This window comes from Pseudomonas sp. GL_135 (assembly GCF_057834665.1).
This window is the reverse complement of the sequence record NZ_CM174408.1, coordinates 4765343-4823013: the sequence shown is the minus strand read 5'-3', so window position 1 is coordinate 4823013 and position 57671 is coordinate 4765343. Positions and strand designations below refer to the sequence as shown.

Annotated in this window: 46 protein-coding genes, 5 tRNA genes, 1 other RNA gene and 2 pseudogenes (2 of these 54 running past the window's edge); 28 read left to right on the top strand and 26 right to left on the bottom strand. The window is 58.0% G+C overall.

Annotated features, from left to right (window positions below):
* The 5 genes from clpB to AC3ISG_RS21345 form a co-directional block, all read left to right on the top strand.
* Positions 1 to 1965: the 3' portion of an ATP-dependent chaperone ClpB gene (gene clpB, locus AC3ISG_RS21365; RefSeq protein WP_122535376.1), read on the top strand. 600 nt of this gene lie to the left of the window's left edge; the window shows 1965 of its 2565 coding nt (coding positions 601–2565); the start codon falls outside the window, past its left edge; its stop codon occupies positions 1963 to 1965.
* Positions 1966 to 2315: 350 nt separating this feature from the next.
* Positions 2316 to 2391 (top strand) — tRNA-Asn (locus AC3ISG_RS21360).
* A 20-nt stretch (positions 2392 to 2411) separates the two neighbouring features.
* Positions 2412 to 2488: transfer RNA gene (locus AC3ISG_RS21355), tRNA-Pro, on the top strand.
* A gap of 6 nt (positions 2489 to 2494) precedes the next feature.
* A tRNA-Lys gene (locus AC3ISG_RS21350) sits at positions 2495 to 2570 on the top strand.
* A 93-nt stretch (positions 2571 to 2663) separates the two neighbouring features.
* A tRNA-Pro gene (locus AC3ISG_RS21345) sits at positions 2664 to 2740 on the top strand.
* Positions 2741 to 2842: 102 nt separating this feature from the next.
* On the opposite strand, the gene pstS is transcribed toward AC3ISG_RS21345, so the two are convergent.
* Positions 2843 to 3859 (bottom strand): phosphate ABC transporter substrate-binding protein PstS, encoded by a 1017-nt coding sequence (pstS, locus tag AC3ISG_RS21340; protein WP_489299569.1) that lies wholly within the window; start codon positions 3857 to 3859, stop codon positions 2843 to 2845.
* A 227-nt stretch (positions 3860 to 4086) separates the two neighbouring features.
* Between pstS and AC3ISG_RS21335 the strand changes: the two genes are divergently transcribed.
* Complete coding sequence (locus AC3ISG_RS21335) at positions 4087 to 5487, top strand: diguanylate cyclase domain-containing protein (protein ID WP_489297902.1); 1401 nt, start codon at positions 4087 to 4089, stop codon at positions 5485 to 5487.
* A gap of 99 nt (positions 5488 to 5586) precedes the next feature.
* On the opposite strand, the gene AC3ISG_RS21330 is transcribed toward AC3ISG_RS21335, so the two are convergent.
* The 5 genes and pseudogenes from AC3ISG_RS21330 to AC3ISG_RS21310 form a co-directional block, all read right to left on the bottom strand.
* Entirely contained in the window at positions 5587 to 6885 is a 1299-nt protein-coding gene (locus AC3ISG_RS21330) for an NAD(P)/FAD-dependent oxidoreductase (protein ID WP_489297901.1), read from the bottom strand.
* A 63-nt stretch (positions 6886 to 6948) separates the two neighbouring features.
* Positions 6949 to 7108 (bottom strand): annotated as a pseudogene (locus AC3ISG_RS21325) (DUF3094 family protein).
* Positions 7109 to 7137: 29 nt separating this feature from the next.
* Complete coding sequence (locus AC3ISG_RS21320; protein WP_489297900.1) at positions 7138 to 7677, bottom strand: MOSC domain-containing protein; 540 nt, start codon at positions 7675 to 7677, stop codon at positions 7138 to 7140.
* The gene (locus tag AC3ISG_RS21315; RefSeq protein ID WP_122535381.1) at positions 7674 to 8303 is read right to left on the bottom strand and encodes a DUF1780 domain-containing protein; all 630 of its coding nucleotides are present in this window, start codon (positions 8301 to 8303) and stop codon (positions 7674 to 7676) included. The genes AC3ISG_RS21320 and AC3ISG_RS21315 overlap by 4 nt, the downstream gene beginning before the upstream one ends.
* Before the next feature lie 116 nt (positions 8304 to 8419).
* Positions 8420 to 9322 (bottom strand): helix-turn-helix transcriptional regulator, encoded by a 903-nt coding sequence (locus tag AC3ISG_RS21310; protein ID WP_489297899.1) that lies wholly within the window; start codon positions 9320 to 9322, stop codon positions 8420 to 8422.
* Positions 9323 to 9670: 348 nt separating this feature from the next.
* Here AC3ISG_RS21310 and AC3ISG_RS21305 point away from each other — a divergent pair, with 348 nt between their 5' ends.
* The 4 genes from AC3ISG_RS21305 to AC3ISG_RS21290 all read left to right on the top strand — a co-directional run bounded on the left by AC3ISG_RS21305 (position 9671) and on the right by AC3ISG_RS21290 (position 13671).
* Positions 9671 to 10987, top strand: a complete 1317-nt coding sequence (locus tag AC3ISG_RS21305) for an MFS transporter (protein WP_241072696.1) — start codon at positions 9671 to 9673, stop codon at positions 10985 to 10987.
* Between the two features lie 193 nt (positions 10988 to 11180).
* Positions 11181 to 11870 carry a fumarylacetoacetate hydrolase family protein gene (locus AC3ISG_RS21300; RefSeq protein WP_489297898.1) on the top strand — a complete coding sequence of 230 codons (690 nt, stop codon included), beginning with the start codon at positions 11181 to 11183 and terminating at the stop codon, positions 11868 to 11870.
* Between the two features lie 51 nt (positions 11871 to 11921).
* Positions 11922 to 12686, top strand: a complete 765-nt coding sequence (locus AC3ISG_RS21295) for an SDR family oxidoreductase (protein WP_122535385.1) — start codon at positions 11922 to 11924, stop codon at positions 12684 to 12686.
* 31 nt (positions 12687 to 12717) lie between these two features.
* Positions 12718 to 13671, top strand: coding sequence for a 2-hydroxyacid dehydrogenase (locus AC3ISG_RS21290; protein WP_489297897.1), 954 nt, complete (start codon positions 12718 to 12720; stop codon positions 13669 to 13671).
* Between the two features lie 425 nt (positions 13672 to 14096).
* Here the strand turns inward: AC3ISG_RS21290 and AC3ISG_RS21285 are convergent, their stop codons facing one another.
* Entirely contained in the window at positions 14097 to 14996 is a 900-nt protein-coding gene (locus AC3ISG_RS21285; protein WP_122622750.1) for a LysR family transcriptional regulator, read from the bottom strand.
* A 156-nt stretch (positions 14997 to 15152) separates the two neighbouring features.
* Between AC3ISG_RS21285 and AC3ISG_RS21280 the strand changes: the two genes are divergently transcribed.
* On the top strand, positions 15153 to 15797 hold the full coding sequence (locus tag AC3ISG_RS21280) for a hydrolase (RefSeq protein WP_489297896.1): 645 nt from the start codon (positions 15153 to 15155) through the stop codon (positions 15795 to 15797).
* Positions 15798 to 16056: 259 nt separating this feature from the next.
* Here AC3ISG_RS21280 and yacG read toward each other — a convergent pair whose 3' ends face one another.
* Genes yacG through pilB form a run of 5 tightly spaced genes read right to left on the bottom strand, consistent with a single transcriptional unit; the run spans position 16057 to position 20666 of the window.
* Complete coding sequence (gene yacG, locus AC3ISG_RS21275; RefSeq protein ID WP_074888353.1) at positions 16057 to 16260, bottom strand: DNA gyrase inhibitor YacG; 204 nt, start codon at positions 16258 to 16260, stop codon at positions 16057 to 16059.
* On the bottom strand, positions 16260 to 16880 hold the full coding sequence (gene coaE / locus AC3ISG_RS21270; protein WP_489297895.1) for a dephospho-CoA kinase: 621 nt from the start codon (positions 16878 to 16880) through the stop codon (positions 16260 to 16262). The genes yacG and coaE overlap by 1 nt, the downstream gene beginning before the upstream one ends.
* Positions 16877 to 17749 carry a prepilin peptidase gene (locus AC3ISG_RS21265; RefSeq protein WP_489297894.1) on the bottom strand — a complete coding sequence of 291 codons (873 nt, stop codon included), beginning with the start codon at positions 17747 to 17749 and terminating at the stop codon, positions 16877 to 16879. The genes coaE and AC3ISG_RS21265 overlap by 4 nt, the downstream gene beginning before the upstream one ends.
* Before the next feature lie 2 nt (positions 17750 to 17751).
* The gene (locus AC3ISG_RS21260) at positions 17752 to 18969 is read right to left on the bottom strand and encodes a type II secretion system F family protein (RefSeq protein ID WP_489297893.1); all 1218 of its coding nucleotides are present in this window, start codon (positions 18967 to 18969) and stop codon (positions 17752 to 17754) included.
* Positions 18970 to 18971: 2 nt separating this feature from the next.
* Positions 18972 to 20666: a type IV-A pilus assembly ATPase PilB gene (pilB, locus tag AC3ISG_RS21255; RefSeq protein WP_489297892.1), complete on the bottom strand. Its 1695-nt coding sequence runs from the start codon at positions 20664 to 20666 to the stop codon at positions 18972 to 18974.
* A 224-nt stretch (positions 20667 to 20890) separates the two neighbouring features.
* Between pilB and AC3ISG_RS21250 the strand changes: the two genes are divergently transcribed.
* Together AC3ISG_RS21250 and AC3ISG_RS21245 are read left to right on the top strand one after the other, a co-directional pair.
* Complete coding sequence (locus AC3ISG_RS21250; RefSeq protein ID WP_489297891.1) at positions 20891 to 21325, top strand: pilin; 435 nt, start codon at positions 20891 to 20893, stop codon at positions 21323 to 21325.
* Between the two features lie 70 nt (positions 21326 to 21395).
* Positions 21396 to 21471, top strand: a tRNA-Thr gene (locus AC3ISG_RS21245).
* 298 nt (positions 21472 to 21769) lie between these two features.
* On the opposite strand, the gene nadC is transcribed toward AC3ISG_RS21245, so the two are convergent.
* Positions 21770 to 22618 carry a carboxylating nicotinate-nucleotide diphosphorylase gene (nadC, locus tag AC3ISG_RS21240; RefSeq protein WP_489297890.1) on the bottom strand — a complete coding sequence of 283 codons (849 nt, stop codon included), beginning with the start codon at positions 22616 to 22618 and terminating at the stop codon, positions 21770 to 21772.
* A 384-nt stretch (positions 22619 to 23002) separates the two neighbouring features.
* Between nadC and AC3ISG_RS21235 the strand changes: the two genes are divergently transcribed.
* The 5 genes from AC3ISG_RS21235 (at position 23003) to AC3ISG_RS21215 (ending at position 30802) form a co-directional block, all read left to right on the top strand.
* A complete protein-coding gene (locus AC3ISG_RS21235; RefSeq protein WP_489297889.1) occupies positions 23003 to 25243 on the top strand; it encodes a DUF1631 domain-containing protein in 2241 nt (746 codons plus the stop codon).
* A gap of 123 nt (positions 25244 to 25366) precedes the next feature.
* Positions 25367 to 25915, top strand: a complete 549-nt coding sequence (ampD, locus tag AC3ISG_RS21230; protein ID WP_489297888.1) for a 1,6-anhydro-N-acetylmuramyl-L-alanine amidase AmpD — start codon at positions 25367 to 25369, stop codon at positions 25913 to 25915.
* Positions 25916 to 25930: 15 nt separating this feature from the next.
* Positions 25931 to 26767 (top strand): regulatory signaling modulator protein AmpE, encoded by an 837-nt coding sequence (ampE, locus tag AC3ISG_RS21225; RefSeq protein ID WP_489297887.1) that lies wholly within the window; start codon positions 25931 to 25933, stop codon positions 26765 to 26767.
* Positions 26768 to 27110: 343 nt separating this feature from the next.
* Entirely contained in the window at positions 27111 to 28520 is a 1410-nt protein-coding gene (potE, locus tag AC3ISG_RS21220) for a putrescine-ornithine antiporter (RefSeq protein WP_489297886.1), read from the top strand.
* The gene (locus tag AC3ISG_RS21215; protein WP_489297885.1) at positions 28517 to 30802 is read left to right on the top strand and encodes an Orn/Lys/Arg family decarboxylase; all 2286 of its coding nucleotides are present in this window, start codon (positions 28517 to 28519) and stop codon (positions 30800 to 30802) included. The genes potE and AC3ISG_RS21215 overlap by 4 nt, the downstream gene beginning before the upstream one ends.
* A gap of 42 nt (positions 30803 to 30844) precedes the next feature.
* Here the strand turns inward: AC3ISG_RS21215 and AC3ISG_RS21210 are convergent, their stop codons facing one another.
* From AC3ISG_RS21210 to AC3ISG_RS21195, 4 genes are all read right to left on the bottom strand, one after another.
* Complete coding sequence (locus AC3ISG_RS21210) at positions 30845 to 31117, bottom strand: hypothetical protein (protein WP_272632669.1); 273 nt, start codon at positions 31115 to 31117, stop codon at positions 30845 to 30847.
* Between the two features lie 103 nt (positions 31118 to 31220).
* Positions 31221 to 32069, bottom strand: a complete 849-nt coding sequence (locus AC3ISG_RS21205; RefSeq protein WP_489297884.1) for an HPP family protein — start codon at positions 32067 to 32069, stop codon at positions 31221 to 31223.
* Positions 32070 to 32254: 185 nt separating this feature from the next.
* On the bottom strand, positions 32255 to 32536 hold the full coding sequence (locus AC3ISG_RS21200) for a hypothetical protein (protein ID WP_489297883.1): 282 nt from the start codon (positions 32534 to 32536) through the stop codon (positions 32255 to 32257).
* Between the two features lie 474 nt (positions 32537 to 33010).
* The gene (locus tag AC3ISG_RS21195; protein WP_122622763.1) at positions 33011 to 34189 is read right to left on the bottom strand and encodes a sugar transporter; all 1179 of its coding nucleotides are present in this window, start codon (positions 34187 to 34189) and stop codon (positions 33011 to 33013) included.
* Positions 34190 to 34582: 393 nt separating this feature from the next.
* Here AC3ISG_RS21195 and AC3ISG_RS21190 point away from each other — a divergent pair, with 393 nt between their 5' ends.
* The 10 genes and pseudogenes from AC3ISG_RS21190 (at position 34583) to AC3ISG_RS21145 (ending at position 46232) form a co-directional block, all read left to right on the top strand.
* Positions 34583 to 34786, top strand: coding sequence for a DUF6021 family protein (locus AC3ISG_RS21190; RefSeq protein WP_122535404.1), 204 nt, complete (start codon positions 34583 to 34585; stop codon positions 34784 to 34786).
* Positions 34787 to 35178: 392 nt separating this feature from the next.
* Positions 35179 to 35643, top strand: a complete 465-nt coding sequence (locus AC3ISG_RS21185; RefSeq protein ID WP_122622765.1) for a hypothetical protein — start codon at positions 35179 to 35181, stop codon at positions 35641 to 35643.
* Between the two features lie 259 nt (positions 35644 to 35902).
* Positions 35903 to 36037: pseudogene (locus AC3ISG_RS21180) on the top strand (IS5/IS1182 family transposase); the annotation flags it as partial.
* Between the two features lie 82 nt (positions 36038 to 36119).
* Positions 36120 to 38039, top strand: coding sequence for a type I restriction-modification system subunit M (locus AC3ISG_RS21175; RefSeq protein ID WP_457968310.1), 1920 nt, complete (start codon positions 36120 to 36122; stop codon positions 38037 to 38039).
* Entirely contained in the window at positions 38036 to 39373 is a 1338-nt protein-coding gene (locus AC3ISG_RS21170; RefSeq protein WP_489297882.1) for a restriction endonuclease subunit S, read from the top strand. Before AC3ISG_RS21175 ends, AC3ISG_RS21170 begins: the two co-directional genes overlap by 4 nt.
* Complete coding sequence (locus tag AC3ISG_RS21165; RefSeq protein ID WP_457968307.1) at positions 39370 to 40320, top strand: GIY-YIG nuclease family protein; 951 nt, start codon at positions 39370 to 39372, stop codon at positions 40318 to 40320. Before AC3ISG_RS21170 ends, AC3ISG_RS21165 begins: the two co-directional genes overlap by 4 nt.
* Before the next feature lie 278 nt (positions 40321 to 40598).
* Positions 40599 to 43787 (top strand): type I restriction endonuclease subunit R, encoded by a 3189-nt coding sequence (locus AC3ISG_RS21160; RefSeq protein ID WP_457968305.1) that lies wholly within the window; start codon positions 40599 to 40601, stop codon positions 43785 to 43787.
* 279 nt (positions 43788 to 44066) lie between these two features.
* Positions 44067 to 44279, top strand: a complete 213-nt coding sequence (locus tag AC3ISG_RS21155; RefSeq protein WP_457968303.1) for a hypothetical protein — start codon at positions 44067 to 44069, stop codon at positions 44277 to 44279.
* Between the two features lie 97 nt (positions 44280 to 44376).
* On the top strand, positions 44377 to 44832 hold the full coding sequence (locus tag AC3ISG_RS21150) for a restriction endonuclease subunit S (RefSeq protein ID WP_457968302.1): 456 nt from the start codon (positions 44377 to 44379) through the stop codon (positions 44830 to 44832).
* A gap of 5 nt (positions 44833 to 44837) precedes the next feature.
* Entirely contained in the window at positions 44838 to 46232 is a 1395-nt protein-coding gene (locus tag AC3ISG_RS21145) for an N-6 DNA methylase (RefSeq protein WP_489297881.1), read from the top strand.
* Positions 46233 to 46430: 198 nt separating this feature from the next.
* Here AC3ISG_RS21145 and AC3ISG_RS21140 read toward each other — a convergent pair whose 3' ends face one another.
* The 9 genes from AC3ISG_RS21140 to AC3ISG_RS21100 form a co-directional block, all read right to left on the bottom strand.
* Positions 46431 to 48092 carry a DUF6119 family protein gene (locus AC3ISG_RS21140; RefSeq protein ID WP_093404882.1) on the bottom strand — a complete coding sequence of 554 codons (1662 nt, stop codon included), beginning with the start codon at positions 48090 to 48092 and terminating at the stop codon, positions 46431 to 46433.
* A 256-nt stretch (positions 48093 to 48348) separates the two neighbouring features.
* The gene (locus AC3ISG_RS21135; protein ID WP_457968298.1) at positions 48349 to 48624 is read right to left on the bottom strand and encodes a hypothetical protein; all 276 of its coding nucleotides are present in this window, start codon (positions 48622 to 48624) and stop codon (positions 48349 to 48351) included.
* A complete protein-coding gene (locus tag AC3ISG_RS21130; protein WP_457968296.1) occupies positions 48621 to 49601 on the bottom strand; it encodes an integrase domain-containing protein in 981 nt (326 codons plus the stop codon). The genes AC3ISG_RS21135 and AC3ISG_RS21130 overlap by 4 nt, the downstream gene beginning before the upstream one ends.
* 949 nt (positions 49602 to 50550) lie before the next feature.
* Positions 50551 to 51807, bottom strand: a complete 1257-nt coding sequence (locus AC3ISG_RS21125; protein WP_489297880.1) for an integrase domain-containing protein — start codon at positions 51805 to 51807, stop codon at positions 50551 to 50553.
* A gap of 187 nt (positions 51808 to 51994) precedes the next feature.
* Positions 51995 to 52386, bottom strand: a transfer-messenger RNA (tmRNA) gene (gene ssrA, locus AC3ISG_RS21120).
* Between the two features lie 113 nt (positions 52387 to 52499).
* Complete coding sequence (locus tag AC3ISG_RS21115) at positions 52500 to 52790, bottom strand: hypothetical protein (protein ID WP_172610661.1); 291 nt, start codon at positions 52788 to 52790, stop codon at positions 52500 to 52502.
* A 210-nt stretch (positions 52791 to 53000) separates the two neighbouring features.
* Positions 53001 to 55811: an FAD-binding and (Fe-S)-binding domain-containing protein gene (locus AC3ISG_RS21110; protein ID WP_489297879.1), complete on the bottom strand. Its 2811-nt coding sequence runs from the start codon at positions 55809 to 55811 to the stop codon at positions 53001 to 53003.
* A gap of 70 nt (positions 55812 to 55881) precedes the next feature.
* Complete coding sequence (lldD, locus tag AC3ISG_RS21105; RefSeq protein ID WP_122622782.1) at positions 55882 to 57027, bottom strand: FMN-dependent L-lactate dehydrogenase LldD; 1146 nt, start codon at positions 57025 to 57027, stop codon at positions 55882 to 55884.
* Positions 57028 to 57095: 68 nt separating this feature from the next.
* Positions 57096 to 57671 carry the final stretch of a lactate permease LctP family transporter gene (locus AC3ISG_RS21100; protein WP_489297878.1) on the bottom strand. Its footprint extends 1131 nt past the window's final position, so only the last 576 of its 1707 coding nucleotides appear in the window; its start codon lies beyond the right edge, outside the window — the gene reads right to left on this strand; its stop codon occupies positions 57096 to 57098.

Sequence of the window (57671 nt, the reverse complement as noted above, 5' to 3'; positions counted from 1 at the left end):
AATCCGGTGCTGATCGGTGAACCTGGCGTGGGTAAAACCGCCATCGCCGAAGGCCTTGCCCAGCGCATCATCAACGGTGAAGTGCCAGACGGCCTTCGCGGAAAGCGTCTGCTGTCGCTGGACATGGGTGCGCTGATCGCAGGTGCCAAGTTCCGTGGCGAGTTCGAAGAGCGCCTGAAAGGGCTGCTCAATGAACTGTCCAAGCAGGAAGGGCAGATCATTCTGTTCATCGACGAGCTGCACACCATGGTCGGTGCCGGCAAAGCCGAGGGCTCGATGGACGCCGGCAACATGCTCAAGCCGGCGCTGGCCCGTGGTGAGCTGCATTGCGTGGGCGCCACGACGCTCAACGAGTACCGCCAATATATAGAGAAGGACGCCGCTCTCGAGCGTCGCTTCCAGAAAGTGCTGGTGGACGAGCCGAGCGAGGAAGACACCATCGCCATCCTGCGCGGCTTGAAAGAGCGCTATGAAGTTCACCACAAGGTGGCGATCACCGACGGCGCGATCATCGCGGCTGCCAAGCTCAGCCATCGCTACATCACCGATCGGCAACTGCCGGACAAAGCCATCGACTTGATCGACGAAGCGGCCAGCCGCATTCGTATGGAGATCGACTCCAAGCCGGAAGTGCTCGACCGCCTTGAGCGTCGCCTGATCCAGCTGAAAGTAGAGGCCCAGGCGCTGAAGAAGGAAGACGACGAGGCCGCGATCAAGCGCCTGGAAAAACTTCAGGAGGAGATTCAGCGCCTTGAGCGGGAGTACGCCGACCTCGAAGAAATCTGGACCTCCGAAAAAGCCGAGGTCACCGGTTCCGCGCAGATTCAGCAAAAGATCGAGCAGTCCCGTCAGGAACTGGAAGCGGCACGGCGTAAGGGCGACCTGAACCGCATGGCCGAATTGCAGTACGGCGTGATTCCCGACCTGGAACGCAGCCTGCAGATGGTCGACCAGCACGGCAAGCCGGAAAACCAGTTGCTGCGCAGCAAGGTGACCGAGGAAGAGATTGCTGAAGTCGTGTCCAAGTGGACCGGTATTCCGGTGTCGAAGATGCTCGAAGGCGAGCGCGACAAGCTGCTGAAAATGGAAGAGCTGTTGCACCAGCGCGTGATCGGCCAGAACGAAGCGGTTGTCGCGGTGGCCAACGCTGTTAGACGGTCGCGTGCCGGGCTGTCGGATCCGAACCGTCCGAGCGGCTCGTTCATGTTCCTCGGCCCAACCGGTGTGGGTAAGACCGAGCTGTGCAAGGCGCTGGCGGAATTCCTGTTCGACACCGAAGAGGCAATGGTGCGGATCGACATGTCCGAGTTTATGGAGAAACATTCCGTGGCGCGGCTGATCGGCGCGCCACCTGGCTATGTCGGTTACGAAGAGGGTGGCTATCTGACCGAAGCGGTGCGCCGCAAGCCTTACTCGGTCATCCTGCTGGACGAAGTCGAGAAAGCTCACCCGGACGTGTTTAACGTCTTGCTGCAAGTGCTCGAAGACGGCCGTCTGACCGACAGTCACGGGCGCACGGTGGATTTCCGTAATACCGTGATCGTCATGACCTCCAACCTGGGCTCGGCTCGCATCCAGGAGCTGGTCGGCGATCGTGAAGGGCAGCGCGCTGCAGTCATGGATGCGCTCACCACGCACTTCCGTCCGGAGTTCATCAACCGGGTGGACGAAGTGGTGATCTTCGAGCCGCTGGCCCGCGATCAGATCGCAGGCATCACCGAGATCCAGCTGGGTCGTTTGCGCCAGCGTCTGGCGGAGCGCGATCTGCGCCTGGAGCTGTCCACCGAGGCGATGGACAAGCTGATCGCCGTCGGCTACGACCCTGTCTACGGCGCGCGGCCGCTTAAACGAGCGATCCAGCGCTGGATCGAAAACCCGCTGGCTCAGTTGATCCTGTCGGGTGGCTTCATGCCTGGCACCAGCATCAGGGGTACGGTGCAGGACGACGAGATCGTCTTCGGCTGATCCGCACCTCTATATAGAGGCGCAAAAGGGCTCTCCAGGCGGGAGCCCTTTTTTATGCGCGGTGATTTATTCACTGAACAGCAGGATTTTCGGGGGCTAAAGGGCGATCCGCAAAAAATTCGCAAATCATTGTCTTGAAAGCAATTTAGAGGGTTGACAGGTGTTTCTGGAAATGTAGAATAGCGCGCCTCAGAGACGTGAACGCAGCGATGCAAACAAGTCGAAGAGGCTGAAAATGCGGTGGGTTCAGTAAGGTAAATGCCGGATTCATCCGGTGAAGATTTACTGAATTTGTTGTGTTGAAGCGCGTCAAACGCTGCATCTGAAATTGATAGATTTGAAAAGATCGTTCCGTGATAGCTCAGTCGGTAGAGCAAATGACTGTTAATCATTGGGTCCCAGGTTCGAGTCCTGGTCACGGAGCCAATTTCAAGAGGTAGTACCGTCGGGGTATAGCGCAGTCCGGTAGCGCGCCTGCTTTGGGAGCAGGATGTCAGGAGTTCGAATCCCCTTACCCCGACCATTATTTGGGTCGTTAGCTCAGTTGGTAGAGCAGTTGGCTTTTAACCAATTGGTCGTAGGTTCGAATCCCACACGACCCACCATTTTTGACCTGGCTTCATCGGGTTGGATCTTAGGGAGTGACGCCATCCGCGTCACCCGCTCTGGAAACACCTTAGGGTGTTTTCATGTTTCACCGGGGTATAGCGCAGTCCGGTAGCGCGCCTGCTTTGGGAGCAGGATGTCAGGAGTTCGAATCCCCTTACCCCGACCATTTTCGCCCCAGCTGTATCCGGGCAGAAAATACCGCTTAAGCGCCACTCGCGCTGAAGCTACAAAAAAGCGTCCTTCGGGACGCTTTTTTCGTTTCTGGTATTCATTGAGCCTTGGGCGGGTTAGCCCAGTAAGTCTCGATCTGATTTTTCAGGTCATCAGGGATCGGTGCGAAGTCCAGCGAGCGTGCGTGTTCTTGCCCGCTCTCCAGCGTCCAGCGGAAGAAATCCTGAACAGTCTTCTGCCGGTCAGCGTCTTTGGGTTGCTTGAACATCACGATGAACGTCGCTGCAGTGATCGGGTAAGCGTTTTCCCCCGGCGCGTCGAGCATCGACAGGTCAAAATCCTTCGCGTTCTTCCAGTCAGCCGTCGCGGCCGCAGCCTGAAAGCTTTCGGTGCTCGGCGTCACGAAGGTGCCGGCAGCGTTCTGCAACAGCCCATAATTCAACTTCTGCTGTTTGACGTAGGCGTACTCGACGTAGCCGATCGAGTTCGGCACCTGTTTGACGTACGTCGCTACGCCTTCGCTGCCTTTGCTGCCCATGCCCACCGGCCACTTCACCGAAGACCCCGCGCCGAGCTGACTCCTCCATTGCGGGCTGACCTTCGCCAGGTAACTCACCCAATTAAACGTGGTGCCGGAATCATCCGAGCGATACGCCACGCTGATTTTCGCGTCCGGCAATTTCACGCCCGGGTTCAGGGCGGCGAGGGCCGGGTCATTCCATTTGTTGATTTTGCCGAGATAGATGTCAGCCAGCACCGGGCCTGTGAATTTCAGCGTGCCCGGTTTGACCGAGGCGACGTTGATGACCGGGACGATGCCGCCGATCACCGAAGGAAACTGCTGCAGGCCAAAGGATTCCAGGTCTGCCGAACTCATCGGCCGGTCAGTCGCGCCGAAATCCACGGCGCCTTCCTTGATCAGTGCAATGCCTGCGCCGGAGCCTATGTACTGATAATTGACCTTGATCTGAGTCTTCTGGTTGTAGTCGGTGGCCCACTTGTACAGCACCGGATAGATAAACGTGGAGCCGGCGCCGGTAACTTCGGACGCTGCGCCTGCCGTGGCGGCCATGGATAGATTAAGCGCGATGCCAAGGCCTGCGGCCAGCATCATACGGGAGAGCTGCAACATGGATGACTTCCTGTGATCGAGCGACATCGGGGTGAGATGCGTTGATGGGATCACAGCAAACAGCACGTTTTTATGACAAGGCATGACGGATTTCTTCACCGGCAGCCGGATCATTCGCGACGCCCAGGTCGTTTATTTACGCGGCGCTCCGGTGCGGATTCATGACGCCGGGTATAGACTTCGGGCAGTCTCTCCAGGATCGGCCGTTTATGAAGTCGCCAACTCCTTTACTCGAGCAACAGCGACTTGAAGCGCTGCACCTTCTCGAAGTACTCGACACGCCACCCGAGGTCGCGCTGGACCGGATCACTCGCCTGGTGGCGCAGGTGCTGAACGTGCCGATCGCCCTGATATCGCTGGTGGATCAGGACCGTCAGTGGTTCAAGTCCCGAGTGGGGCTTGAAGCGGTGGAACTGCCGCGGGAGGTCGCGTTTTGCGCGCATGCCATCCTTGAAGCCGCCGAGCTCGTAGTGCCCGATGCCCTCGAAGACGCGCGGTTTTGCGACAACCAACTGGTCACCGGCGATCCCCATGTCCGCTTTTATGCCGGGGTACCCATCCGCACCAGCCAGGGCTTCGCCGTGGGCACGCTTTGCGCCATTGACGCGCGGCCCAGAATCATCACCCCGGACGAGTTGTCCATCCTCCACGACCTGGCCGAGATCGTCAGCCGCGAGATGCAACTGCGGGAAAATCTGATGCTGACGCGGATTCAGAAGAATCGCTCCGAGGCCTTGTTCGAAGCCAGTGAGGCGGGTTATCGCTCCATGTTCGAGCTGGCCTCGGTAGGCATTGCGCTGGTGGCGCCCGACGGTGGCTGGATCAGCGTCAATGCTGCGCTGTGCGATGTCCTTGGCTACGCGCCCGATGAGCTTCAGCACCTGACATTCCAGGACATCACTCATCCCGACGATCTGGGCAGTGATCTTGAGATGCTGCATCAGTTGAGTGTCGGTGAAATCAACAGCTATCAGATGGAAAAGCGTTACCTGCGCAAAAACGGTAGCGCGGTCTGGGTCAATCTGAGCGTCACGAAAAAGCTGTCCGAAGCAGGAGAGCTGGAATATTTCATTTCAATCATCCAGAACATTCAAGCGCGCAAGGAGCTTGAGCAGGAGGCCCGGCATGATTCTCTGACCGGCCTGCACAACCGCCGCGCGCTGGACTCGCTGTTGCCCATCGCTCAGGCGCGGGCGGATCGCTCCAGGTTGCAGATGGCGTTGATGTTCATCGATCTGGATGGGTTCAAAGTCATCAACGACAGTTACGGACACGATGCCGGTGACGATCTGCTGCGCGCTATCGCCACGCGTTTGCAGAGCTGCATCCGCAGGACTGACAGCCTGGTTCGACTGGCCGGTGATGAGTTCATCGTGATTCTGGAGGGCATCACGCCGGGGGTGGAAGAAGCCCGTGAAGTGGCTCAGAAACTCCTCACGGCGATTGCTCAGCCCCTCACGATCAAGGGCGATGTCATTCGCAGCAACGCCAGCATCGGCTTCTCCATGTATGAACCCGGCTCGGGCAAGGCCCCTGACGAACTCATGCGCGAAGCCGACCGCTGGATGTACAGGGCCAAGCATCTGGGCAAAGGGCGGGTGATGCCGTAACGGGCGCGCATTCTCGCGCCCGCACGGTGAGGCAGGTGTCTGGAATGGGGGAGGGATGAGGCCCGCCGCATTGGCGCAGCGGGCCTGCAGGACTCAGCCTTAGTGCAGCTTCATGCGTGGCTCGGTGCCGCGACCGATTCGGCTGCCCAGCATGAGCATCAGCGTGCGGAACATGCCGTACAGCGCCATCTGGTGCATGCGGTACAGCGAGACGTAGAACATCCGCGCCAGCCAGCCTTCTAGCATGACGCTGCCGGTCAGGTTGCCCATCAGATTGCCGACCGCCGAGAACTTCGACAGCGAAATCAGCGAGCCATAATCCTGGTAGCGATACTCCGGCAGCGTGCCGCCCTCGATGCGCAGCTTCAGCGACTTCACCAGCAACGATGCCTGCTGATGCGCCGCTTGCGCACGGGGCGGCACGTTACGGTCCGTGCCTTTTTGCGGGCACGCCGCGCAGTCACCGAAAGCGAAGATGTTGTCGTCGCGGGTCGTCTGCAGCGTCGGACGCACCTGTAGCTGGTTGATGCGATTGGTCTCAAGACCGGCGATGCCCTCCAGAAACGCCGGAGCGCGGATGCCTGCCGCCCAGACCTTCAGCGTCGCAGGAATCATCTGACCGGTCGCAGTCACCAGGCCTTCGGCTGTTACTTCACTGACCGCCGAATTGGTCAGCACCGTGACGCCCAATTTCTCCAGCGTTTTGTGCACCGGGCCGCCAATACGTTCCGGCAGTGCCGGCAGGACGCGCGGCCCGGCCTCGATCACCGTGATGCGCAGGTTTTCCGGTTTGATCTGGCCCAGTCCGTAAGCCGCCAGCTCATGGGCCGCGTTGTGCAGCTCTGCGGCCAGCTCGACACCGGTCGCACCGGCACCGACGATGGCGACGTTGATCTCTTCGGCCACATCCGTTTGGCTCGCGTGGGCGCGCAGGTAGCGATTGAGCAATTGTTGATGAAAGCGCTCGGCTTGCTTGCGGGTGTCGAGGAACAGGCAGTGCTCCGCGGCACCTTTGGTGCCGAAGTCGTTGGTCGTGCTGCCGACGGAAATCACTAGGGAGTCGTAATCCAGGCTGCGCGCCGGGACCAGCTCCTTGCCGTTTTCGTCGAGGGTCTCGGCCAAGTGGATCTGCTTGTTCTCCCGATCCAGCCCGGTCATGCGGCCCATCTGAAACTGAAAGTGGTTCCACTTGGCTTGCGCCACGTAGTTCAGCTCGTCCTCGTAAGAGTTGAGCGAGCCGGCGGCCACTTCGTGCAGCAGCGGTTTCCAGATGTGGGTCAGGTTGGCGTCGACCAGCGTGACGCTGGCGGTGCCTTTCTTGCCCAGGGTTTTACCCAGACGGGTAGCCAGCTCCAGACCGCCAGCGCCTCCGCCGACAATCACAATACGATGGGTCATGGGGATATCTCATAAGGCTTAAGGAATTCTGTGTCAGCGCAATCCGCGCGAGCGCAAGGCAGCTCATAGCGTCAAATCGCTCAGTAAACGGCTCAAATGGCCCGGTCCGAGCACCATTACAAGGAGCAGCCAACGCCAAAAGGGTCGGCGCTCGACTTGGGCGGGGAGCTCGAATGTACGCTTCGACACGCGCGGTGTCGGCAGGTTTCAGGGGGCTGATCATTTGAGGCTCTTTATCACTATTGATCCGGATCAGGAGACCGCGCTGTTGGCTGGGTTAAAGTCCTGGACGCTCGGTTCGATCGGCTCGATACACAAAACGTCGTCCAGACGCACGATGCCGCTTTGTATCACCCGCGCGGTGATTCCGCCATGGCCACGGACGGCCTGAAAAATGCCGTGGCCCAGGCGCTGCTCAAGGCGTGCGCAGGGTTGGCACCAGCCCGTTGTTTCAAAGATCGCCTGACCGATGCGGAAGCGTCGGTTCTTCAGGCTGAACAGGTTAATGCCGCTGATCACGATGTTGCGTCGCAAATCCTGAGGCAACACCGGGTTGTCCTCGGCCCTCCCCATCAGCGAGCTGACCACAGCGAAATGCTCCCACTGGATCAGGGTTACCTGTCGAGCGTTACGCGGGCCCGGGCGGGCGTGATCGCCGGTCAGGCCTGCTTCGCGGCGCGCTTCCACGGCTTCCAGTTCAACCATCTCGCCACGGGATTCCGGGCGCACGCCGATCCAGCGCACGCGTCCACGCTGGGGTACATCGGCGATCAATTCCTGCAACGGACTCATAAACTGATTCCCACATCAAACACCACGCTGCGGCCCAGATTGGTCCGCAGGAAATCCGGGGCATCCGGATGGGCGAACAATACCCGGGCGAAGGTCGGCCCGACCAGCGAGAGTGATCGCCAGCCTTGGCGCAAATATTCGGTGGGCGGCGGAAAGTGGCTGTTCAGGTCGAGCACCTCGCGCTTGAGGCTGGCGAAGGCAATGATGTCCAGCTCGCCCAAATCCAGGCCGCGCTCTGTGTAGTTGTGGGCCTTTTTGCGCAGGGTTGGCGCCAGACGCCGGAGCAATTCGGCAGCGGGAATGCGCTTGGGTTTGGCTTCCCGGCGCACCAGTTGGCTGAGGGAAAACGCGCTGCGCCGACGTTGCAGTTCTTCGCGCCACTCATCGTTGAGCCGACGACCTTCATCCAGAACAAAGAACACTTCAAAACACGCATCGCGAAACAGCACGTCCGGCGGCTCTTGCCCGGCAGGCAGGAAGTCGTCGGTGCGATGGGGAATGTTCAGGCCCTGCAGCAACCGTTCGCACACCCAACGCTCGCGCTCCCACTTGCGCGCATTGGACAGAAACGCATTGGCTTGCTCGGCCTGGATCGTCAAAAGACGCAGATAATCGGAGTCATCCATGGCGCCAAGCTTAACGCTCCGGAGGCGAGAAGAAACATAGGGGCCGAGATAAAGTTGGCCGGGGAGGCGCTGATCCATTTAAGGAGCTGCCCGGTGCATGAGCAGGGTCTGGCAGGCTACAAATCCCGCTGCTTCCTGAACTGCCCCGGCGGCATGCCGTGGGCGTGGCGGAAACGCCGCGAGAAATACGCCTCGTCGGCGAAACCACATAACCGCGCCACTTCCCCCACCGGCTTGCTGCCGTTAAGCAGCAGCGTGCGCGCCAGGTGCATGCGCCGTTCCAGCACCAGCTCGCTGAAGGTCTTGCCGACTTCCTTGCGCAGCCAATGGGTCAGGTAGTTGGGCGACAGAAACGCGGCCGAGGCGGCTTTTTTCAGGCTCAGGTCCGGGTCGTCGAGGTTCTTGCGCACGTACTCCGACATCCGCGCCAGCGCGTCGCGGCGGCTGCGCTCGGCGGCATTGTCGTCGGCCAGCAGCTTGATCGGCTCAGCGTACAACTGGCAGACCGTGCCGATCAGTTGCAGCAGGCACCCTTTGAGAATCTCCCGCGAGCCAAACTGCCGGTTCGCGTCCAGCTCACGCATGCGGCCCAGCAAATGCTTGATCTCGGCAAAATCAGCGGCGTCCAGCGTGAAATCCAGGTGCTCCTGAAAACGAAACGGCGACAGCTCCGGGGCGAGGGCGATCGCCACGTCTTCGAGGTCCAGCGGGTCGCATTGCAACTGGGGCAGGAGGAAAGTCTGAGCGAAATTGATCAGCAGGAAATTGCCTTCCGGTGGATGCGGAATGAGGTGCAATTTATGCGGGAGGATGAACGCCAGTGTGTTGCGCGGGAAGGGCCGTACCACACCGCCGATGTGCTGCACGGTGTCGCCGCCGAGGTTGATCTGAATCTGAAAATACTCGTGGCGATGAGGCGCGGTTTCTGCCTTGCCCTCGGTCTTGCCGCGGATGTAAAAATCCGGCCGCTCACTGCGCTGCTGCATGCCGTAGGTGGGGACGCGATTGATGGAATCCATCGAGTGCTCCTCGTCTTGTGTTTCTTATTGTCGGTCGTCGTATGACTAAATCCAAACATTTGCTTACGGAGGAGGCGAGTCAATTTGTCCAAGAATCTTTTTACTGCTCGCCTTCAGCGGACTGCTCTAGCGCAGGCGTTTGCGTGCGCATTCGATCGCTCGGTGCTGTTTTAACACGCGGGCAGTTTTTTGGACAATTCATTACAAGCGGCTGTTGAAATCCAAAAACGTTCTAAGCGTCGGCTTGTTTAAAACCGGTCGTACGATAAGTTGGAGGCGCGCTTCATCACTCGATACCAATAAAAACAATGAGGAATTCTCATGTCGAGCAACCCTGATATTCAGGCGATGGATGCTGTCGTGGCCGCCCCAGTCACCGCCGCTCCCGCCCGCCCGATGACCCACCGCCGCTGGTTCATGCTGTCGCTGCTGCTGATCGCCACGATCATCAACTACGTCGACCGCGTGAACATCTCCATCGCTGCACCTTTCATGGCCAAAGACCTCGGTCTGGACAAGGTCGAGATGGGCCTGATCTTCTCCGCCTTCGCCTGGACATACGCCTTCGCCCTGGTGCCCGCCGGTTTCATCGCCGACCGGTTCGGTTCGCGCTTCACCTACGGTGCTTCACTTATCTCGTGGTCCGCGGTAACGGTATGCCAGGGCATGGCAGGCGGTTTCGCTTCGTTGTTCGGCTTGCGTCTGGCCATCGGCGCAATGGAAGCACCGGCCTTTCCGGCCAACAGCCGCGCAGTCACGGTCTGGTTTCCTGCGCGGGAACGCGGCATGGCCAGCAGCATCTACGTGTGCGGGCAGTATCTGGGCACGGCGCTGTTCACCGGTTTGTTGCTGTGGCTCGCCACGACCTATGACTGGCGCCACGTGTTTTACAGCACCGGCATCATCGGCATCGTCTTCGGGGTTGCCTGGCTGTACCTGTATCGCGACCCGATGAACTGCAAGAAAGTCAGCAAGGAAGAACTGGCTTACATCGAAGACGGCGGCGGCCTGGTCAAAAGCAGTCAGGAACGAAACAAATTCAAATGGGCGCAAATTGCCGAGCTACTGAAATACCGTCAGGTCTGGGCCATCTGCCTGGGCAAGTTCGCCAGCACCTCGGCGCTGTACTTTTTCCTGACTTGGTTCCCGACCTACCTGATTGAAGAGCGGCACCTGACCATGGTCAAAGTCGGCATCTTCGCAGTGCTGCCGTTCATTGGCGCCACGGTCGGCGTGCTGCTGGCAGGCTTCATCGCCGACTGGATGATCCGCCGCGGTTATTCGCTGTCCTTCTCCCGCAAGCTGCCACTGGTGGTGGGTTCGGCGCTCGGCATGTCGATCATGCTGGTCAACTTCACCGACTCCAATGAAGTCTGCATCGCGCTCCTCACAATCGCCTTTTTCGCACAGGGCATCGCGTCATCGTCTTGGGCAGCCGTGTCGGAAATCGCCCCCAAGGAACTGATCGGCCTGACCGGGGGCATCACCAGTCTGGCGGCCAACATTGGCGGCATCGTCACGCCGATTGTTATCGGGCAGATCCTGCATGTCACCGGCAACTTCGCGTGGGCGTTCTGGTTCATCGGCGGGGTCGCGTGTATCGGCACGCTCTCTTATTCACTGTTGCTGGGCCGCATTTATCGCATCGAGCTAAAGGCCCGGTAACCGCTCAAGAATGTGTGTGTGAACTTATGCCGTATTGGGCAGAGGCGTATGCAAATACGCCTTTTTTAATGCCCGCGGTATTGAGTTTTTTAGTCCAGCGCAAACACGGTTTTGTCCAACTTTCCCGTCGGTTGATCCCGTAGTCTGAACTGCATCTGGCGGGATTGAGCGTCTTTTGGTGATAAGGAATTTCATGAGCAACTTTGTATTCGAACCGCCCCGAGTCAGCAGCCTGCCGGTGCATGGCAGCGATGCACGGTTCCCCGTTGGCCGGGTGTTTTGCCTGGGCCGCAATTACCTGTGGGGCGATGCTGCCACCGCTGAGCGCGAGGTCCCGGCGTTCTTCATGAAACCGGCGACATCGGTGGTGGACGCAGTGGGCGAGGTCGCGTTTCCGACCCAGACCGACCAGTTTTGCCACGAGATCGAACTGGTCGTTGCCATCGGCAAGGACGGTTTCGAGATAGACGCCGAACATGCGCTGGACCACGTCTGGGGATACGCCGCCGGGCTCGACCTGACCCGTCGCGATCTGCAAATGGCGGCCAAGGCGGTGGGCAATCCATGGGAGCCGGCGAAGGCGTTCGACGGCTCGGCGCCGATCACGCCCATCCGCCCGGCAGGCCGTGACGGCCATGCGCAACAAGGCGCTATCTGGCTGAGCGTCAACGGCGTCGAGCGTCAGCGTTCCGACCTTGAGGGCCAGATCTGGTCGGTGAGCGAAGTCATCAGCCAGCTATCCCATTCCGTCACATTGCGCGCCGGCGACCTGATCATGACCGGCACGCCGCCCGGCGTTGCCGCGCTCGAAGCGGGCGACGTGATCAATGGCGGCATCGACGGCGTCGGCGAATTTGAAGTGAGGGTGGGTGAGCGCCGCTGAGCAAATCATCCAGAACAGCCGCATTTTTGATGAGCAACAAGGAGAACAATAATGACTGATCAATCCGTTTCGAAAATTGCCCTGGTCACCGGCGCGGGCAGTGGCATCGGCCGCTCCGTCGCGTTAGGCCTGCTGGAAGATGGATTCAAAGTAGTGGTGACCGGGCGCCGTATCGAGCCGCTTGAAGAGCTGGTGGCGCAGGCCCGCGAGCAGGGCGGGGAAGCGTTGGCGGTGTCGTGCGACGTGCGTGATCCGGCGAGTGTTGACCACCTGTTCGCCACCATCGAGGAGGTGTATGGCCGCCTCGATCTGGTGTTCAACAACGCCGGCGTCAACGCCCCTGCTGTGCCGATGGACGAGCTGCCCATCGAGAAGTGGCTGAGCGTGATCGACACCAACGTGACGGGCGTTTTCCTGTGCAGCCGCGGTGCGTTTGGCCTGATGCGCAAACAGTCGCCCCAGGGTGGCCGGATCATCAACAACGGTTCGATCTCCGCCCACGTGCCACGGCCGTTCACCGCGCCCTACACCGCCAGCAAGCACGCAGTGTTGGGCTTGACCAAGAGCCTGGCGCTGGACGGTCGCGAGTTCAACATCGCCTGCAGCCAGATCGACATCGGCAACGCGCTGACCGAGCTGTCGGTGCGCATGACCAAAGGCGTGCGTCAGGCCAATGGCTCGACAGCGGTCGAGCCGATGATCGACGTCAAGCACATCGCCGACGCCGTGCGTTACATCGCTGCACTGCCGCTGTCGGCCAACGTGCTGAACATGACCGTCATGGCCACCAACATGCCCTTCGTGGGCCGTGGTTGATCCGTCCGAATTCGAGATAAGCGAGATACCGATGAAACCTGAAATCCTCCAGCTGAGCCCGATCCTGATCCCTGACATCAACGCGCGGCTGAACGAGCGCTACACCGTTCGCCCGTATTTCCAGCAGGCCGACAAGGCTGCTTACCTGCGCGAGCACGGCGCCAATATCCGCGGCGTGGTCACCGGCGGCCACACCGGTATCACCCGTGAAGTGATGGAGCAGTTGCCGAAGGTCGAAATCATCGCGGTCAACGGCGTTGGTACCGACGCGATTGATCTGGCCTACGCGCGGGACCGTGGCATTCGCGTCTCGGCGACCATCGGCGCGCTGACCGAAGACGTTGCCGACCTTGCCATCGGTCTGCTGATTTCAGTCTGTCGCGGGTTGTGCACGGGCGACCGATATGTACGCTCCGGCGCATGGACCAAGACCGCGACGCCGCTGGTGCCGCTGCCACTGGCGCGTCAATTCAGCGGCATGCGCATCGGCATCGTCGGCATGGGCCGGGTAGGGCGGGCCGTCGCCACGCGTGCTGCTGCGTTCGGCTGCCCGATCAGCTACACCGACCTCAACGCCATGGGCGACGTGCCTTACACCTTCGTCAGCGGTCTGGTCGAACTGGCCGCGCAAAGTGACGCGCTGATCGTGGCGGCAGCCGCCGACAAAGCCAAAGGCATCATCAACGCCAAGGTGCTGGAAGCGCTGGGCGCGCAAGGTTTCTTGATTAACGTGGCGCGCGGCAGTCTGGTCAATGAGCCGGACCTTGTTGCAGCGCTGGAAGCTGGCTCGATTGCGGGCGCGGGGCTCGACGTATTCGCCGATGAGCCCCACGTGCCGGATGCCTTGTTCGCCCTGGAAACCGTGGTCCTGCAACCCCACCGCGCCAGCGCCACCGTGCAAACCCGGACGCGGATGGGCGAGATGGTGTTGGCGAGCCTGGCGGATGGGCTCGCAGGGAAGGTGCCGGTGGGGAGTGTGGTTTGAAGGGCTTGATTGACTGAGCTGAAGCGCTTTGCTTGCAAAGCCGGTATTCCAGCCGCCATAGATGCAGCGGATGTTCCTGCCTCTTCGCGAGCAAGCTCGCTCCCACATGATCGGCGCCGTACCAGGAATCCCGGACTGATCAAGGACCTGTGGGAGTGACCGGGGTGGCTCCCCCCCCGTGCTCACGAAGATGGCCTTCCAGCCGCTGAATTTTTAGCGGATGGTCCTATCTCTTTGCTTGCCCCCACATGATCAGCGCCGTACCAGGAATCCCGGACTGATCAAGGACCTGTGGGACACGCCACGGTTTCGGGCGGTAAAGGCCCTGTGGGAGTGAGCTTGCTCACGAAGACGGTATTCCAGCCGCTGAAGATTTAGCGGATGTACTGGCCTGTGTAACGAGCACGCTCCCCCAACGGCTGCTGTCAAAACGCCCCGGACTCAACCGACAGCTCAGCCACCAGAAAATCAATGAACGCCCGGGTCTTCATCGGCACCCGACGGGATGAGGGGTACACGGCGTTCACCGTAATCGCCGGCGCTTCCCAATCGCACAGCACCGGTACCAGCCGCCCATCCGCCACCGCGCGCTCGATGATGAAATTGGGCAGCAACGCGATGCCCATTCCCGCCACTGCAGCCTGCGCCAGAATGTCACCGTTGTTGGCGTGCAACGGCCCGCTCACCGTCACCCGCTGTGTTTCCTTGCCGTTGCATAACTGCAGGCTCACGCCGCTCTGCAAATAGCCGTAACTCAGGCACTTATGGTGTGCCAAATCCTTGGGGGTCTGCGGCGTGCCTTCGCGAGCCAGATAGTCGGGCGAGGCCACCATGATCCTCGGCGCCGGGGCCAGCGAGCGCGCGATCATCGACGAGTCCGGCAGGCTGGCGATCCGAATCGTCACGTCAAAGCCGCCTTTGACCGGATCCACCTGCTGATCGCTCAGCACAACCTGCAGCTCGACGTTCGGGTGCAACTCGTTGAAGCGCGGAATCAGCGGCCCCAGACGACTCAGTCCAAACGACATCGGCGCATTGACCCGCAACACGCCGCGTATTTCACCCATCCCGGTCCGCGCCCGTTGTTCGGCTTCGTCCAGCGAGGCGATGACATCCCGACACGCGTCGTAGTACTCGGCGCCAGCTTCCGTCAAATGCAGGCTGCGCGTGGTGCGCTGCAACAGCTGCACACCAATGGCTTCTTCCAGCGCCTGAATCTGCTTGCTGATTTTCGAGCGCGGCACGTCCAGTGCGCGGGCCGCTGCGGCAAAGCCATTGGCGCCCACGGTGGCGACAAACGCGCGCATGCATTCGATACGATCCATGACCGTTCCTGATTTGGAAACAATGAGTCCCGATTCTATGGGATTGTTCCTTTGTCGGCCAGCCCGTAAATTCACTCCCAAGCCAGCCAACACGCTTGACCCGCGCAGCGGCTAACCCATAAAGAACTCACTGCTGACCATTTAAGGAATCTACCCATGTCCATTCGCGAACTGCTGAACCCAACCAACGCCGCCCTGATCCTGATCGACCACCAGCCGCAAATGGCTTTTGGCGTCCAATCAATTGATCGTCAGACCCTGAAGAACAACACCGTTGGCCTGGCCAAGGCCGCCAAGATCTTCAACGTGCCGACGATCTACACTTCGGTCGAAACCAAAAGCTTCAGCGGTTTCATCTGGCCTGAACTGCTGGCGGTGTTCCCGGATCAGCAGCCGATCGAGCGCACGTCGATGAACTCGTGGGAAGACAAGAAACTGGTGGAAACGGTCAAAGCGACCGGTCGCAAGAAGCTGATCATCGCTGCGTTGTGGACCGAGGTCTGCCTGAACTTCCCGACGCTGGACGCCTTGGCTGAAGGCTACGAGGTGTACATCGTCACTGACGCTTCCGGCGGCACGACCAAGGAAGCCCACGACATGTCGGTTCAACGGATGATTCAGGCAGGCGCTGTGCCGGTCACCTGGCAGCAGGTTCTGCTCGAATTCCAGCGCGACTGGGCACACAAGGAAACCTACGAAGCGGTGATGGAACTGGTCCTGGAACACAGCGGCGCATACGGCATGGGCGTCGACTACGCCTACACCATGGTCCACGGCGCGCCGCAGCGTAAATTGGGCTAAACGCTCGGCCACAAAAAAAGCTTCGCGATTAAGGTCGCGAAGCTTTTTTGGTTTCCGGGGGGTGTCTCGTTCATGTGGGAGTGAGCTTGCTCACGAAGACGGCATTAGAACTGCTGGATATCTAGCGGATGTACCGGCTTCTTCGCGAGCAAGCTCGCTCCCACAAATTGTTGTCGATCTCGGCGCTCATTCTTGTCGACGGGATACGCTCGGCTTTGGGAGATGTGCGTTGTTCGCCCAGTGTGGCTGCCAAGTTTGATCAGTGCTGACGAGGGTCGAGGTCACCTGAAAACAGCTCGTCTTCCGCATCCGGCGCAACCGGAATCGCATGTTCTTCCGACGCCCAGGCGCCCAGGTCGATCAGCTTGCAACGGTCCGAGCAGAACGGCCGGAATTTACTCTCCGGTGTCCATTCCACGGGCGCTCCGCAGGTTGGGCAATCGACGGTCATTGGTTGGCTCATCATTGGCCTCCACGCAAAGTTAAATAAAAGTGATGCAGACGCTCGACCTCGCTTTTCAGCCAGGCCGGGTCACGGTCATTGACGATTACATCATCGGCCCGGCTCAAGCGCTCCTCGCGACTGGCCTGCGCCTTGAGAATCGCCCGCACCTGTTCCTCGTTGGTCTTGTCGCGCAACACCGTGCGCTCGATCTGCACCGATTCCGGCACATCAATGACCAACACCCGCTGCACCATCTGGTGCTGAGAAGTCTCCAGCAACAGTGGCGACACCAGAATCGCATAAGCCGATTCGGCGCGCGCCAGATACTGCCGGATTTCCTCGCGGATCAGCGGATGCAAAAGGCTTTCGAGCCAGACCCGCTGTTGCGGATCCTTGAAAATCAGCTCGCGCAACGCCGAGCGATTCAGCGTGCCATCAGCCTGCAGCACACTTGCACCGAAGTACTCGGCGATCTGCGCCAAGGCAGGACGCCCGGGTTCGACAACCCAACGAGCGGCGTGATCGGCATCCACCAAATGCACGCCGAGATCGACGAAGCACTGAGCCGCCGCACTCTTGCCGCTGCCGATGCCACCGGTGAGGCCCAGAATCCAGGGTTTTGACGCAGGAGAAGTCATCTGAAACCGGCGATCTGCAAATACGAAGTGGTTATTTGATCACCCCAGAGCAAAGCGATCCACCCCGCGAGCGCCAGATAAGGACCGAAGGGGATCGGCGTGCTGGTCTCGACATTGCGCAAGCGCAGCAGAATCAGGCCCAACACCGCCCCGACAATCGACGACAGCAGAATTGTCAGCGGCAGAATCTGCCACCCGCCCCACGCCCCGAGCATGGCCAGCAACTTGAAGTCGCCGTAACCCATGCCTTCCTTGCCCGTGATCAGCTTGAACAGCCAGAACACACACCACAACACCAGATACCCCGCGACCGCGCCCCACAGCGCATCGGTCAGCGACGTGAACAGGCCAAACGCATTCACGATCAGGCCCAGCCACAGCAGCGGCAACACGATCGCGTCCGGCAGAAGCTGGTGGTCGGCGTCGATCAGGCTCATCGCCAACAAACCCCATGTCAGCACCAGCATCGCCCCAGCCTGCCAACCGAAACCGAAATGCCAGGCGATGAAGGCCGAGAGTAAGCCGCACGCTAATTCAACCAGCGGGTAGCGCTTGCTGATGGGGGCTTTGCACTGTGAGCATTTGCCGCCGAGGAACAGATAACTGACGACCGGAATGTTCTCCCACGCACGGATTTTGTGTGAGCAGTGCGGGCAGCGGGAGTGGGGGAGGATGAGGTTGAAGGTTTCTGGTTGCGGCTCTGGGGGGAGGTCGAGCATTTCCCGGGATTGGGTTTTCCAGTCGCGGATCATCATTTTTGGCAGGCGGTAGATGACGACGTTTAGGAAACTGCCGACGAGCAGGCCCAAGACGAGCGTGCATAGAATAAAGGCCAGCGGGAAGCTGGCCAGGAGGTCGAGGAGGGGCATGGTTAGACGACTTGTCCGAGCTTGAAAATGGGAAGGTACATGGCGATAACGAGTCCGCCGACGATGACACCGAGGAAAGCCATAATCATCGGCTCCATGAGGCTTGTCAGGCTGTCGACCATGTTATCGACCTCATCCTCGTAGTAGGTCGCGACTTTATCGAGCATAGAGTCCAGCGCGCCGGATTCTTCCCCAATCGCGGTCATCTGTATGGCTAGCATCGGAAACACGCCGGTGCTGCGCATGGAGAAATTCAGTTGCATACCGGTGGAGACGTCCTGTTTGACTTTGTTGACTGCGTTCTTGAAGACAACATTACCGGTGGCGCCAGAGACAGAATCAAGCGCCTCCACCAGTGGAACGCCCGCAGCGAACGTCGTGGACAAGGTCCGTGCGTATCGCGCTACTGCGGATTTGTACAACAAAGGACCTATAACGGGCATCTTCAGGAGTGCTCGGTCAAGGCCGTTTCTAAACTTTTCGGAGGTTCGGTAAGCACGCCGAAACAGGAAAATACTTAACACGATCCCACCCAGCAGCATCCACCAATATTCTTGAACAATTTTGGACAGCCCGATCACCATTAGCGTGAATGCTGGGAGCTCAGCTCCGAATCCATCAAAAATGGTCTGAAACTGGGGTACAACTTTTAGCAGCAAAATGCCCGTCACGATAAACGCGACCACGACGACAGCAATTGGATAAGTCATTGCTTTTTTAATTTTAGCTTTCAGCGATTCGGTCTTCTCTTTGTAGGTCGCGACTCGATCCAATAGTGTTTCAAGGGCGCCTGCCTGTTCCCCTGCATCTACCAAGTTGCAGAAAAGGTCATCGAAATATAACGGCTTTTGCCTTAGCGCCGTGGCGAAGCTGTGCCCCGCAGCAACTTCTTGCTTAATCTCGTCTACGAGCTTGCGCATGTTCGGGTTGTCGTGCCCCTCGCTGATGATGTCAAAGGACTGCAGCAAGGGGACGCCCGCTTTCATCATCGTAGCCATTTGGCGACTGAAAAAAGCAATGTCCAGAGGCTTGATCTTCTTCCCTTTGCCGAAAATCGAAACGGACTTTTTACGCACTTTGGTCGGATTAATACCCTGCTTACGCAGCTGAGCTTTTACCAAAGCCGGGTTGTGCCCATTAATCTCGCCGGTAACCTTGGTCCCCTTCTTATCCAGCCCTTCCCAAGCATAGAGACTGACTTTTACTGCTTTGGTCACCATGCTTAATCCTTGGTTACCCGGTTTATTTCCTCAAGACTTGTCAAACCCTGCATTGCCTTCATCAGCCCAGACGTTCGCAGATCATTGAAACCATCTCTGCGCATCTGTTCAGAGATCTGGATTGAGTTGCCTTCCTCCATAATGATGCGCTCCAGCGCCGGCGTACTCTTCACCACCTCGTAGATACCTACTCGGCCTTTGTAGCCGCCATTGCAGTGCTCGCAGCCCACTGGTGAGTAAAGCTGGAACGAGCCAATTTGCGACTCGGGGAAACCTTCCGCAATCAATGTCTCCCGAGGGATCTCGACTTCCTTTTTGCAGTGCGTGCAAAGTTTGCGTGCTAGCCGTTGAGCGATGATCAGGTTAATCGCCGTTGCAATGTTGAACGCTGCTACGCCCATGTGGTGTAGGCGGGTCAGCGTTTCGGCCGCGCTGTTGGTGTGCAGCGTAGACAGAACCATATGGCCGGTTTGCGAAGCCTTGATAGCAATCTCGGCGGTTTCGAGGTCTCGAATTTCCCCAACCATTATCACGTCAGGATCCTGACGTAAGAACGCCCGTAGAGCCTGTGAGAAGTCCATACCTTGACGCGGGTTGACGTTAACCTGATTGATGCCTTCCAAGTTAATCTCAACCGGGTCCTCCGCTGTGGAAATATTGATGTCCACGGTGTTGAGAATGTTCAGCCCTGTGTAAAGCGACACCGTTTTACCCGAGCCAGTTGGTCCAGTGACGAGGATCATGCCCTGGGGTTGGCGGAGCGCCTCTAGATATAACTCCTTCTGTTCGGGCTCATATCCCAGCGCGTCGATACCCATTTGTGCAGTGGTAGGGTCCAGAATCCGCATCACGATTTTTTCTCCCCACAGAGTGGGCAGCGTGTTGACCCGGAAGTCGATGGCACGATTTTTCGAGATCCTGAGTTTTATGCGACCGTCTTGAGGTTTCCGGCGCTCCGAAATATCGAGGCTCGCCATGACCTTCAAGCGCGCAGCAATGCGGCCTGCCAAGTGGATGGGCGGCTTTGCTACCTCATGAAGTATGCCGTCTGTGCGAAGCCTTACCCGGAAGATCTTTTCGTAGGGTTCGAAGTGCAGGTCAGATGAACCAAGGCGGATAGCGTCCATCAGCATTTTATTTACGAAGCGAACGACCGGAGCATCATCGGCGTCTTGGCCGGCAATGGCAGTTTCTTTGCTCTCATCGACCGCCTCTATTTCGAGACCAAGGTCAACATCCGCCAAATCTCCCATGCCTGCGTTGCCGTCGAAAAACTTATCAATGGCGGCGGTTAGCTTATCGTCTTCGACCAGAATCGCTTCAGTTGTCAGCCCTGTGCTGAACTGGATGTCAGTAATGGCTTGATGGTTAGTGGGGTCTGAAATCCCTACAAATAACTTGTTGCCCCTGCGCCAGAGCGGGAGCGCGCAGTGCTGGCGAATGAGTTTTTCACTGACCAACCCTTTTGGTTGGGTTTCTTTCTCAAGGGTGCCTAGATCGAGAAAAGGAATGCCGAACTGGTCCGAAGCGACTTCGGCCAGCGTTATGCTTTTCAACAGCTTTGTTTCGACGAGATGATGAACCAGCGAAACCTTGTCACGCCGCGCTTGTTCGTAGGCTTTTTGCGCCGTTTTTTCTGTGAGCAGCTCAGCTATAACGAGTTGTTTAGCCAAGCCGGTTAGGACGACATCAGTCATTACAGCCACCAGATCCAGACATTGAATCGTTTATAGCCTAGTCAAGCTTGGCTGCCAAATTCGCAATGCGAAGGTGACGGAAATTGTCACTTTGTGCTGACTCCGCGTGCCATTTGCGACGGCGATAGTGGAGGGATGGGCAAAGGCTTCGGCGATTAGAAGCTGGCACGTTGCATGCAGAGCCTACTTCGAGCAACACCAAATTGACGCTTGGAGTAGTAGCGATGAATTTACAAAAAGGTTTTACGTTAATCGAGCTGATGATTGTCGTGGCGATCATCGGGATCCTGGCCGCGATCGCAATCCCTCAATATCAGGATTACGTGGTGCGCGCGCGCTGGGCTGACAACAACACTGCGATTGCGCCTGTGAAAGCAGCAATCGCAGAGTGCCTGCAGACTAACAACAGCGTCCTCGCCAGTTGCGACACCCCCGCAAGGCTGTTGACGACCGTCGGGTATGCAGGTCTTCCTGCTGCGACCCCTAACATGAACGCTGTGGTTATGACTCCTGGTACTGCGGCAATCGTGGTAACTGGTACAGCGGCGGCAGGTGGTTGCACTGTCACTTGGACGCCGGGCGTTGTTGATGCTAACCGCATCACTTGGGCTAGTGTGACAGGCGGTGGCTGCACTCGTTCTCGTACTGGTGTGAACTAACGACACCGCCAGAGTCGGCGTTTTGTAGGTGGGGCTGGCTAGAGCTTTTACTTACACCACAACGCTTTTCGCCGAAATAGCTCAGTCGGTAGAGCAGCGCACTCGTAACGCGAAGGTCGTAGGTTCGATTCCTATTTTCGGCACCAGAAACACAAAAAGCCCGGTCCTCAAGACCGGGCTTTTTCTTATCCAACGTCCGCATCATCTCGCCAATCAACAAATCCCCGGCGGAATCCCGTCCTTATTGAAATCCTTCAACCGCTCCTTCTCTTCTTCAGTGGAGTGAGCCGGAACGTCTTCTTCAGGTTCGACAGGTTGCTTCTCGTCAGCCATCGTCATTTCCTCATCCGTCTAATTACCAATTCGATCTCAGGGATCTCAAACCCATAACAAGCAGAGCCCGAGCACCCGTCGCAGTTCAACCTTTAAGACGCTGCCACCATCTCAAAGGCTCAGTCGCATCGACAAATCTACCGCCTTCACGTCTTTAGTCAGCGTCCCAATAGAGATGTAATCAACGCCGGTTTCAGCAATGGTCCTCAGGGTAGCGTCAGTCACACCGCCGCTGGCCTCCAGTTTCGCGCGGCCCGCCGTGAGGCGCACGGCTTCGCGCATGTCGTCCAGGCTCAGTTCATCAAGCATGATGATGTCAGCGCCGCCGTCGAGGGCTTGCTTGAGCTCGTCCAGGTTTTCCACTTCGATTTCCACGGGCTTGCCCGGCGCGATTTTGTGCGCGGCGGTGATGGCTTCCGCTATACCGCCACACGCGGCGATGTGGTTTTCCTTGATCAGGAAGGCGTCGAACAAGCCGATGCGGTGGTTATGACAGCCGCCGCAGGTGACGGCATATTTCTGCGCCATTCTCAGGCCCGGTAGGGTTTTGCGGGTGTCGAGCAGTTTGACCTGAGTGTCGGCGACCATGTCGGCGTAGTGCTGCGCGCGGGTGGCAACGCCTGACAGCAGCTGCAGAAAGTTGAGCGCGCTGCGTTCGCCCGTCAGCAAGGAGCGGGCAGGGCCTTCCAGGTGAAACAGCGCTTGATTGGGCTGCACGCGATCGCCGTCGACGATCTGCCAATGCACGGCGACGCGCGGATCAAGCTGACGGAAAACAGCATCGACCCATGCTGTACCGGCAATCACCGCTGCGTCGCGTGAGATCACAGTGGCCTTCGCCAGTCGCTCCGCCGGAATCAACTGCGCGGTGATGTCGCCACTGCCCACATCCTCCAGCAACGCACGACGCACGTTGGCTTCGATTTCAGCAGCGAGGGCATCAAGACGTAGGTTTGGCATAACGAGCTCCACGGACTAAGTGCGCCGAGTATATGGCAGACGGGTGTACCAACCTACGCACGCCAAGTGTCCAGTCGGATGCATTAGATGCACTTTGTCGGTTTTTTCCTCGGTTATGCGACAGATTGCGATTTCCATGGTCTATCGCTGCACATGTCCCTTCGCCGCCTTCTATCATTCCAATAAAGGCGAAGAGTTCGCTGGCGAGCGACCCGGTTTTACTCGATACTTTCGCCTTGTTTTTGACGTCATGGTGTTGGCGTCAGCCTGCAACATCCCCAGGGATAAAATTTTGAGATCCGTTCGAATGGAGTCGAGTCTTCATTCGCTGCGGGGTGTAACTGTTGTCTGAGCAGTTGTGTCGACGGTGTGAAGGAGTCCTTGATGCAGAACGACGGTAACAAAGTGGTGCCCTTGAAGGCAGGTGCGGATCATTCGGGATCCTCGCCTGTTGCTCGGCTGCCCGTCGTTTTGCTTCAGGTTCGTGACCGGGCGGCGCAGCAACTCAAGGAAAGCCTGCAGACGCTTTTCGATAATGCTGACGACACGCTTTTCGAAATGGCCGACCGTGCTCACAACAACACTGAGCAGAACATTTTCTTCGAAGCCATGCGTGACTTGCGCCTTAAGCGTAAAAGCATAGAGCGCAATTTCCTCGACAAATTCTTTGAAGCGTTCCTGCGCCTGGGTCAGTACGAAGTTTCTGAGCCCCCGATTCCCGAGCCTGTCTCTTACGACAAGCTTGCGTTGGTCCATAACGATGATCTCGAACGCACCGTGGCGGTTGATGCCATGGTGGTCAAGGTCATGAGTCGCGATGGCATCGCCCTGGGTCAGCTGACCACGCGTTTGAACGTACTCATCCCCCAGCCGTTGACCGACGAGACCAATCCGTTGGGGCCGACGCTCCTGTGCGACTATTTCCTGCAGGCCGGGCGCAGCCTCGGCGTTGAAATCAAGGTAAAGCTGATCATTCTCAAGCTGTTCGAGAAATACGCCTTGAGCAACGCTGATCAGCTTTATGAGGAAGCCAACCAGTTGCTGATTTCCGCAGGTGTATTGCCGGAACTTAAGGCATTGCCGTCCCGCCGCTCCACTGATCGTATCGCCAGCGCGCCGCCTTCGAGCGAAGCCGTGCGCGCCGACAACGCCGCCATTCTCCAAGCGACGGAAAGCCTCGATAAAAGCGTGCAAGACGTGTTTTCGGCGCTGCAGGAGTTGCTGGTGCATGTGCGTGGAAATCTGACGCCGCGCCCCGATTCGGTGACAGAAGCGCGTCCGATTTCAAGCCAAGACTTGCTGCGTCTGCTGTCCCACTTGCAGCAATACGTCCCGAAAGTCGAAGACAGCGACGACTTCGACCTCCGCGCCCAGCTTGAGCAGTTGATCAGCCGCGTGAGCGCGAGAAGCGGCAAGTTTCGCGTCGTCGGCACGATGGATGAGGACGTTATCAACCTCATTTCGATGCTCTTCGAATTCATCCTCGACGATCGCAACCTGCCAAGTTCGCTGCGCGCGTTGATCGGCCGTTTGCAGATCCCGATGCTCAAGGTCGCGGTCATCGACAAGAGTTTCTTCAGCCGTGGCAGCCACCCTGCGCGCCGGCTGCTGAACGAAATCGCGTCAGCGGCGCTTGGCTGGGGTGGTCGCGACGACACCCAGCGCGACTCGCTTTATGCCCGCATCGATCAGATCGTCCAGCGTCTGCTCCACGATTTCGTCGATGACCCGGCGATCTTCACGGAATTGCTGGTCGATTTTCTGGCCTTCACCAGCGACGAGCGCCGCCGCAGTGAGCTGCTCGAGCAGCGCACCCGTGACGCTGAACAAGGCCGCGCTCTGGCAGAGTTGGCGCGTCAACGTGTGCAGCAGGCGCTCAACGATCGCCTGCTTGGCAAGACGCTGCCGCAGGTGGTTGTTCGCCTGTTGCAGGAGGCGTGGAGCAAGGTGCTGTTACTCACCTGCCTGAAGCACGGCGATCAGTCGGCTGAATGGGCGTCAGGTCTTCAGGCAATGGACGATTTGATCTGGAGCGTCGAGCCCCATGACGAACCGGATGCCCGACAGCGTTTGCTTGAAGTGGTACCTGGGCTGCTGAAATCCCTGCGCGACGGCCTGAGCAGCGCGGCTTTTGATCCCTTTGCCACCAGCGAATTCTTCAGCCAGCTCGAAGTGCTTCACGTCCAGGCGTTCAGCCATGTGCCGCGGACGCCAAAAGGCGACGCGGAAGGCGATCAACCCCAGTCTGCTGACGGCCCTATGATGATGGCGGTGGTCGAGGAGATCGTGCTGGTTGGGCCGGGCGAGCAAATCCAGAACGAGCCGTCGATGCAGCTTCCTGCCGACGACGAAGGCTTGATGCAGGTCGAAAAGCTTCGTCTCGGCAGTTGGGTCGAGATCCACGAGGATGAATCCCACAAGCTGCGCTGCAAGCTGGCGGCGATCGTTGAGCCGAGCGGGCGCTACGTGTTCGTCAATCGCACTGGCATGAAGGTGCTTGAGAAAACCCGGATGGGCCTTGCGGTGGAATTCCGTCGCGGCACGATTCGTGTTCTCGACGACGCCCTGCTGTTCGACCGCGCACTGGAGTCGGTACTGGGCAATCTGCGCAAGCTCAAGGGCTAAGCCCCGATCGGTCCTACGACTTCCGACTGCGAATCTGTGCGCCTTCCGCGTAGATTCGCCATCCACATCCTTTCCTGTCGCGGGCATACTGCGCGCTGTCGTTTTACGCCCTAAGGACTTCCCATGCATCTGGACCCTGCCACAGGCTGGTGCCACGGCGCGCAGCAATGCCCTTCACCCAATTTCAATGCCCGGCCGGAAAACGAAATCTCGTTGCTGGTGATCCACAACATCAGTCTGCCACCCGCGCAGTTCAAGACCGGCAAGGTCCAGGCGTTCTTCCAGAACCGGCTGGACGTCACAGAACACCCCTATTTCGAAGGCATCGCCGAGCTGCGGGTGTCTGCGCACTTCCTGATTGAGCGCGACGGGGAGGTAACGCAATTCGTGTCGTGCCTGGATCGTGCCTGGCATGCAGGTGTGTCAGTCTTTGAGGGTCGCGAGACGTGCAATGATTTTTCCATTGGCGTCGAACTGGAAGGCACTGATGATCAACCTTTCACCGACGCGCAATATGAGGCGTTGGTCGACTTGACCCGCCAGCTGCAAGCGGCGTGGCCGACGATTACGACGCAACGCATATGCGGTCACAGCGATATCGCGCCGGGGCGCAAGACCGATCCAGGTCCGTGTTTTGACTGGGCGCGGTTTCGTGCCGCCCTGGACGTTTGAAATGAGGAACAGCTGATGAGTTTTCTGGTTTTGCTGCTGGCGGTCTGGATCGAGAAGTTCTCGGCCCTGCGCAGGCGTATCCAGCACGATGGGCCATGGCTCAATCAATTGAGTCGGCTGGAATCCAACCCGCGCTCGGCCAAACGGCCGTGGTGGATTCTGATGGTCACGGTTGTGCTGCCTCTGGTGGTCCTGGCCCTGGTATTGGTCATTGTCGGCTCAGTGGCTTATGGCTGGCTGGCGCTGCCGATCCATTTGCTGGTGCTGATTTACAGCCTGGGCCGTGGCGACGTCAAAGCCACCCTTGGCTCGTTTCGAGACGCTTGCCGTCGCGGCGATCAGGAAGCGGCAGTGCTGGTTGCCGAACGTGATCTGGGCGTTCAGGCTGAGAATGAGGAAGAGCTCTTGGGCGGCGCTCAAACGTATTTGCTGTGGCAGATCTATCAGGGTTTTTTCGCGGTGATTTTCTGGTATTTCGTGCTCGGCCCGGTTGCCGCGTTGGCGTACCGCTTGCTGGCGCTTGCCTCGGAGCACGGCAAGACACCAGCGCTGGTTGAGCGCGCGACCCAGGCAAGGCATGCGTTTGATTGGGTGCCCGTGCGTTTGCTGGCGGCCAGCTTCGCACTGGTCGGAAACTTCGTTGCGGTCAGCCGCGTGATGCTCAGCGAATTGCTGAACTGGAACATCAGTGCCTCGCGCCTGATCAGCAAAGTCGGCTGCGTCGCTGGCGAGGTTCCGGCGCCAGTGGTAGGCGTGGAGGGCGTCAACAGCCTGGACGTATTGTGGGAATTGCTTATCCGCTCGGCCATCGTCTGGTACGTCGGCTTCGCGTTGATCACGTTATTCGTTTGATCGTCGGGAGCCGGCAACCCGGCTCCCGCATGCCCTTGTTTCGCTCGGCCCCTTGCGCCCTTGCGCCCTTGCGGAGTATGAGGTGTTGCCGCTCCGCGACCTGGCCGTTGATTGACATAGATCAATATCCCGCCGGTTCTTGACGCTATCCTCTTTTGCCTTCGGCATACGCCGCCATCTCTCTGAACTCACAGTTCTTTTCAATCTTATTAATCCTTCAAAAACATAACTAGCCCGAGCAAAGGTGGCTTGTCGCCAGCAACTAGCGGTCGGCTGTTTCTTGATTAACAAGAACCCTTTGCTATAGCTAAACCCTCTCACTTCCTTCAAATAGGGCAAAGGAATGTCAGTCGCTAAGAAAATGAGCGTCGGCCAGCTCACGATGTTGACTGCGGTCAACATGCTGGGGTCCGGCATCGTCTTGCTGCCTACCAAACTGGCCGAGGTTGGCGGCATCTCCATCCTTTCGTGGTTGATCACGGCCACCGGCTCGCTGGCTCTGGCCTACGCCTTTGCGCGATGCGGCATGCTCAGTCGCAAGACCGGTGGCATGGGCGGTTACGCTGAATACACCTTCGGTAAATCGGGTAACTACATCACCAACTACACCTACGGGTTGTCGTTGTTGATCGCCAATGTGGCGATCAGCATTACTGCGGTGGGATATATCCAGACGCTGTTCGATATCAAGTTGGGTTCGCTTGAAGTGGGCCTGGCGACCATTGCTCTGTTATGGGTTACCACGTTCGCCAACTTCGGCGGCGCGAGTATTACCGGCAAGATTGGTGCAGTGACCGTGTGGGGCGTTATTGCCCCTGTGGTGCTGGTGTCGACAATCGGCTGGTTCTGGTTCGACAGCAGCACTTACGCTGCAGGATGGAATCCCCATGACAAAACCTGGTACGAAGCCGCGGGCGCTTCGGTGGCGATCACCTTGTGGGCGTTTCTCGGCCTGGAGTCGGCGTGCGCCAACGGCGATGCGGTAGAGAACCCCGAGAAGAACGTGCCCATCGCAGTGCTCGGCGGGACCCTCGGCGCAGCAGTGATTTACATCGTGTCGACCAACGTCATTGCGGGCATCGTCGATAACGCGGAACTGGTTTCTTCCACCGCACCCTTCGGGCTGGTGTTCGCCAAGATGTTCAACCCCATGATCGGCGACATCATCATGGGTCTCATGGTCCTCGCCTGCGTCGGCTCGCTGTTGGGCTGGCAGTTCACGGTGGCTCAGGTATTCAAAAGCTCCGCAGACACCGGTTACTTCCTGCCGATCTTCGCCAAGGCCAACAAGCACGGGGTGCCCATCATCAGCATGCTGATTCTGCTGGCGATCCAGACCGCACTGGCGCTGTTGACCATCAGCCCCGACCTGGCCAAGCAGTTCGACACACTGGTCAATCTCGCGGTGGTTACCAACTTGGTGCCGTACATCCTGTCGATGGCAACGTTGATGACTCTGCAAAAGATCTCCAACGTGCCACCGCAAAAGGCGCTCATCACCAACATCGTGGCCGGCATCGCGACCGCGTACAGCTATCTGGCGCTGTACAGCTCCGGCGCTGAAGCGTTGATGCTCGGCGGGGTAGCAACCATCGTCGGCTACACGTTGTTCGGCTTCGTCAACACTCGCCTGATCAAACTCGAAGCGCTGAACAATAGCGTGCCGACCCAGACCGTCGCGGCGCAGCACATCGTCGGCGAGCCGATCCCCGTCAATAATCTGAACCTGGCCACCCTGGAGACTCGACCATGAGCGACAACAGACACTTGCTCGGCATGCTGGCGCTGCTGGTCAGCAGCCAGCCCGACAAACGCAGCGTGTTCGGCCGGGCGCTGATCCAGCTGATCAGCGACGTCGAAGACCGCGCCATCAGTGTGCTGACCTCCGAAAGCCTGAGCGATGCGAAGTCGATTCTCAGCTCTGATCCGGCGATCCAGTGCGTGTTGCTCAGTTGGGAGATGGATGACAGCCAGGACCATCATGAATGCATCGATCTGCTCACCGCCTTGCGTGAGCGCAACACCCGAGTGCCGGTGTTTCTGATCAGCGATCGCAGCACCGCGTCGAGTGTGCCGTTGATCGTCATGCAGCACGCCGACGACTTCATCTGGCTGCCGGAAGACACCAGCCGCTTCCTTAGCGGGCGCATCATGGCGGCCATCGAACGCTACCGTCAGGCGGTGTTGCCACCGATGTTCGGCGCGCTGCTGAAGTTTGCCCGCAGCTACGAATATTCATGGCACACCCCGGGCCACGCCGGCGGCACGGCGTTTCTGAAAAGCACCGCAGGCCGCGCGTTTTACGAGTTTTTTGGCGAGAACCTGCTGCGCTCCGACCTGTCGATTTCGGTCGGCGAACTGGGCTCGTTGCTCGATCACAGCGGCCCGATCGGCCAGGGCGAACGCTATGCGGCGAAGGTGTTTGGCGCCCACCGCACGTATTACGTGACCAACGGTTCATCGATGTCCAACCGGGTGATCCTGATGGCCAGCGTGACCCGGGACCAGATCGCCCTGTGCGACCGCAACTGTCACAAGTCCGCCGAGCACGCGATGACGCTGTCCGGCGCGATCCCGACCTACCTGGTGCCCACCCGCAACCGCTTCGGCATCATCGGCCCGATCCTGCCGCAGACGTTGAGCGCCGAGAGCGTCAAAGCCGCCATCGCCAGCAACCCGCTGGTCAAAAGCGACATCGACCCGACGCCCGTGCATGCAATCATCACCAACTCCACGTACGACGGCCTGACCTATAACGTCACCCGCGTCGAAGAGCTGCTGGGGCAGAGTGTTGACCGGCTGCATTTTGACGAAGCCTGGTACGGCTATGCCCGGTTCAATCCGCTGTACAAAGACCGCTTCGCCATGCACGGCAGCCCGGACGATCACGATCCGTCCAAGCCCACCGTGTTCGCCACGCAGTCGACCCACAAGTTGCTTGCGGCGCTGTCCCAGGCCTCGATGATTCATGTCCGTAACGGCCGCAACCCGATTCCCCACGGGCGGTTCAACGAGTCCTACATGATGCACGCGTCGACCTCGCCCAATTACGCGATCATGGCGTCGTGCGATGTCAGCTCGGCAATGATGGAAGCGCCCAGTGGCCAAATTCTGACCAACGAATCTATCGAAGAAGCGGTGGCGTTCCGGCAGGTTATCTCCCGCATGCAGACTGACATGCAGAGCCGCGACGACTGGTTTTTCTCCTGCTGGCAGCCGCCTTCAGTGCAGGTCGGGGCGACGGCGATTCCGTTTCACGAGGTCGATCCCGTCCGGCTCAAGACCGATCCGAATTGCTGGGTCTTGCACCCCAACGAGGTGTGGCACGGCTTCGGCGACATCGAAGACGGCTACTGCATGCTCGACCCGATCAAGGTGTCCATCCTCAGCCCGGGCATGGGCGACGACGGCAACCTCCTGGAATTCGGCATTCCGGCCTGTGTGCTCAGTGCTTATCTGGGGCATCAGGGAATCATCGTCGAGAAAACCACGGACTTCACCATCCTTTTCCTGTTTTCCATCGGCATCACCAAGGGCAAGTGGGGCACGTTGGTCAACGCGTTGCTGGACTTCAAACGCGACTACGACACCAACCTTGAGCTGGAGCTTTGCCTGCCCGATTTGCTCAGCGCGAATCAGCAGCGCTATGCCGGGATGGGGTTGAAGGATCTGGCGGAAGACATCTTCGCCGCGATGAAAGAGACCAAGACCACGGCGGCCATGTCGAAGGCGTTTGGCACGTTGCCCAAAGCGGAATTCAGCCCGGTGGAGGCGTACGAGAAGCTGGTCAAAAACGAAGTGGAGCAGGTCACCCTGGAAGAGGCCGCGGGGCGCATTGCCGCGACGGGCATTGTGCCGTATCCGCCGGGTATTCCGCTGTTGATGCCCGGGGAAAACGCAGGGCCTGCGGACGGGCCGTTGCTGGCCTATCTTCGGGCGCTGGAAAGCTTCGATCGGTCGTTCCCCGGCTTCACTCACGACACCCATGGGATTGAAAACGAAGCGGGGGTTTATCGGATGCTGGTGCTGAAATAGCTACAGTGCTGAGGGACGTGAGCCGTCCGGCGCACCTCCGGCTCAGTTACTCTGGGCCTTTTGCAGCGCCTGCTGCGTCAGCGCCACACACTCACGCCCACCGTCATCGTTGTGCCGCGCCAAGGCCGCTTCGGCGCGGTGCACGGTCGTGTCGATATCGCTTTTGACCGCGTCGCTGAGGTTGGGATTGGCGACTTTTGCGTCACGAACCTTGCTCAGGTTCATCTGGCACTGATTGTTGTCGTCGTTGGCATTGGCCACGAAGGGCAGGGCACATGCAGTCAGGAGCAAGCCGGCGAGCAGGGCGTGTTTCATGTGGGTTTCCGCAGAAGTAGGGATGTGGCTCGTTATCTGTACGAGCTTTGCGCATCAGACCTCAGATTCCGGATTTCCGCCAGTGGGTGCTTGGCGCGAGCTGTCACTTGACCAGCGTGATGATGCCCACCACTTTCTTGTCCTCGTCCAGCACCGGCAGGTATTTGCTGTCATTCCTGGCCAGCATCTTCATTGCGTCAGCCATCGAGTGCTCAAGAGACAGGCTTTGCGTGCTGCGCGACACAAGCCGAGCGGCGTCGATATCGGAACGGTTGCGCCGCAGCGCGTGTTCTTCGGTCTTGTGCAGAATCTCCTCGAGGTCCTCGCGAGAGACATCGACGAACTCGCCCATTTCTTCTAGCGCTTTGTCCAGATCTTCAGCATTGAAACCGCCGCTGTTGAGCGGCACTTGCTCGGGCGCTGGCAGCTCCCTGGCCTGCGCCTTGGGGTAACGCACCTTGGTCAGGTTGTTGTAGATGAGCGCGCCGGCCAGCAGGCATACCGCGTTGAGCATCACCGGGCCAAGCACGTGCAGGCCCAAGGGCGACAGCTCGTTCTTCGACGTGACGATGCAGATCGCCACCGCGGCAGCGGGCGGGTGCAGGCAGCGGAACACGCACATCAGCAGAATGGACGAGCAGACCGCCAGGCTGGCGGCGTTAATGGTGTTGCCAAGCAGCCTGATCGACAACAGCGCTACCAGTGCGGCGATCAGGTAACTGCCGAGGATCGACCACGGCTGAGCGAGCGCGCCGGTCGACACCGCAAACAGCAGCACCGCCGATGCACCCACCGGACCCAGCAGGTGCAGCGTGATGTCTATGCCGTACAACTCGCGGCAGAACACAGCGCTGACGAAGATGCCCAGGCACGCGCCAATTGCGGCGCGCCACCACTCGGCAGGATGAGTGTTAGACGAATGGGGGATGAAACTGCGTAAGAGGTTTTTCACGATCGGCAAATTTTAAAGGGAAAAAAGTGTTCGGGATTCTCAATGCATTGGCCAACGAAGGCAAACGTGAACAGAGCCAGATTCACGACGCCGGAGACAGGGGGCAAATGCGGCAAAAGAAAAGCCACCCATGTCGCCAAAGTCGGGGTTACCTGGCTGCATGGATGGCATTGTTCAATACTGCGTTACACGCTGCGCGACTGAGCTGACTGTCGAGCTCGGCGTGCAGGTCGGGCCTCTTCAACTTCCAGCAAGTGCATGGCCAATACGTCAGTCAAAAACCGGAACTGATCGTTGAAACCTACCACCTCGTTGCTGAAGTGGTTTTCCGCCGACGGCATCATGAAGCCGCCGAAGCGATTGTCCTCAACGAGACCGTGGCTACTCTTGCGGGCGATGACATGTTGTGAGTAATAGTTCTTTCCGAATGTGGGAAAGCTAACGTGCAAAGTGACGTCTCGGGTCATGTCGATTGCTCCGCATTTAACAGCAAGTTTAAAGCGTGAAAGGTGCTGATAAGTGTCAGCTACTTGGCCTTAGTTGGCCGGTGCCACAACACGACTGTCCTCTTCGTCTGCGGTCATCAAGACCGATCCCAGATCGAAGAGTTTGAGGGCGACGACGTAGCTGGTGAGCGCTGCGAGCGTCAAGCAAGTAAGGAGATGAACGATCATTTTCCTGCCCTCGGTCGTGTTTGGGTGTGAGGGCGATGGTACGCCCATCAGTTTTGAGCGGAAGGCATTCGCGGGAATGTTGGTTATCGATGGGAATGATGGATCGGTCGCTGTGGCGCGGCGAACGCAGTTCATGGAGGAGTGAGTTTGCCCACGAATACGGCCTTTCAGACGCTGGCTGTCTAGCGGGTACGCAACTGTCTGCGAGGAGGCTTGAGCGACATTACGGTCGCTCCCCCCTTCCAGACTGCGTTCGGCGTTTCGCCTTTATGCCCGAATGGTTTCGCCATAGCGATGGGTCGCCAGGCACGCCAGCAGCAAGCCGCTGATTGCTACCATCCCGCCGACCAGACCGATATTGGCCACGCCGAGCTGGCTGATCACCACACTGCCGAGCAGCGCGCCGCCGCCGATGCCGATGTTGTAGATGCCTGAGTGCAGCGCCATTGCCACATCCGTAGCGTCCGGCGCCATCGCCAGCACCTTGGACTGCATCACCAGACCAAAGCACATGATTGCCATGCCCCAGACCACGCTCAGCACACCCATCGACGATGAGTTGCCGGACAGCGGGAGCAACAGAATCAGACAGGCCGCCAGCGCGCCGATCGCGGTGATCAGCAGGCCGCGCGGGTAACGGTTGTTGTAGCGGCTGAAGATCACCGAACCGACGATGCCGGCGCCCCCGAACAGCAAGAGGATGACGGTGGTCATGTCGCCGGTCATCTTCGCCACGAGCTGTGCGAACGGTTCGATGTAGCTATAGGCCGTGAACTGCGCGGTGACCACCAAAGCCGTTAACAGATAGAGCGACATCAATGCCGGGCGCTTGAACAGCATCGGCAGGCTTTGCAGCGAGCCCGAGTTCTGGCTTGGCAGCAGCGGCAACGACTTCATCAGCACCAGCACGGTCAGGCCTGAGGCCACGGCAATCGCCAGGAATGTTGCGCGCCAGCCCAGCGCTTCGCCCAGTACACGCCCCAGCGGAATGCCAAGCACCATCGCCAGCGCGGTACCGGTGGCCAGCAGGCCGAGGGCTTGAACCTGCTTGCCTTCCGGTGCAACGCGTACCGCCAGCGATGCCGTGACCGACCAGAACACGGCGTGGGCCACCGCAATACCGACGCGACTGACCAACAGCATGCCGAAGCTCGATGACAGGCTCGACATCACATGAGCGGCGATGAATGTTAGAAACACAAACAACAGCAACTTGCGGCGCTCGATGTTGCGGGTCAGCAGCATCATCGGCAGCGAGGTCAGCGAGACGATCCACGCGTACACCGTCAGCATCAGGCCGACCTGTGCGGTGGTCATGTCGAAGCTGTGGCCGATGGCGCTCAACAAACCCACCGGCACGAATTCGGTGGTGTTGAAGATGAAGGCTGCCAGGGCCAGCGCGATGACGCTCAGCCAACTTCCGGTGTGTGCGTTAGTGGTATTCATTAAAACGAATGCCCTCCTGAAAAATTCGGTTGGCCGCGTCCCCAACAAAAACGCCGACAAGCAGGAAGACCGCTCGAGGCGTAGGCCTGGGCGGTGCATGCGGTCAGCTGAATATTATGAGTATGGGGAGATGCGACGAGATGTTGCGGATTCTACGCCGTTGTAATCGTTGTCACAACGCAGGTCCGGGTTGAGAGGGGCGTTCATTTGTCGCAGGCTTGCTACCTCTGTGGCTTCTGGCATCAGCAAAAGAAAGAGGGAGCAGTGAGATTCGCGTTCGACGTGAGGCGCCGTTGACGAAACCGCCCGTCTAATCCGCGGCACTTGGAGCGCTCGCGGGCTTCTGATGGTCATGGTGCGGATAACTCGCACGTAAACGAGGAGATCGAATTCATGGCTAATGACACTTCGCTTACAGGGACCAGCGCGCAGACGGATCCGGATAAGGATCTTGGGTTTAATGAAGAATCACCCGATGTCTCCGATCCGCAGGTTGACCCTACTGAGCCCGCGCGTACTGAGAACGATCCGGTGACTGAAGAGCCAACCACTCGCCGTGGGAATGATGAGCCGTTGCCGGGGAAGGGCGGGGTTTGATCGACTCGCGCTGAACCTAAAAGCCCTGCTGATTCGAGCGGGGCTTTTTTTATGGATATGGCGGTGGTCTACGGCAGTGCGGTGTTTTAGGGTAACGAGCATTCGCGATAGGTCACCGCTCTCAGTGGGACCGGCTTTAGCCGGGAAGGGGCCGGTGTGAGCGCCATCACTTCCTTAATGCTGACCCACGTGTTTTGAGTGTCTTCCTGCCCATCTCGCGCGCCTTACCGGCCGGAAGTGAACAAGATGAGTACAAGCGCTGTTCCGATCGGAGTGGCGATCTGATTTCTCGATCCGCACCGAAACGAATGCTGGGTTGGCGCCTGACCTGCGTGCCAAGATCGAGTAACCGTGTAACACCAATTCGAAGTCGATACTTACAAGGAGTCATCGTGCGTAAGACGCTTTGTGTCCTCATTGCCCTGCTGTTGGGAGGCTGCGCTTCGAAAGTGGTGGAGTATGCCGCAGCCCCGATCAACGACGAGCAGGCAAAGTCTGTGATTGAGCAGGTGCTCATGGAGCAGCCCCAAAAGACCAGACCCGAGCAGGTCATCATTACCTCGGAATACATCGCTTACGGCAACGGCGTAGTTTCCGAGACCAATGGATTCGCGAGTGCGATGCCGTTGGGCAATGGCGCTTTCGCTGCGGGCACGTCGAGAACCAATTCGAAATCGCTAGTCACGCGAATTTATTTCAACTCAATTGGCGACGTGAAGCTCTACTCCAAACGAGGACGGTGGGTAGTCATCACCCGCAGTCAGGCGGGTTCTGTTTTGAACAATGTGCTGGTGGATAATCAGGCAAAAGCTCAACGATATGTGGATTCGTTGGTGCACTTTAGAAAGGGATTGTGACGCCTTGGCTTGCGCCGGCGCGGTGTCCAACACATCAAAGTCCAGGCACAAAAAAAGACGTCCAAGGACGTCTTCTTTTTTGGGTTTGGTGGGCCGGGGTGAGCTGAATTGATTACCCAGTAAACTGATTTAGAAGGGTATTTTTTGTTTGAAGATGTACTTGGAATACCGTTTGGAATAACGCAAGGATCGCGTTGATGACGCGAGAGGACGGTAGGTGCCGAGTTGCCCTCCATTAACTCTCAATAGTAGCCACCCGGTGAGTCGGGTGAGCTTTTCAGATTTGGAGTACGTCTGTAAGCGTAAGCAAACGTGCCGTGAGCGTTTCCTGGCCGAGATGAATGAAATCAGCACCTTAGCCGTATTTCGATACTGGCTCGAAGCTATCCAACCGGTTAAGGTGTGGCATTGATCACATATACCTCACAGGGATGCGGCGAGCACGCCCTCCCTGCTTCTGTGTAAGGAACGTGCGCGTGAACCAGCAGACCCTGGCCCCCTTCATCTGGAATATCGCAGATCTGCTTCTGGGAGCCTTCAAGCCCTCCGAGTACGGCCGCATCATCCTTCCGTTCACCGTGCTGCGTCGTCTGGAATGTGTGTTGGAACCCACCCGCGGCAAGGTACGCAGCCAGTATGAGGCGATGAAGGCCAGTGGCGTGGACATGGACCTGATCTTGCCGACGACGGCTGGCGCAACCTTCTACAACGTCTCGCAGTTTTCCCTGGACAGCGTGGGCTCCACCAGCACCCGCGCCAACCTGGAAGACTACATCGCCAAGTTCTCCGCCAACGCCCGCCAGGTGTTCGAGCATTTCGCCTTTGACCGGTGGCTGGAGAAGCTGGAGAAAGCAAACCTGCTGTACCTGGTTACGCAGAAGTTTGCAGCAGTCGATTTGCACCCGGACAAGATTAGCAATCACGAAATGGGGCTAGTCTTCGAGCACCTGATCCGCAAGTTTGCCGAGTCATCCAACGATGATGCCGGGCAGTACTTTACCCCGCGCGATGTGGTGCGCCTGGCCACCACCCTGGTGTTTGCGCCGGATCATCAGGCACTCAACGGCGATGGTGTGGTGCGCACCGTTTACGACTGCGCCGCCGGCACGGGCGGCTTTCTGTCTTCGGCCATCGAGCAGGTCTACGAGTGGAACCCCAATGCCCGCCTGGTGCCCTACGCCCAGGAGCTAAACCCGGAAACCTACGCCATCTCTGTGGCGGACAAGCTGATCCAGGGCTACGACACCCGTAACATCAAGCTCGGCAACACCCTATCCGACGATCACCTGCGCCATGAGCAGTTCGACTACTGCCTGGCCAACCCGCCGTTCGGCGTGAAGTGGGAGAACGTCCAGAAGCAGGTGCAGGCCGAGCACAGCCAGCAAGGTTTCGCCGGCCGCTTCGGCGCCGGCCTGCCGCGCGTGGGTGATGGTTCGCTGCTGTTCCTCATGCACCTGCTGTCCAAGCGCAAACCGCTTGAGTTGGGCGGCAGCCGCATCGGCATCGTGCTGTCCGGCTCGCCGCTGTTCAACGGTGGCGCTGGTTCGGGCGAGTCGGAGATTCGCCGCTGGATTCTGGAGAACGACTGGCTGGAGGCAATCATCGCCCTGCCGACAGATCTGTTCTACAACACCGGTATTGGCACATATATCTGGGTGTTGTCCAACCACAAGGACGCCCTCCGCAAGGGCAAAGTGCAGTTGATTGACGCCACTGCCATGCACGCGCCGATGCGCAAGAGCCTGGGCAGCAAGCGAAAATACCTGTCGGACAAGCAGATCGCCGAAGTCGCCAAGCTTCACGACGCGTTTGAGGAGGGCCCGAATTCGAAGATCTTCGCCAACACGGACTTTGGCTACCGCCGCATCACCGTCGAGCGCCCACTGCGCCTGCGCTTCTCGGCCACCCCGGACAAGCTCGCCGCCTATCAGAGCACCAAGGGCGCTGATAAGAATGAAGCCTTTGCCGGCGTGCAGGGTGAATTCGACAGCCTGGCGGCCTTTCTCCAGGCCGCCGGTATCAAGAAGCTCGGCAAGGGCGCGTTGAAAGCCGCATTGGCCTGCTTCGGTGAGCGCGACGCCAATGCTCAGCCGGTGCTGGACGACAAGGGCAATCTGCAGGCCGACTCCGACCTGCGCGAGTTTGAAAACGTACCGCTCAGCCAGAGCATCGCCGGCTACTTCGCCCGCGAAGTGCTGCCCCATGTGCCGGATGCCTGGATCGATACCGGCAAGACGGATGCGAAGGACGGCCAGGTCGGCATCGTCGGCTACGAGATCAACTTCAACCGTTACTTCTACGTCTACCAGCCGCCGCGTGCGTTGGCCGAGATCGATGCTGACCTCAAGGCCGTAGAGGCCGAGATCGCCGCGTTGTTGGGGGAGGTAACAGCATGAGCCATTACAAGCCTTATCCGGCTTATAAGGACTCCGGGGTGGAGTGGTTGGGGCGGGTGCCGGATCATTGGGTCACGAAGAAGCTTCTTTATTGGATTTCAGGCTACGGTAGTGGCACTACGCCTTCTAGTGAGAATGAGTACTCTACTGAGGGACTCCCTTGGGTTACAACCGGAGAGCTCAGGGAGAACGCCGTGTTTACTACCGAGAAACGCGTCACTCATGATGCGCTCAAAAACAACTCGGCGCTGAAGCTCCATCCGGCAGGCTCGCTGGTGATCGCTATGTATGGCGCGACAGTTGGACGGCTTGGTGTACTAGGGGTTGAGGCCACCTTGAATCAGGCATGCTTCGCCATTCACCCTAGTGAGAGTGTGCTGACTTCCTTCCTGCGTAATTGGTTTGAGGGATTTCGGACTGAGCTAGTAGGTCTGGCTACTGGTGCAGGTCAGCCAAACATAAGCGGCGATAAGATCCGTAACCTATTAATTCCGTGCCCCCAGGAGCTATCGGAGCAAGCGGCAATAATTACTCACCTTGACCACGAAACCGTCCGCATCGATGCGCTGATTGAAAAGAAAACCCGCTTTATCGAACTGCTGTCCGAAAAGCGCCAAGCCCTGATCACCCATGCCGTCACCAAGGGCCTCGACCCCAACGTTAGGATGAAAGACTCAGGTGTTGAGTGGCTGGGAGAGGTGCCCGAGCATTGGAAAATGCTCCCCCTCAAACGGCTGATAAGCAGTATTGGCCAAGGGTGGAGTCCCGAGTGCGAAGCTCGTATTCCAGAAGAGGGGGAATGGGGCGTTGTGAAGGTAGGTTGTGTGAATGGCGGCGTATTCCGCCCCGAAGAAAGCAAAGCGCTACCTACCCAAATGGAGCCACGGCCAGAGCTCAGCCTGAGGGCAGGCGATGTTTTGATCTCACGCGCTAACACTCGGGAGCTAGTCGGCAGTTGTGCTGTCGTTCCTCATGACTACCCGTACCTTATGCTGTGCGACAAGCTCTACCGGGTTGGATGCGGTGAACGTGTAACGCCGGACTTTCTTGCCGCGTTAGTCACTGTGTATGGGCGCAGAGCCGTGGAGATTGAGGCCACTGGGGCTAGCTCATCCATGGTCAATATTGCCCAGTCTGTCATTCTGGACTTGCTTGTCGCAGTTCCCGACGCGGATGAACAGGTTGAAATCATCAGCCGGGTCTTGGCAGCTACGACGCGGATAGAACATCTGCGTGAAAAAACCGAGCGTAGCATCAAACTGCTGAAAGAGCGCCGCTCAGCCCTAATCACCGCGGCTGTCACAGGCCAGATCGACCTGAGGGAGACCGTATGAGCCAGGGCCGCAGCCTGCGTCTATTTCTGGTGGATGGCACGCCCAACGGCCTGCTCACCGCCGAGATAATGAACTGGACCGGCCATGTGCTGACGGGCCCACGCTCCAAATTGGCCGAGCTGGTGCAGCGTCCCGAATGCGCACGCACCGGCGTGTACTTTCTTGTCGGCCCCGACCCGGACGACAGCCTGCGTACGCGGGTGTATATCGGGGAGTCTGATGATGTGGCCCAGCGTCTGAAGCAACATAACCGTCCGCAAGAGCAGGGTGGCAAGGACTTCTGGGAGCGTGTGTGTCTGATTACCAGCAAGGACCAGAACCTGACCAAGGCTCATGCTAAATACTTGGAGAGCCAACTTATCCAGATCGCCAGTCAAGCTGGTCGTTGTGTAGTAGGCAATGGCACAGCGCATAGCTACACCAACTTGCCTGAGTCGGATCGTGCTGACATGGCGTTTTTTCTCGAACAGATCCGCATCGTGCTTCCTGTGCTGGGCTTCGAATTTCTGCGCGAGCTGATCAAACCCTCCAAGCTTGTTACGGCACCAGTCGAGCAACCGATTAGTCAGTCCCCACGTTTTGCATTACAACTCCCAAAGAGCAAGGAGCGCGCGCAAGCGCAAGAGGTTGATGGTGATTTCTTTGTATTGAAAGGGTCCCGAGCTCGAGCTCAGTGGGTAGGAACGGCGGATCACAACTATCGTAACCTTTACCAGCAGTTAGTGAGTGACGGTGTCATGATCAGTGACGGAAGTGAGTACCTAATGTTCAAGGACGACTATGCCTTCAGCAGCCCAAGTGCCGCAGCAGCAGTTGTGTATGGTCGTGCAGCCAGTGGTCGAACCTCTTGGTTGGTCGAGGGTAGTGGCGAAACTTATGCCGCCTGGCAGGACCGCCAACTGAGTGATATTGGAATAAAGCCCGATAATGAGTTGCTTAGTGAATAAGATCGAGCAGCCGCAGCGGTTGAACCTGAGCTGCGGGAACATCGGCACGATTGACCTTCCGCTGCGCGATACTTCCCATCTTGCCCAAGGACAGGATGCTTAGACCTGCTGTTCCTCTACGTGGAGCAAGAACGGCGTGCTATCAGCGTGCCGGCATGATTAGCGGCATCTACGACGGCGGCGAGTGGGTGTGCCACAGCTGTATCACAGGCTTCGCTCGATAAGCATTATTTGATGGGCCGTTCCCAGGGAAGGCCGCGACGTTGAAGGACGAAACGATGAGTCATATCCACCACGAGTGTGAATTGGAACGCCATATCGTCGAGCAGCTTGAAACTGCCGGCTGGCTGGTGGGTAAGTCTGCAGACTATGACCAAGGGCGGGCGCTAGTCCCTGACGATGTGCTGGGTTGGCTGGAGGACAGTCAGCCGCAGGCTATGGCTAAGATCCTAGCAATGAATGGTGTAGGCGCGCGCGATTTGGTGCTGGACCGACTGGTCAGGCAACTGGAGAACAAGGTCGAAGGCGGCACCGTGAATGTGCTGCGTTACGGCTTTGCCGTGGCCGGCGGCGGAACCTTAGCCATGAGCCAGACGCTGCCCGAAGATGAGCGCAACGACACGGTGACTGTCCGCTATGCGGCGAACCGTCTGCGTGTAGTGCCGCAACTGCGTTACTCGTTGGACAAAGCCGACGAGATCGATCTGGCATTCTTCATCAACGGCATTCCGGTTGCCACGGTGGAGTTGAAGACCGACTTCACCCAGTCAGTTGACGCCGCCATGCAGCAGTACTGCATGGACCGCCGACCTGAGCGCAAGAGCGGTGGCCTGGAGCCGCTGCTCACTTTCAAGCGTGGCGCGGTGGTGCATTTCGCCATGAGCGATAGCGACATACGCATGACCTCCAAGCTGGCCGGCGACTCGACCTTCTTCCTGCCATTCAACCGGGGCAACGATGGCGCCGCCGGCAACCCACCGGGTGACAACGGTAGCTACCCGGTGAGCTACTTCTGGGAGCGGGTGCTGCAAAAGGACAACTGGCTGCACATCTTCCACCGCTTCGTGCTGCAGGAGCGTAAGGAGGCCCAGGACGTCAACGGCAAAACCTACTTCAAGGAGGGCCTGATCTTCCCGCGCTTCCATCAGTGGGAAGGCGTGACCAGGATGATCGACGCGGTGCGGGTAGAAGGGGCAGGGCAACCGTACCTGATCCAGCACAGCGCCGGCTCGGGCAAGACCAATACCATCGCCTGGACCGCGCATTCGCTGATTCGTGTGCGCCGTCCGGATGGTGAGCCGTATTTCCACAGTGTGATAGTGGTGACCGACCGCCAAGTGCTGGACCAGCAGTTGCAGGATGCCATCCAGCAGATCGAGCACCAGGCCGGCGTGGTATGCGCCATAGACCGCCAACAGTCGAATCTGCCCAAGAGCCAGCAGTTGGCCAAGGCCATGCTCGATGGTGTGCCGATTATCGTCTGTACCCTACAGACGTTCCCCTATGCGCAGAAGGCCATCCTCGGCGAGCAGAGCCTGCGCGATCGGCGTTTCGCTATCATCATCGACGAGGCGCACAGCTCCACCGGGGGCAGCACGGCGGATGACCTACGCTATGTACTGACCGGGCAGAGCGAGGCGGAGTGGGAAAAACTCTCCAAGGCGGAGCGGTTGTCCGTGTGGCAGAGCTCGCGCTCGCGCCCAGGCAATGCCAGCTACTTCGCCTTCACCGCCACGCCCAAGCATTCGACGCTGAGCCTGTTCGGCCGCCCGCGCAATCCGGCGCAGCCCGTCAGCACCGACAACCCGCCGGCACCGTTCCACCTCTACACCATGCAGCAGGCGATCGACGAAGGCTTCATCCTCGATGTGCTGAAGAACTACACCAGCTACGAGGTGGCGTTCAAAATTGGCAGCGAGATGGTCGATGACAAGCGCGTGGACGAGAAGAGCGCCGGGCGCAAACTGGCCAAATGGCTGTCGCTAAACCCGGTGAATGTGGGACAGAAGGTCGAGCTGATCGTCGAGCACTTCCGCAAGAACGTCGCGCACCTGCTCGGTGGCCAGGCCAAGGCCATGGTGGTGACCAGCTCGCGTGCTGCAGCGGTGAAGTACCACCTGGCGCTGGAGGACTACTGCAAGCGCAAGGGCTATGACAACGTGCTGGCGATGGTGGCCTTCTCAGGTGAGGTGCCTAATACGGATGTGGAAGCGGCCAGCCTGCCCAAGGATCACCAATTCAGTGAAACCAACCTGAACCCCGGCCTGCATGGCCGCGATATGCGCAAGGTGTTCGACACTCTGGACTACCGGGTGATGATCGTCGCCAACAAGTACCAGACCGGCTTCGACCAGCCCAAGCTGGTTGCCATGTACCTGGACAAAAAAATATCCGGTGTGGAGGCCGTGCAGACCCTCTCGCGTCTGAACCGTACCTTCCCCGGGAAGGACAAGACGTTCGTCATCGACTTCGCTAACAAGGCCGACGAGATACTAGCGTCATTCAAGACCTTCTATCGTGATGCCCAGGTGGCGGACATCCAGGATCCGAACATCGTCTATGACATCAAGCAGCGCTTGGATGGCATGTTCATCTATGAGCAGGCTGAGGTGGAGGCTTTCGGTGATGCCATCGTCGATCCGAAGGTGACGCACCAGAAGCTGTTCTCGCTTACTCAGTCAGCCACCGACCGCTTCAACGGAAAGTTGAAGACGCTCAACGATGCCATCGACCAGTGGGAAAAAGCCTGGGAGAAGGCCCATGACGAGGGCTGCGACAATGACATGGAGTACGCCGACGTGCAGCGTGCGGAGTACTGCAAGGCGCGGGACGAGCTGATGATCTTCAGCGAGAGCCTGACCAAATTCGTTCGCAGCTATGAGTACATCGCCCAGTTGATCGACTTCGGCGACCCCAGCCTGGAGGCCTTTGCCAGCTATGCACGTCTGCTGCGTAAACGGCTCAAAGGCATCACTGCCGAACAGGTGGATCTGGGTGACCTCAAGCTCAGCCACTACAAGATCAAGAAGGGCAGCAACCTCAGTGGCGTCGCCGTGCTGGGTGAAACACCTGGTCTCTATGGTATGACCGATAACGGCCTGCGCGACGCCCGCGACCGCGAGAAAAAATACCTTGCCGAGCTGATTGAGAAGCTCAACAACTCCTTCGGCAAGGACATTACCGACACTGACCAGGTGGCCTTCGCGGTGCACGTTTCCGAGAAGCTGCGCGCTGACCGCGTGGTGATGGCCCAAGTGCAGAACAACACGATGGAACAGACCATGAAGGCGGACCTGCCTTCAAAAGCCATCTCTGCCATCGCTGCCGCCATGAGCAGCCACACTAGTATGGCGACCAAGCTGCTCAGCGATGAATCGACACGCGAGGTGTTCCTGACGGTGGTGTACGAGCTGTTAAAGAAAGATCCTGGGGCAGAGCTCTTTGACCTAGCGAGGCCGAGTAAGTAGAGATCGGCTAGTCCTCAACCTTGAGGGGCAAGCGGCTTTGAAAGCTATTTGCTGTCGAATCGCTGGACGCCCCTCTGGATTAGGTAGGGTGCATTTCATCTCGTAAGGCTTGTCTCTTCATGCTGACCTTTTTGCGTACAAAAATGCAGAATGCATCAATACTGCATTGACGGCTCACTGGCATTCCCTTAGCATGGCCTCCAAGTCGACTGCAGTATGATTGCATTCTGCGATTGCAACGGATCGAATTGACTATTGGCAGACACGCAAGGAGATAGAATGAAACGAAAACGATTGAAATTAGCACCCCCGACGTATCTTTCCCTTGTGGTCTACCTTGCTCTCAGCCCCAATATCGAGGTCGGCTTCAATCGTTCGTGGCAGGTACATTCTGATGGCAGTGAAATTAGAAACCTGCAAGTAGATATAAAAAAATTTGAACATGGGAAGTTAATCAATGGTGGCGAAAAAAATACTCTCTCACATCGCTGATGTCTCATTAGGTCAGACTTTTCGGGAGCGGGCGGAGACAGACAGCCCCGAAAGCGGCGTTAGGTTGATTCAGATAAAGGACGTCCGGGAGGGGGAAATGAATGATATAAATTCCCTCCCTTATGCTGATATCGAGCCCTCTAAATTGAAGGTTAAGCTCCTGGTCGGAGATTTGCTATTGCCGCTGAGAGGTATGCGAACTGAAGCCATGGTGTTTAGAGGGGAGAGCGGTAATGTCACCACAACAAACCAAGTCGCCATAATTCGCCCGAGGCTGGATGGAGGGGTGAGTTTGGATTACCTCCATTGGTTTTTTAATTCAGCTAAGGGTAGTGTTTTACTTGAGTCCATACGAACCTCCGCAAGCATACCCAATATAAGTGTTAAGAATTTACTTGAAATATCGGTGCCAGTTCCAAGCCCGAAAAGGCAAAAGCAAATCGTTGATATTTATCATAATTGGTGTGCGCAGAGGGATACGTTGCGTAAGTTGATTTTTAATGGAGAGAATATGGTGGCAAGTGCTGCGCACGAAATATTGGGTGGAGACTGATAGGTATGGGTATTTCGTTTTTTGGTTTGAAAGCGTTTGTGCTGGAAAGTATTGAGCGTATGCGCTTGAGCGGAACGGATCTGGATGCAGTAAAGGTTTTGCTGCTCTTTATGGTCTGCAAAAAAGCGCTTGATGAGGAACGGAGTATTCAAGCGAAAGAGGGCTTGGTTAAAGACTCAGATATGGATGAGTTGAGCGATGTGGAGTCGTTGGCATCGGTTATTGCGCGGATAGTTGAGAGTAAATCAAGTTCGTTTTTCTCAGACTCCATTCTAAATATTTGGGGTGAAATACATCCTGTCCTCAGCTCTGATATGTCGGAGAGGAGTGAGTTGGTTAGGCTCTGGGATGAGTTTAGGTGTTTTTCTTTTGATGAGTGTAATCACGAAGGTGGGTTGGACGCATTTTTTGAGTGGTTTTTGGTAGAGTTGGCTGAGCGAAATTCTAATAAGGGAGGGTATTTCTTTACTCCTGACGGAATAGTAAGTTTGATGGTCCAGCTTCTCGATCCTAAAAGTGGAGAAAAGCTATATGACCCGGTATGTGGCTCCGGAGAGTTTTTGATAGGCGCTATCAATAAAGTCAAGGAGTCATCGGAAAGGAATTGGCTGTATGTTTTAGGGCAGGAAAGGTCTGCTGAGACAGCTTTTATAGCAATGGCAAATGCTTATATCCACGGAGTTAGTGTGGATAGTATAGAAGTTTGTGATGCGCTAGCCCGTATGGATTATGAAGAGAAAATTTACGGAAGGTTTGACTTGGCTCTTGCAAATCCGCCTTTTTCGCTTCGTCATTGGGATGGCGAAAGGTCCGTTGACTTTCTGCGCTATGGGTTGCCTCCTCAAGCTAATGCGGATTTTGCATTTATCCAGAATGTCCTTTTCAGTTTGAATGAGAATGGTCGAGCAGCAATGGTTGTGCCTATGGGGGTTTTATTCAGAGGGGGAGTAGAGAGGGAGATCAGAAGGAAGATGCTGTTAGAGAATAATGTGGATGCCATTATTTCAATTCCTCCAATGTCATTTTATGGTACTGCCGTACCGGCGAATATCTTGATAATGAGGAAGTCTTCGGTCTTCAGTGATGTACTATTTATTGATGGATCAAGTTTTTTTTCGAGAAGTCAACGCCTGAATCGTCTGGGGAAAGATGCGATAGAAAAAGTTTCAAGATTGTATGCAGAGCGAAAAAATATTAATGGTCTTGCTTGTTGCGTTCCTGTTAAGGATTTGGAAGGGAATGACTGGAATTTGACGGTTTCTAGATATGTTGCCCCTCCTGCTGTAGAGGGAGTAGAGTCTATGGCTACACTATTGGAGCGACAAGAGAAATTGCAGTTCGAACTAAGCCTATTGCAGCAAGAGATGAGATTGCTGTTGAGTCGGGACAATATTGATTAGTTTAAATCGTGGGTTTCTGGCTTGCAGCGCGGTGGTTGAGCCGAGGAGAACTTTACTGGCCCGACGTTTGCCGTGGGTTTAAAGTGGCAATTTATAGCAAGCAACTTGAAACTTTGATTTCAGGTAATAATCTGAAGAGAGTAATTGCGGATCTGTCGCGGTGTGCTTGCCCTGCAGACCTGCTGCTCTACCCTATCTCTACTCTTCTCCTTCGTCTTGCTCGTTGGCAGGTTTGGCTATGATCTCCAGCGCGACGGGAATATCGAGCTGATCAATGCGGTCCACGGCTGCCTGAAGACTCACCTTGCTGAAAAAAGGCAGATCGAGTTCACCATTCTTGTAGGGTTTGCGCATTACGCCATAGACGACGGTGTAGTCGGCTCGGACGACCCGACCATTGATTGCAGGCAAGAGGCGTACAGCCTCGTTACGAAGCTCTCGCACTACGCTGCGAAGCTTCTTGCGAAAATCTGCATCGCTCACAAGCGCCTCCGCGCTCACCACACCTTGTGACCAAAGGTGGCTTATTGGCCCCGAAGAGTGGCCGTCCTTCAGATGGATAAACTGTTTATCGCTGGACAGAAAATCGCACGGTTCGATGTTGGCATAGCGTACCCCCAGCGGATTGATTTTTACCTGATCCAGGCATAGTAGGTCTTCACGATGCTCAACGAGATTTGCAATGAGCTCTCGCTCATTCCGACACTCGGTCGGCCCTATGATATCTACCCGAGGGATAGCCTGGAAACGAGCTTCGACCTGTCGTTTGAAATTGCGGTCTACGCTGTACCAGTGCCCAGCGAAAAGCACATAGCTGCGATCCTCATCATCCGCTCTGAGGTTGGTTTCGAAGGTAAAGCAGTGGTATACCCGCCACTGCTCCTTGAACACCTCAGCATCTGGGGCCTTGGCTTTGATGTAGTGGCGCTCGCGGATGTCATCAATCGTACCATCGAACTCACAGCGATTTAGTTCCGCCACATAGTCTTCGATCGACAGGCTGTGAAAATCTGTACCACTGCTGCCGAAGCCGTTGTAATGAAGGAGACAGCCTTCCTCATAGTCAACAATCTCTGGGGGGGCCATATGGAGCTCACTCTCATCCCCTGCTCGCAATGAGTTAATTGCCTCGAACAAGTGGCCGTCGAGGGTAGCGAGAGTCTCCTTTATCCGCACAACCTGCATGTTGTCGATCCACGGGAATCGCTGCTTGTACGTATCGCTTCGATAGACAGCCAGTACCTGCTCGCACTTATCCGCCAGAGTCTCTGACGTTAGTTTGCACGTAATCGAAAGAGTGTCACGGCCGGCTGCAAATCTTGCGAAGGACACATCACTGGGAGTACCACCCGCTACACGCGCGAGGTCTCTTAGAACATCTACTCCAAAGTCCTGCAAATCACTGTCTTTGCTAGCCTGCACTCGCTTCTGGAATGTGACGGCATCTGGTGTCGCCAGGTCCAGCGTCCGCAGTCCATCACGCGGCACTGAGTTAAGCGTGACCTTAAGGCCAAACTGGCGTTCGAATGCTTCGTCATTAAGAGCAAAATGAATATGCCCGAAGCAGATGGCGAAAATGCGGTCATCTGTAGGCAAAAACAGGACGCCTCCGGCACCGCTAGCAATCAGGTTCTCAGGCTGAGGCCCAGCTTGCTCTTCCAAGAACCCGAGCCAGCTTGGACGGCTCGTGAATAGTTGGCCCACAAACAGCTCGCCACCTTCCACTAACGGCCAGTCGCTACGCCTGAGCTGGACTCTTCCAGTACCGGGCGAATACTCGTCCTTGAACGCCTCCGCAATATCAAACTCCTCGCGTAGGAGCCGAATTGATAACGTCCTGACTTTTTCCACGTTAGGCACAGCACTATTCCTTGTGTGTCAGCCAATGTCAGAGAACCAATTTAGCGTAGCAATAGGCCATCAAGCTGTCCAATCTACGTCGCGACTGTTCAATTCCGTGTCGAGTATCCATTCAGTCAGTATTGGCTTGGCCTTCCTAGCGAAGTTAAAGCTAGTTTGACCTTCGGAGCAGAACTTAAATCGCTTCATCCACGCATCTCGGTGACGGCTCCTGGCCGATTCTGGCCGCCGCTCGCAGCGGAGGCCCTATTTCTTTTCAAAGATCGAAAACCCATGACGTTTCTAGGCGTCGACTGATCAGTCGAACAGTGAGCAGATAGTAATATCGTGTGCCCTCACCGCGATGTTTCAGGCTATGTTTGAGAAACCAAGCTAGATGCTTCCGTTTCCATTCCCAAGGCGACTCGCGCTGCCATCGCTGTACGATTGCAGCCTGGATAATCTTCGCTTGGCGCAAGTGTCGCTGCCGCGTCGCGTGAGACCCAGTCAGCGCGGCAGCCAAGAACACCTCCATATCAAACGCCTTGGTCATACCCGTCCCCCGATGTAGGCAGCGACTACCTCAATCCGGCCATGCCCTAGCTCATAGCTGATCTGTATGCGAGCCTCACGGTCGAGGCGCGGATCGATGGCATAGCAATGACCACCATTAATCGGTGCAGGATGCTGGGTAATCTGCTCGTAGCGCTCACAGGCATACGCCGCGCGCAACTCATGAAATCCTTTCAGGGCGTTTTTATGCAGGACGTCCCGCGATGCCCCGGCTACTCGTTGCAACACGTTCGCATAGCTCTCGCTTGGCGCGATCATGTTACGGCTACCTTTCGGCGACACCTTTGCCGCAAACCTCAGTGCATCCCGAATATGTTGATCCACTGCAATCCATCGTGGGGCAGATGCACCACCTCGGCCGCCTTTCGTGCCCTCCTGGATAATGATCTTGCCGAGCCTGTCAGCCTCACGGATCAATCTGGGCAAATCAGCCAATATTGTTTCGCGCAACCGCATCCCAGTGGCACGTGCCATCTGAATCATCGCCCCCGCGCGTAGCTGTTCACGATTACAAAGCACATCGACAATCTGCTGCACCTGCGCGCGATCCTGCCCTTGCGGCACTGACTGGCGAACCCTGGTGCGCTGCATACCCAACGCCTTGCTCGGGCTTGGTAACTTCACGTACTGATCACCGCGAAGCGCCGCCATGGTCCTGTTAACGCTGGATAGCCGGTTTTGTGCGGTACTGACGGCGAGGTCACCGCGCCCAACCACGTCGCGTAGATACGCCGCATAGTCGGCCAACACCTTCCGATCAATCTGCCGCGCATCATTGATACCGGGCCCCTGTTCGGAGTGGCACCACTTCACGAATGCCAGCCACCGATCACAGTGCGCTTTAACCGTGCCGTAGTGGCCACAGCCGAACATATCTTTCAGCGCCTGCGGTCCTGCATAGCTCAACTGCCTGCCGTAACCGAAATTACGACCATCGCGCCTACCCACTAATGCCATGTCGGTCACCTCACTTTTCGTTCTCCCGTCCTCGCCCCACGTCTTCCCGCCAAGAATGCTGAGTGTTATCAGGGATCAAGGCCCCTGCGACCTGTGGGGGGTGTCCACTACGCGGGACTGGCGGCTCCTTACGACCGGGAGCAAGGGCATCTCATGATCTGGCCTCCTGAGCACCGATACCGGTGGGCGGGTGGAGGCTGCACTGGCTGACGAGACCGGTGCCGCGAGATCCTGAGCCGGGTGGAAGCAGTAATGCGATGACCGGGGCATGCCTGACTGTCAGTCAGGTGCAGTCCATTTCCTGGTCTGCGGCGCCATCATCTACATCGCTGTTGCTGGTGACATCAGCGTTTGTCACGCCGATTGTCACGAGGAGGGTTGCGGCAAAGCCCCGTTCTATATGGGCTGCAGCAGTGGTGGGAGCGCCCGTCTCTTTCCAGGAGAAAGAGACGGGCGCAGGTTGGCGCAAGATTCGGCCAAGCGGATAGGTTGCTGCAGGGCAGCGAAGTAGGAAGCGTCGTCTGGCGCACGAGGGCCATGATCTGAAGTAGGCATCCATCACCGGGGAGGTGACCGGGCGAGCTGCCGGACGCGAATCGCCTTTTGGGCTGAACCACCGCGAAAGCGGCGTGACCTTCAAGGTTCGGGCCACCTGGGTTGCTGTCATCGACAGCGCTTGCACGGCCAGTTCTACGCCTGTGGATAAACCCGGTCAAGGTTCGAAATTCAGCGTCACTTTGGACTTGAAGAATGGTTATCCACCGGTGGAATTCCGTGGTAAATCCTGGACAACGTGGTCGCTTTTAGCTCTTCAAAGTAAGGTCCATCCAAACAGGGCGGCTTTGCAGCCCTATTTGGATGGACCCGCCCTTAGAAGCGGATAAGCGAGGCTGCTTGCCCTGAATCTTGAACGCTCAGTTGTTGCTGCCGTTATTGCGCCTGCATAGCGCTAGCGTATCGGTACCACGTTCTTGTCTTTGACTTGACCGTATGCAGACGCGAGCAGGCTACCGGTGGCGGCTTTCTGGATGTACTCACTCCACCAAGCCATCATCGGTCGCCTGCGTTCGATGTAGTCGGCCCGATTGTAGGCGCTCCGCACCTCATCCTTGTCGACGTGCGCCAGTGCGACCTCAATAAGCTCCGGGTCCCAGCCATGCTCATTCAAGATGGTGCTGGCCATCGAGCGCATGCCGTGGCTGACTAACCGATCTTGGAAGCCCATACGTTTTAACGCCATGTTGGCGGTCTGGCTATTGGCGTGGGTTCGCGGGTTTCTGTCTGCCGGGAAGACGTATTCGCGATGGCCGCTGTGAGTCTTCAGTGACTCCAGCAGTGCGACAGCGTGATCGCTCAACGGGATGCTGTGTGGGCGGCGCTTCTTCATCCGCTCCGGAGGGATAGTCCAGACACGCCTTTCAAAGTCGATGTCTGCCCAGCGAGTAGTCGCCGCCTCGGCGGGGCGAGTCATCGTGTGCAGCTGCCATTCGATCAGGCAGCGGGTGGTGCGTTTGATGCTGGCGTTCGCGATCTCCAACATGAGTTCGGGGAGCTCTTCGGGCGGAAGCGCAGCCATATTCTCTTTCTTGGGCTTCTTGAATACTGCCCTGATGCCGCTGAGTGGGTTGGCGAAGATCAGGCCGGAGTTCACCCCGTAGGTCATGATCTCGTTAAGCCGCTGGCTAAGACGTTTGACCGTCTCCAGGCTGCCTTTCGCTTCGATTGGACGAAGCAATGCGATCACCATCGGCGCGGTGATTTTCGTGAGTGGTGTCGTCTTCAAATCGGGGAACACGTGCAGCGTGAGCGACCGCCAAATGTCCTCCGCGTAGGCCGAGGTGACCGAGTCTTTCTTTAGCTCGAACCAGGCGGTGGCCACGTTCTCGAAAGTGTGTTCCGTTTCTGCGCGCTTGGCTTCATTCAGCGTGTTGCGTTGCACCTTGGGATCGATGCCCTGTGCAAGCAGCTCGCGCGCATCGACTGCCATCTTTCGTGCATTGGCCAGTGACAGTTCGGGGTAGGTCCCGAAGCCGATGTTGATGCGCTTCTTGGTGACCGGTTCGCGGTAGTTGAAATTCCACAGCAACGAACCGTTGCTGCGTACTCGGAGCTGCAAACCGTCACCATCAGTAAGGACGTAATCCTTGGACGCGGGTTTGACTCCCTTGAGCTGTCGATCGGAGAGACGGAGGTTTTGAGCAGGCATGAGATTCTCCTCAGGCACTGATTCGGTATTCCAAAGATTAGCACCGGATGAGGTGGAATACCGTCTGGAATACCCGAATGGCTGGAACTCAAAAACTCTCAAAAGACCAAGAAAGCGCTGGAAGCCGCGTTTTTACTGGCTCGCAGGCACAAAAAAAGACGTCCGTGGACGTCTTTAGATGTTGAAGTGGTGGAGCCGGGGGGATTTGAACCCCCGTCCGCCAGTACTCCGCTTTCGGGCCTACATGCTTAGCCGTGTCTATTAAGTTAACCCTCAGCGACCCGACGGGCAGGGTGCTTTGGGCGAGCTGTGTAAGTTTTAGCCGATTCGTCCACAGCGTACTGCACGGCGATCCTGTTCTATATGACAATCACTTTGGGTTTACAGGCATCCCCTGGTGATTGCTGGAGCCGAAGCTACCAGAAGGAAGGCTAGCACCGCTTACGCGGCGAGAGCTTGTTCCCCGTAGGTTTCGTCATTGGCAACTATAGAAAGTTGCAACAGTGGATTTACGACTTCTGTTACCAAGTCGGCATGCCCCTAGAGTTTCATCACCGGCGTCGAATCCTAATCGGCCCCAATTCTGCTGCTCTAGCAGTCAGGCGGCGGAGTCTACCCGAATCAATGAGATACGTCGACCGTTCGCCTGACATTCCGCTCGCGACGGCGTTGGGCCAGTCGCGATTCGGTCATTACTTGGCGGCACCGCCGTCGCTGCCGTCACCGCCGGTTTTCAGCTCGGTGATTTTCTTGGTGGTGATCGAGATGCACTCTTTGTCATTGCCGCTTTTTTGCGCGGCAGTGGCATCGGCGACGGTTTTTTCAATGTCAGTCTTGCTGTCGCCGGTCAGGTTGGTGGTGGTCGACGCCTCAGCATTTTTCAGTGCCGCGATGTTCGCGCCGCACAGGTCATCAGCAGCGAAGACCGGGGAACCCAACAGTGCAGCGGTAAGAAACAGTCCAGTCAGTGCGGTGCGCTTCATGTGTATCTCCTTGAGCCTGTTGACTCGGTATCGCCGACTGATTCCGCCGGTGCCCGAGATGGAGGAAAAAAGCGCCGAATGCGTTGTGGCGCTTAAAGAGATGGACTGCCGACCATCGCAGGGGTTCTATTTTTTTTCACAGTGCTGTGAAAAAGCCACGTTGCCGGATGTTTCGAGATAATGGTGCGATCTACGCCCCATTTGTGTGCATCAAGCGGTTCTTGGTTGAGTCACCCTATCCACGAGATAGACCAGGCCGTGGTAGTCGATACCGCCGTGTTGCGTGAGCCCGATCTCACACGTGCGGCTGGTCGAAATGCCTTCTTCGCAGAACTGAACAGCGTCTTTCAACGAGCGCAGCGCATGGGCATTCAGCTCGGGCGTGGTGAAGCCTTTGTCCCCCGCAAACCCGCAGCAATGAATGCCCTCGGGAATGACCACATTCACGCTGCACATCCGCGCGAGGTCGATCAGCGCCTGGCTCTCGCCCAGGTGTTGCGTGCTGCAGGTAACGTGAACAGCGATGGGCGCCTGCTGCGGGGTGAACACCAGTTTGTCCAGCAGATGGGTGCGGATGAAACGCACTGGATCGTACAGGTCGAGTCGGGTTTCCTTGAGGTCTTGAACCAGGCGCAATGTGCAGGGACTGGTGTCGCAGTAAATCGGATCTAGCCCGCCGCGGCTGGCCCTGGTCAACGCGGCAAGCAGTTGCTGACGCTTGTCTTCCGCCTGTTCGGCGTAGCCCTTCGAGGCGAAAGGCTGACCGCAGCACAGGCTGTCCTGGTCTTCCGGGAACACCACCTGATAACCGGCTTTCTCCAGCAGCTTTTGGGTTTTGTCCATCAGCGACATCTGTTCGCGATCACCTGCCGCAGGCCCCATGACACGGGACACGCAGGCCGCCAGATAAACCACGCGCGGGCGCTGATCTTCAACCGGCGGGGGAAATCGAATAGCGTTTTCTGGCTGCGGCATGGCTGGCGTCCACTGCGGCACGCGGCCTGAGGACGCCTTGCTCAGCGCGCTGGATATCTTCGCAAGCCTCGGTGCGCCAAGCAGCATGCGGGCGCCATTGGCCGCATGCAGCGTAAATCGAGCGCCCTTCATGGCTGTCGCAAAGTGCTGACCGATCCAGCGGGCGGCCTTGTCATGATGCGCTTGCTGCCCGCGAAGCTTCTTCACCAGCTCGCCGGTATTGATGCCGACCGGGCAACGCTGCGCGCACAAACCGGTGGCAGCGCAGGTGTCGATGCCTTGGTATTGGTAGTCGCGCTCCAGCTGAGTTGTGTCGGTGCCTGCGCGTTTCTTTGCCTGAATGTCCCGCCACATGACGATGCGTTGCCGTGGGCTCAGGGTCAGCCCTTTCGACGGACACACCGGCTCGCAAAAGCCGCACTCGATGCATTTGTCGATGATCGCATCGGCAGCGGGCATGGGTTTCAGGTGCTTGAGGTGCACCTGCGGATCTTCACTGAGCACGACGTCGGGATTGAGGATGCCGGTGGGGTCGAGCAGCCGTTTGAGTTGCCACATCAGCGCGTAAGCCTCGCGGCCCCACTCAAGCTCCACGAACGGCGCCATGTTGCGGCCGGTACCGTGTTCGGCTTTCAGTGAGCCATTGAACTCCACGGCTACCAGTTGCGTGACGTCATCCATGAAGGCTGAATAGCGCGCGATCTCCTGCGGATCGTTGAAGCCCTGGGTGAAGACGAAGTGCAGATTGCCCTCCAGTGCATGGCCGAACAGGATCGCTTCGTCGTAACGGTGCTTTTCGAACAGTTCGATCAATCGCCGAACGCCGATGGCCAGTTGCTCGACGGGGAAGGTCACGTCCTCGATGATCACGGTCGTACCGGTCTCACGCACCGCGCCGACGGCCGGGAAGGTGTCTTTGCGAATGGCCCAGAGCCGGGCGTTTTCGGTCGCGTCTTCGGTGAAATCCACCTGCTTCTCGACCGGGAAATGCGCGATGGACGCCATGACCTGCGCCAGTTGCTCGTGCAGTAACGGTCGGGTCGCGGCGCGGGCTTCGATCAACAGTGCGCAGGCACCCTCCGACAGCTCACGAACGAATGCTGGCATGCCTGGTTTGTTCTGCACCGAGCGTAGGCTGCGTCGATCAAGCAGTTCGACGGCAGCGACCGGCTGGGTTTTCAGAACCGTCACAGCGTTGCAGCAGGTTTCGATGTCGGGAAAGACAATCAGCGCCGTCGCCTTGTTCGGGTGATCGGGGACCGTGTCGTATGTCACCGCGCTGATGAAACCCAGCGTGCCCTCCGAACCCACCAGCAGATGGCTGAGGATGTCGAGGGGCTCGTCGAAGTCCACCAGGGCGTTCAGCGACAGGCCGCAGGTGTTCTTCAGGCGGTACTTGTGGCGAATCTTTGCAGCGAGTTCGGTATTCGCGCGGGTCTCGCGACCCAGTTGCGCAAGGCGCTCCAGCAGCTCGGCATGGCTGAGTCGAAAGGCATCGACGCTGGCAGCATCTTCCGTGTCCAGGCGGGCGCCGTCGGCGAGCACCAGCCGAATGCCAGCGAGGGTGTGGTAGGTGTTCTGGGCCGTGCCGCAGCACATCCCGCTGGAATTGTTGGCGACGATGCCGCCGATTTTCGCCGCATGCATGGACGCCGGGTCCGGACCGATCTTGCGTCCGAATGGCGCCAGCCAGACGTTGGCCTGTGCGCCGATGACGCCGGGTTGCAAACGGATCTGCGCACCTTGCTCGCGTATCTCACGGCCATTCCAGTTGTCGCCGAGCACGATCAACACCGAGTCGCTGATCGCCTGACCCGAGAGGCTGGTGCCGGCCGCGCGAAAGGTCACCGGGACTTTATCGGCCTGCGCCAGTTTGAGCAGCGTCACGACTTCATCTTCAGATTCGACGCGGATGACCAGCTTGGGGATCAGCCGATAAAAGCTGGCGTCGGTGCCGAAGGCCAGGGTCGAGAGCGGGTCGTCGAAGCGCCGACCGGCAGGAATGAGGCTGTTCACACCGGCCAGAAATGCGGCGGGCAAAGTCATGCGGTTTTCCTCATCGGGCATCTCGGTGGCGCCGCGGCCTCTGTCGGGCCGCATGCGGGGAATCGGCGAGTCAGGCGCCCAGTTCGCGGACCAGCGAATCACGGGTGATCTCGCTGATCGACTTGGCGCCGGTAAGGACCATTGCGACGCGCATTTCCTTCTCGAACAGATCCAGCAGGTTTTTCACCCCGGCCTCGCCGTGGGTGGCCAAGGCGTAGATGAACGCACGGCCGATCAGCACGGTGTCGGCCCCGAGGGCGATCATGCGCACCACATCCAGACCGCTGCGAATGCCGGAGTCCGCGAGAATCTTCAGATCGCCTTTCACGGCGTCGGCAATGGCGGGCAGCGCACGGGCACTGGACAACACACCATCGAGCTGGCGGCCGCCATGATTGGACACGACGATGCCGTCGGCGCCGAATTTAACGGCGTCGCGTGCGTCTTCCGGATCGAGGATGCCCTTGATGATCATCGGGCCGTCCCAGGAGTCGCGAATCCACTCCAGGTCTTTCCATGAAATCGACGGGTCGAAGTTGTTGCCCAACCAGGCGATGTAATCGGTAAGGCCCGTGGGATTGCCACGATAGGCCGACACGTTACCCAAATCGTGGGGACGGCCGTTGATGCCCACGTCCCACGCCCATTGCGGGTGAGTCATGGCTTGCAAGACGCGGCGCATCGGCCCGCTTTTGCCGCTCATGCCGGAGTGCGCGTCACGGTAGCGAGCGCCCGGGACAGGCATGTCGACGGTGAACACCAGTGTTTTCACGCCGGCGGCTTTGGCTCGCTCCAGCGCGTTGCGCATGAAACCGCGATCCTTAAGGACATACAGCTGAAACCACATGGGCCGCTTGATCGCCGGGGCGACTTCTTCAATCGGGCACAACGAAACTGTCGACAGCGTGAACGGAATGCCTTTGGCATCTGCAGCGCGGGCGGCCTGGACTTCGCCCCGGCGGGCATACATGCCGCAGAGACCAACCGGTGCCAGCGCCATCGGCATGCTCAGGGTTTCACCGAACAGCGTCGTCTCCAGACTCAGCTCGGACATGTTCTTCAGGATGCGCTGGCGCAGCGCAATGCTGGCCAGATCTGAGACGTTGTGGCGCAGGGTGTGCTCGGCGTAGGCGCCGCCGTCGGCGTAGTGAAAAAGGAACGGCGGGAGCTTGCGCTGGGCGGCGGCGCGGTAGTCAGTGGAGGCAGAAATGATCATGGGATCTCGCAGATGAGTGAGCGGGGCCACAGCCGGGCGCGCAAGAAGCACGCCCGGCGCTCGTCTGATTAATGAACCAGCATGCCGGTGAACCAGTACGCCTGGGCGTAGGTGATGCAGCCAACGATGGTGGCAAAGAAAATGCTGTGCTTGAGGGTGAAGCGGAACAGATCGGATTCCTTACCCACCAGCCCGGTCGCCGCGCAGGCCACTGCGATCGATTGCGGGGAAATCATCTTGCCGGTCACGCCGCCGCTGGAGTTGGCTGCAACCATCAGCACGTCACTGACGCCCAGTTGATGCGCAGTGGTGGCCTGCAATGAGCCGAACAGCGCGTTCGACGAGGTGTCGGAGCCTGTCAGGAACACGCCCAGCCAGCCAAGGAACGGCGAGAAGAACGGGAAGGCGCTGCCAGTCCCGGCGAGGACCAGTGCGAGCGTCGAGGACATGCCGGAGTAGTTCATGACGAAGGCGAAGGCCAGCACCATGCCGATGGAGACGATGGCCCAGCGCAGTTCGATCAGCGTTTCTTTGAAAGTGACCACACCTGTTTTAGGGGTAATGCGCAGCACGATCATCGCCAGAATGGCCGAGATCAGAATCGCGCTGCCCGAGGCGGCGAGCAGGTCGAACTTGTACACCGC

Coding starts and splice junctions, on each gene's coding strand:
- pstS (WP_489299569.1), bottom strand. CDS start 3,859: ATGATGCTGGCCGCAGGCCTTGGCATCGCGCTTAATCTATCCATGGCC.
- AC3ISG_RS21335 (WP_489297902.1), top strand. CDS start 4,087: ATGAAGTCGCCAACTCCTTTACTCGAGCAACAGCGACTTGAAGCGCTG.
- AC3ISG_RS21330 (WP_489297901.1), bottom strand. CDS start 6,885: ATGACCCATCGTATTGTGATTGTCGGCGGAGGCGCTGGCGGTCTGGAG.
- AC3ISG_RS21320 (WP_489297900.1), bottom strand. CDS start 7,677: ATGAGTCCGTTGCAGGAATTGATCGCCGATGTACCCCAGCGTGGACGC.
- AC3ISG_RS21315 (WP_122535381.1), bottom strand. CDS start 8,303: ATGGATGACTCCGATTATCTGCGTCTTTTGACGATCCAGGCCGAGCAA.
- AC3ISG_RS21310 (WP_489297899.1), bottom strand. CDS start 9,322: ATGGATTCCATCAATCGCGTCCCCACCTACGGCATGCAGCAGCGCAGT.
- AC3ISG_RS21305 (WP_241072696.1), top strand. CDS start 9,671: ATGGATGCTGTCGTGGCCGCCCCAGTCACCGCCGCTCCCGCCCGCCCG.
- AC3ISG_RS21300 (WP_489297898.1), top strand. CDS start 11,181: ATGAGCAACTTTGTATTCGAACCGCCCCGAGTCAGCAGCCTGCCGGTG.
- AC3ISG_RS21295 (WP_122535385.1), top strand. CDS start 11,922: ATGACTGATCAATCCGTTTCGAAAATTGCCCTGGTCACCGGCGCGGGC.
- AC3ISG_RS21290 (WP_489297897.1), top strand. CDS start 12,718: ATGAAACCTGAAATCCTCCAGCTGAGCCCGATCCTGATCCCTGACATC.
- AC3ISG_RS21285 (WP_122622750.1), bottom strand. CDS start 14,996: ATGGATCGTATCGAATGCATGCGCGCGTTTGTCGCCACCGTGGGCGCC.
- AC3ISG_RS21280 (WP_489297896.1), top strand. CDS start 15,153: ATGTCCATTCGCGAACTGCTGAACCCAACCAACGCCGCCCTGATCCTG.
- yacG (WP_074888353.1), bottom strand. CDS start 16,260: ATGAGCCAACCAATGACCGTCGATTGCCCAACCTGCGGAGCGCCCGTG.
- coaE (WP_489297895.1), bottom strand. CDS start 16,880: ATGACTTCTCCTGCGTCAAAACCCTGGATTCTGGGCCTCACCGGTGGC.
- AC3ISG_RS21265 (WP_489297894.1), bottom strand. CDS start 17,749: ATGCCCCTCCTCGACCTCCTGGCCAGCTTCCCGCTGGCCTTTATTCTA.
- AC3ISG_RS21260 (WP_489297893.1), bottom strand. CDS start 18,969: ATGGTGACCAAAGCAGTAAAAGTCAGTCTCTATGCTTGGGAAGGGCTG.
- pilB (WP_489297892.1), bottom strand. CDS start 20,666: ATGACTGATGTCGTCCTAACCGGCTTGGCTAAACAACTCGTTATAGCT.
- AC3ISG_RS21250 (WP_489297891.1), top strand. CDS start 20,891: ATGAATTTACAAAAAGGTTTTACGTTAATCGAGCTGATGATTGTCGTG.
- nadC (WP_489297890.1), bottom strand. CDS start 22,618: ATGCCAAACCTACGTCTTGATGCCCTCGCTGCTGAAATCGAAGCCAAC.
- AC3ISG_RS21235 (WP_489297889.1), top strand. CDS start 23,003: ATGCAGAACGACGGTAACAAAGTGGTGCCCTTGAAGGCAGGTGCGGAT.
- ampD (WP_489297888.1), top strand. CDS start 25,367: ATGCATCTGGACCCTGCCACAGGCTGGTGCCACGGCGCGCAGCAATGC.
- ampE (WP_489297887.1), top strand. CDS start 25,931: ATGAGTTTTCTGGTTTTGCTGCTGGCGGTCTGGATCGAGAAGTTCTCG.
- potE (WP_489297886.1), top strand. CDS start 27,111: ATGTCAGTCGCTAAGAAAATGAGCGTCGGCCAGCTCACGATGTTGACT.
- AC3ISG_RS21215 (WP_489297885.1), top strand. CDS start 28,517: ATGAGCGACAACAGACACTTGCTCGGCATGCTGGCGCTGCTGGTCAGC.
- AC3ISG_RS21210 (WP_272632669.1), bottom strand. CDS start 31,117: ATGAAACACGCCCTGCTCGCCGGCTTGCTCCTGACTGCATGTGCCCTG.
- AC3ISG_RS21200 (WP_489297883.1), bottom strand. CDS start 32,536: ATGACCCGAGACGTCACTTTGCACGTTAGCTTTCCCACATTCGGAAAG.
- AC3ISG_RS21195 (WP_122622763.1), bottom strand. CDS start 34,189: ATGAATACCACTAACGCACACACCGGAAGTTGGCTGAGCGTCATCGCG.
- AC3ISG_RS21190 (WP_122535404.1), top strand. CDS start 34,583: ATGGCTAATGACACTTCGCTTACAGGGACCAGCGCGCAGACGGATCCG.
- AC3ISG_RS21170 (WP_489297882.1), top strand. CDS start 38,036: ATGAGCCATTACAAGCCTTATCCGGCTTATAAGGACTCCGGGGTGGAG.
- AC3ISG_RS21165 (WP_457968307.1), top strand. CDS start 39,370: ATGAGCCAGGGCCGCAGCCTGCGTCTATTTCTGGTGGATGGCACGCCC.
- AC3ISG_RS21160 (WP_457968305.1), top strand. CDS start 40,599: ATGAGTCATATCCACCACGAGTGTGAATTGGAACGCCATATCGTCGAG.
- AC3ISG_RS21155 (WP_457968303.1), top strand. CDS start 44,067: ATGAAACGAAAACGATTGAAATTAGCACCCCCGACGTATCTTTCCCTT.
- AC3ISG_RS21150 (WP_457968302.1), top strand. CDS start 44,377: ATGAATGATATAAATTCCCTCCCTTATGCTGATATCGAGCCCTCTAAA.
- AC3ISG_RS21145 (WP_489297881.1), top strand. CDS start 44,838: ATGGGTATTTCGTTTTTTGGTTTGAAAGCGTTTGTGCTGGAAAGTATT.
- AC3ISG_RS21135 (WP_457968298.1), bottom strand. CDS start 48,624: ATGACCAAGGCGTTTGATATGGAGGTGTTCTTGGCTGCCGCGCTGACT.
- AC3ISG_RS21130 (WP_457968296.1), bottom strand. CDS start 49,601: ATGGCATTAGTGGGTAGGCGCGATGGTCGTAATTTCGGTTACGGCAGG.
- AC3ISG_RS21125 (WP_489297880.1), bottom strand. CDS start 51,807: ATGCCTGCTCAAAACCTCCGTCTCTCCGATCGACAGCTCAAGGGAGTC.
- AC3ISG_RS21115 (WP_172610661.1), bottom strand. CDS start 52,790: ATGAAGCGCACCGCACTGACTGGACTGTTTCTTACCGCTGCACTGTTG.
- AC3ISG_RS21110 (WP_489297879.1), bottom strand. CDS start 55,811: ATGACTTTGCCCGCCGCATTTCTGGCCGGTGTGAACAGCCTCATTCCT.
- lldD (WP_122622782.1), bottom strand. CDS start 57,027: ATGATCATTTCTGCCTCCACTGACTACCGCGCCGCCGCCCAGCGCAAG.